Raw genomic sequence first — 57,671 nt, 5'->3', positions numbered from 1 at the left:
CAAATACATCTGCTGGAATTATTGCGGGATTCTTCTCATTAGTTGTTGGTTTTGCACTTGTTTGGCATATTTGGTGGCTTGTTGCGGTTGGACTGGTTGGTTTTATTGCAACGCTTGTGTGTCATTCATTAACAGGTGATCATCATGGTTACTATATTCCAGCTGAAGAAGTGCAAAAAACTGAAGATGCCTTTACGGCTGTTCTTAAAGAACAAGGAGTGACAGTATGAGTGCTGTAACAATGAATAACGCGAGTACTATAGATGAACTTCACCACGATAGTAGCTCGGTAATGACGTTTGGTTTTTGGGTCTATATTCTTTCAGACTTAATCCTGTTTTCGACATTGTTTTCAAGTTTTGCTGTATTTTCTGCTTCTTATGGCGGTGGTAAAGCGGGCAATGAGTTTATAGATTTAAAGTTTGTTTTGGTTGAGACTGCTTTCTTGTTGTTTTCATCCGTCACTTATGGCTTTGCAATGGTACAAGCACATAAAAATAACATCAGTGGTGTGCGTTTATGGATGGCTATTACCTTTGTATTGGGGTGTTGCTTCATTGGTATGGAACTTTACGAATTTCATGAACTTTTGAGTGAGGTTTTTTATTTCGATCCAAATGCTTATGCGGGTATTGATCCTGCAACAGGTTTACAGCTTTTTGGACGGGAAATTCTCTCTGCTTATTGGTCAGCATTTTTTGCTTTGGTTGGCACCCATGGACTTCATGTAAGTGTTGGTCTTCTTTGGATGGTTGTGATGTTTTTTCATCTTCGTCGTAATGGTTTGGATCAGAACAATAAAACACGTTTAGCATGCCTTTCCATTTTTTGGCATTTACTTGATATTGTATGGATTGGTGTTTTCACCATGGTTTATCTATTAGGAGCGTTGTGATGAGCGTGCAAAATGAAACACATGGTCCCAGTACTGGTTCCTATTTGGTTGGTTTTATTCTGGCTGTATTTTTCACTTTGGGTTCTTTTGTTCCTGTGATGTATGGAATGATGGAAAGTTGGGCAGTTAGTACAAAGGTTGCGTATCTTATTGGGATGGCGATTATTCAGATTATAGTACAAATTGTTTTCTTTTTGCACTTGAATTCTGGTCCAGACGCCAAGTGGAATTTAAGCGCGTTATGGTTTGCTGCTATTTGCGTTTTTGTTATTATTGGGGGAACTTGGTGGGCTATTTCTCATTTAAATTATAATATGATGGGTGGTTCAGGACGTGTTATTGAACCGGAAATATCAAGTAGAGATGATTCTTCAGTGTCTGAGCAGTTATCAAGCAAAGATATATCCGTAAGAAAACAGCCAGAAAAGATACAGGGTTCAGAAATGCCCATTGGGCAGGATCTAAGTACGCAAACTCCTGTAGATCAAGCACCTGGTTCAGAAATACCCATGGGGCAGGGTCTAAGTACGCAAACTCCTGTAGATCAAGCACCTGGTTCAGAAGTACCCATGGGGCAAGGTCTAAGTACACAAACTCCTGTAGATCAAGCGCCTGGTTCAGAAATACCCATGGGGCAAGGTCTAAGTACGCAAACTCCTGTAGATCAAGCGCCTGGTTCAGAAATACCCATGGATCAAGATCCAAATACACAGTTTCCTGTGGAGTAGTTGTTAGAAATATCTATGGAGCTGATGCGGCATGTATCAGCTCGTAGAAGAAATTCGTAGGATATAAAGAAGGGAAAAAATACAAGATATCAGTGGATATGAGTATCATTATTTTGAATATACTTTTAATTTAAAAGAGAAAGTCCGTGGGGTATTTAGTCAAGCTTTAATTTTTGAGACAAATAGCTATTTGTAGAATATACAAAAAGTGATGTTTGTAAAATTTACTACAAAGAAAGAGAATGTGAGAAACAAGTTTTTATGTTGTGTGAGATAAAAAAACACGAAGCAGTAATGTTTTTAGATTTACAGAATTTATATTAAAGATAGCATTAAAGTTATTTGTAATAATAATATGCAATTGAAATCAAAAATTTAGAGAATAATCAGAAAACTTAATGAAAACCGTTGCAATGACAGTTATTGGTGCTGGTTCTTTTGGTACTGCATTAGCGATAGCTCTTGCCCGTAATGGTCATAATGTTTTACTTTGGGGATATAGTCCTCAACATATCAAAGAATTACAGGAACAACGTTGTAATCAAGTATATTTACCCGATATTCGATTTCCTGACAATTTATTACTTGAAGCTTCGCTTGAAACTGCAATAACGGCGAGTCACAATATATTAATCGCAGTTCCAAGCCATGTATTTCATCAAGTTTTGTGTAATATTCAGCCTTATTTAGATCAGCATTCACGTGTTATTTGGGCTACAAAAGGTTTAGAACATGGTACTGGACGTTTTTTACAAGAGGTTGCTCGTGAGATTTTAGGTGAAAAAATTCCTTTAGCTGTTTTTTCTGGACCAACTTTTGCTCAAGAACTAGCTATTGGTTGGCCTACTGCAATGACGATAGCAGCTTCTGATGTTGAGTTTGGTAAAGAATTGCAGCAACTTTTTTATTGTGACAAAAGTTTTAGAGTTTATAAAAGTTCAGATATGATTGGTGTTCAATTAGGGGGAGCAGTCAAAAATGTTATTGCTATTGGTGCAGGAATATCAGATGGCATAGGTTTTGGGGCAAATGCACGAATAGCTCTTATCACACGAGGACTAGCTGAAATCAGTCGTTTAGGGGGGGCTATGGGTGCTGAGCTTTCCACATTTATGGGAATGACAGGCTTAGGTGATCTGGTTTTGACATGTACTGATAATCAGTCACGTAATCGTCGTTTTGGAATACTTCTTGGTAAAGGAATAGATATAAAAGAAGCGGAAAAACAAATTGGTCAGGTTGTGGAAGGATACTTAAATACCAAGGAAGTACATACGTTGGCGCAGCGTATTGGGGTAGAAATGCCCATTGTAGAACAAATTTATCAAATTCTCTATTGTGGTAAAAACATAACTGAAGCGGCAAATACATTACTAAGTCGCGCCCTCAAGGACGAAATACAATGATATCCTGTTTTTTAATAATTCAAATCGTAAAAAATAGAAACATGCTATGATAGACATATAAAATAGATTGTATTGATGGTTGTATAAGGTAGTCATATTCCAGCAAATTATAGATTCATATCATTCGATTCTTTATGAAACATGGCTGAAATATAAAAGTTTTTGCTTTTATCTAAGAGCTATCTCTTTGAAGATAAATTATCGTTTCCACTTACACATGTTTATGTAATGTAATGAACAAGATATTTTTATTGTCTCTTAAATTCATCTCACAATGATATTTGCAAACAGAATAATACAAGACTCATTAGGTAGAAGCATCTTATTTATGTAACGTATAAGTTAAGAATATCGGGGCAGGGATATTGTGAATCTCTGTTTTTGTAATTCTTTAAAACAAGAAGACAATCTAATTTGGGAAGAAGATGAAATTTTAAAGCTGAAAATCAGTTCCCATTTCTACAATCATTTTTAAATTCAATTTTACGCTATCTAAAGCAATATCTTTTAAATAATGGAGATTATCTCACACCTTTATTTTCTCATTTTTTAATGAAAGCATTTCTCTGATGTGTCAGGTAAAATAGAACGCCCAAAAAAACACGATAGCTGTTGTATATTCACGCGCTTGTTTTAAAGAGACCTCTCTTAAAACTTCCAAGTCCACTTCGCGACGGTAACCGTGAATAGTGTAACGATAAAGCTATTGTGCACATCCCCATCTTTACGTTTATGAAGGAGGAAGCCGAGCATCATTACACCCCCCAATGTTGAGACAGCTCTAAGCACTTGAAGCTGTTCAGTAGAAATATTTAAGTCTTTTATTTTCTCACATGTCAATTCTGTTTTTTATATGCAAGAAATGATTTTTGGAATTATAACTTTGAAAGTCTAAGGTTGAAAAAAATATTATTGTACTTGTTTGTGGCTGTCATTTACACTGAAAAATAATGTGATTATAAAGATAAAAAATTGATTTATATAAATAATTCATTTTATTTTTGTATTGAGTTAATTAAAAATATGTGTTTGCTTGTCACAAGCGGGTTAGTATGTGGATAAAAATTATTAAAGATACTTCTAATGAATCATCTCAAGTGTCAAGGGTTGTTTCAATATTAGAACATGGCAAGTAAAATGACGGTGTCGGTTTGTCATCTGTATAAACATTAAAATGGTGGTAAAAAAAGGATTTTATGTACTTCACAGGGATTTTTTATACGTTCTACAGGTACCATTGTGAAATGGAATGGCGTGCATTGAGAGATATCTTTAAAAAATGCATGAAGGAGAAACAGCTATAGTGTTTTTGGGTGTTCTATTTTACCTGACACATCAGAGAAATGCTTTCATTAAAGAACAAGAAAAATAAAGGTGTGAGGTAAAGCGTAACCTCCATTATTAAAAAAACATTGATGTACATGCTTTTAAAATCGTAAAGCCTCATTAAAGAATAATAGTAAGATTAATGATTGATTTCTTTACGCCTTCATATTCGTCCTAAATTAGATTGTATTTGCGTTTCAAGAATAAATCAAACGGTAGGAATATTTTTTTCAATTTGCTACACAAAAGCTGAAACTAAGGATTTTAATAATTCTCTAATCTCTGTTTCAAACTACGGTAGCATGAGGGCTGGATATTGATTTATAAGCAACGACAAAAGCGTATGCTTTAGTAAGGTAAATAACGTCATAAAATACACACTTTATCAACCATGGATTGAAGAAATACTCCGGCTTTTTATAAAATATTTTGCGAAACAAGGCATCGTACATCTGGTTTTGTATTGACTTATTCTTACAAACATTTGCACATATGCCTTACGTCATATTATTATAAGTCAATACACTATTATATAGCTGAGAAAGTACTCAATACCCGATTAAAGCACTATGGACATGATTTATTTTCTTTTTTAGTGCAATGAAATAAATTTTATTCTTCTTGGGAATCGTCACTTTTTTTCAGTTCTTCAAGTATTGGCATAGACATGATGTTATAGCCTGAATCAACATAATGGATTTCACCTGTAACACCTGATGATAAGTCAGAGAGTAGATAAAGAGCAGATTTTCCAATTTCATGAATATTTACGGTACGCCGTAATGGGGCATTACGGCGTTGATGTGAAAATATTGCCCGCGCAGCTGCAATACCATTACCTGCTAAAGTTCTAACAGGACCAGCGGAAATCGCATTGACACGGATATTTTGAGGACCAAAGTCCGCTGCTAAATAACGTACCATAGCTTCTAAAGCTGCTTTAGCAACACCCATGATGTTATAATTAGGCACAACTTGCTGTGAAGCACCGTAGGTAAGAGTTAAAAGTGTTCCTCCATTGGGCATAAGCTTACCCGCGCGCTGGGCAATTTCAGTAAAGGAATAAGCTGAAATAACCATCGTGCGTTGAAAGTTTTCACGTGTTGTAACATCAACGTAACGCCCTTTTAGCTGAGTTTTATCTGAAAAACCAATGGCATGGACAATAAAATCAATTGTTTTCCATTCTTTTTCAAGTTGCTCAAAGACGTAATCAATATTTTCACTTTTTTCAACGTCACACTCTAGCACTAATTTGCACCCAAGTTTATCTGCTAGGGGATGAACACGTTTTCCAAAAGCATTTCCTTGATAAGTCAACGCTAATTCCGCTCCTGCTTGTGCGAGCTGACAGGCAATGCCCCAAGCAATTGAATGGTCATTCGCAATTCCCATAATAAGGCCGCGTTTGCCCTCCATCAAACCTTTCATATTATTCTCCGTAAGACCGTACTTTTTTCAATTACTAAGAGCTTTTGTTTATACATAACGTTGGAAAACAAGCGTTGCATTGGTACCGCCAAAGCCAAAAGTATTCGACAATACGGTATTCAGTTGTTGATGATCACGTCGTTCACGAACGATTGGCATATCAGCAAAAGCTGGATCAAGTTCTTCAATATGGGCACTTTCACAAATAAAATTATGATTCATCATTAACAATGTATAGATTGCTTCGTGAACACCTGCTGCTCCCAAGGAATGTCCTGTTAGAGACTTGGTAGCAGAAATGGGGGGGCATTGATCACCTGCTCCAAAGACACGACGGATAGCTTCTATCTCAGGAGGATCACCAACAGGAGTTGCTGTCGCATGGGGATTGATATAATCAATTTTATTATTGACTGTTGCAAGAGCCATGCGCATGCACCGCTCCGCTCCCTCTCCTGATGGGGCAACCATATCATGTCCATCGGATGTCGCACCGTATCCAACGATTTCTCCGTAGATTTTTGCACCACGTGCTTTAGCAAGTTCTAAATCTTCAAGGACTAAAACGCCAGCCCCTCCAGCAATGACAAAACCATCACGATTAACATCATAAGCACGTGAAGCTTTGTGAGGAATGTCATTATATCTGCTGGACATAGCGCCCATGGCATCGAATAAAACAGATAGTGTCCAATCCAAATCTTCGCAGCCACCGGCAAAGATGCGCTTTTGTTTACCATATTGAATCATTTCGTAAGCATTACCAATACAATGATTGGAGGTAGCACAAGCTGAAGAGATTGAATAATTGATTCCCTTTATTTTAAAGAAAGTTGCTAATGTTGCAGATGCTGTAGAACTCATCGCTTTAGGGACAACAAAAGGTCCAACACGTTTTGGACCTTTTTGGCGTGTAATGTCAGCAGCTTCTACGATTGAATGTGTTGAAGCACCTCCAGAACCCATAATAATACCCGTGTGTTCGTTCGATACTTCATGCGGTTCTAGACCCGCATCAGCAATCGCCTGATCCATGGCGATGTGATTCCATGCTGTTCCACGCCCATGAAAACGTAGAGCACGTCGATCTACGAGTTCTTCTATATTAATATCGGGTTTGCCATAAACTCTACTACGAAAGCCTAATTCGGCATATTGAGGTGCGTAAGAAATTCCGGATTTTGCTTCACGTAAACTGGTTAAAACAGCTCTAGGGTTATTTCCAATCGCGGAGACAATTCCCATTCCGGTTACAACAACTCGACGCATTCATACCTCCTCGTTCCATACAGAATAGTGAAAAGTTCTTTCTGACGGAAATAACGTTCAATCTTCTTTGAATAAAGCAACGCGTAAATCATTCGCCTTATAAATAGTCTCTCCATCTGCTTTTAGCCACCCATCAGCTATTCCTAAGACTAAATTTCCACGTCGAATACGCTTAAAATCTATTTCATATTCAAGAATTTTGGTTTGTGGAGTTACCATCCCTGATAACTTTACTTCACCTGTTGATATTGCTCTTCCTTTTCCTGGTTCGCCTAGCCAACCAAGAAAAAAACCTGTTAATTGCCACATACCATCCAGTCCGAGACATCCTGGCATGACGGGATCGCCTATAAAGTGACAATTAAAGAACCACATGTCTGGTGTAATGTCAAATTCGGCGCGAACCATTCCTTTATCGTATTTACCATCAGTTTCACTAATTTGAGTGATTCGATGAATCATCAACATTGGCGGTGCTGGCAATTGCGCATTACCTCTACCAAACATTTCGCCGCGAGCGCAGCTTAGAAGCTCTTCATATGTGTAGCGAGACTTTTGTTCAGCCATTGTTACTCCATTTATTTGCATATATCTTTAATTTCTGCGCTTTTCCCAACCTACTTTTAGAGCAAATTTTAAAGAGAGGGAAATGATTTTATATCATTTTTAATGACAAAAGCCTTTTTTTATGTATTCTACATAGGTAATTATTTAAAAATGGAATACAAGATTACACCATACTATTCCCATTTTTTTGTATTTTGATCTTATTTAGCAGGAATGTATTTGGGTTTGTAATATGTCAGTGAGTGCAGACAATTTAGATATGAATGAAGAGCAACAGTGCACAAAAGAGTGTGGAAAAATGGTGCAATATTATTCCATTTCTATGTTAGAAAAACGTTTGCGTCAAAATGGTCTGCGTCCAACACGTCAGCGGTTGGAACTTGCACATATGATTTTTTCTCAAGGAAATCGTCATATTACTGCTGAAGAGCTCTATGAGGAAGCGGTGAGGGCAGGTGTACCTGTATCTTTAGCAACGGTTTATAATACGCTTCATCAATTTACGGAAGCGGGATTATTACGGATTATTGCCGTAGAAGGCTCAAAAACTTGGTTTGATACCAATACCTCTGATCACTACCATTTTTATATAGAAGGTGAAAATCGTATTCTTGATATTCCTTACAATTTGGAAGAATCTCCCATTATTAGAAATTTGCCTAAGCCACCAGAAGGTATGGAAATTTCACATGTTGATTTAATCGTGCGATTGAAACCAAAAAATCGATCTTGTGATAGGCAGTGAGGATATTCAATAAGGAATAAAATTAAACTTATTGAGTTTGAGTATTCACCAGCCTTTTACTTTTTCATCAGGATAGATTCCCCATAACTGTGGTTGTTGAAGCCATCCGCGCGTATTATTAATATTTAGTTCGCACCATTGTCCATCACATTGGCGGATATTACCAATGACATTAGGTTCTACTTCTGCCACAAGTTCTGCGTTGTCGGTGGGGTTTTTTCGTAGCATCAGTCTTTTAGTTTTATCTTTTTGCCATGGAATAGTTATAGCAGTTCGCTTTCCCGATAAAAGTGATTGATACACCCATCCCTCATCGCCTTCGGCATCACGAATTTTGCGCCATTGATCATATTCTTGAATGATTTCAATAGGTAATCCCTTCTTTTTGTAGGTAAAAATGATAGAATAGTTGCTTCCTGGTCCGACGCGTACATTAACGCTGGTGGGTTTAATCGAAGCAAATCGCGGAAGTGGTAAACCACTGGGCCCTAAATTTTGATTAAATGTTTGTGCATGCAACAAATGAGGTGAACCTAATACAATGACTGTTGCTATTAAGATACATGATGCGAGTATTGAAACGCGAAACCAACGAGAATTTTGCACACCGAACTCCTTTATTTCATCATATATTGGAAATTTAAAATCTGAAAGATAAGACTGGAAACTGATAAAAAGTATGACACACTGCTCGTTAAAGAGATCTAAACGATGAGAAAATTGCTACAAAAATATCAAAATAAGGAAAACAAAAGCTTATATTTCTTAGTGCGTATCTTTTTTATGAGGGGATAGATATAAATAAACATTGGATTTTTATGTAGCTGTACGCGTGATAAAACAGTAAAGTATTACTGGAGCCTTAGCAGTTTTTGTACAGGAAATTAGGGCTAAAGTATTGCATCTCTTTTCTGAGTTTGTTTCTCGAAGTAAAAGTGCATGTATGCATACTATGAACAAAGAGCTGTTCAGAAAGGGATTATTGTGTGGCTTGAAAAGAAGTTTTGAATGAACAAAATAATACGATAAATAAAACATTTAAGCGTAAAAATATGAGCGACATTATAGAGTAGATTGATATATGAAGGGCTAATTTAAACAGGACACTTTTTCGTGATAATTCATTTATAAAATTTGCTACACTCTAATCTTATGCCATGATAATGCTTATCCGTATGGTAGATAAGCTGGCTCCATCGTTCTATTTACCAGCTTTCAATGTTATGCAGTTCCTATTATTTATGGTGTTCATAAGAAGCATTTTTGTTTTTTCTTAAATAGCTTTTATTCTATTTGCATACGAATCCCGCTTATGATGTACAAGAAGATAATCTTGATTGATTCAATATGAGAAGGCATTGAGAAACTGTACGTTATTCAGAATTATTAATTAATATGAAAAACAATTACTTATAATAACAAATCACTGCGTTAAAAACTTTAACTCGTTATTTAAATTGTAAAAATATTTCCATCAACAATGGTAATAAAAGGCACATTCATCCATCTTAAAATACAGTGTTTTCTCTGTTTATTGTCAAATTTCTTTTTCTCTAACTCAGTATAGAAGAAAGTTGAAAGAAATAGAAGGGCTTATTCGATACAATTATGAGGGTAATTACATAAGTGATGAATAGAAGAAATTTATCAAGAAAAAAGAATTTATAGTTCAGTGGTTGAAATTCGTCATCCTTTAGAGAGACAGAATCAAGAGATATAAAAAGTTATGGAATTATATCGTTTCGTTACATAACTGAAGGGAAAGAGGATTATGAATTTGATATTATATTTTACACACAATCGCATATTGCGATAGTTATTTTTGTTTTGTAATCAGACCTAGGATGATCGAAAGATGTAGAATATTTAATGACAAAAAAGAAGTTCATCATGAAATTTGTACATAAGAAGCAGTGATGTAAGAGATATCCAGAAGGAGAAAATTATAGTGAAAAGTGATAATAAAACACCTCACACTCAATTCACATAGGAAAAAGTCGCTTAAATATCTAAAGTGTAGTTTGTTATCTATTTTTAAAATATAAGAGTGAAATAAAAACCACCTTTATGATAGAAATCTTATTATTTTCAAATAACTAACATATTAGATAACATTGTACACAAAAACCCACACACAAGCAATTTATTGCAATCGCCTATGAAGAAAAATTTTCTAGTAGCTTATTACCTATTGGTTATGCAGTTATATAATATCATAAAGTATATTACTTTACCGCAACAGTTCGTCCGTTACTAACAAAACCTTCTCTTTGTGCACGCTTACGAGCAAGCTTACGTGTACGACGAATAGCTTCAGCTTTTTCACGAGCACGCTTCTCAGATGGCTTCTCATAATAACTACGCATTTTCATTTCACGGAAGATACCTTCACGCTGCATCTTTTTTTTCAACGCACGGAGCGCTTGGTCAACATTATTATCACGAACGAGTACTTGCACTATCTATCCTGCTTTTTTCAGTGTCATAAATGATAGGAAAAAACCTACGTCCTTTTAAAGGCATATCCAAAAGGACAAGCACTTATATCATATAAATAAGACATTTGTCTATATCGCTTTTTAAAATTCTATTTTTTTTACAATAAAACGCTTTTTATAATGAATGATAGAATTTACGGTTATAAATTTATGAAAGTCCTTGTATTTGATCATTTTCGTCAAGATGAATTTTTTCAGCCGCGGGATAATGGGGTAGTCCCGGCATGGTCATAACATCTCCACAAATGACAACAATAAAACCGGCTCCCGCACAGAGACGAACTTCTCGTATGGGAATTTCAAAATCAACAGGAGCGCCGTATTGCTTGGGATCAGAAGAAAAAGAATAAGGTGTTTTTGCCATACAAATAGGGTAGACGCCAAACCCCTCTTTTTCCCAAGATTCAAGTTGTTTGAGAATAGGGGCTGAGATGATGGCGCCACGTCCACCGTATAGCTTTGTTATAATACAATTAATTTTTTGAACGAGTGGAATATCATCTTGATAGAGAACTTTAAAATCAGAATCGTGCTTTTCAATCAAGGTAACGAGTTCTTGTGCAAGTTCTATAGCGCCTTTTCCACCTTGTTCCCAATGCTTACAGATAATAGCTTTGTGTCCAGTTGTTGCAACTATTTTTTGTAATGTTTTTATTTCAGCATCGCTATCGCTGTCAAAATGATTGATAGCCACAACACAAGGAATACCGTAGTGCTTCATATTTTTTATGTGTCGTAAAAGATTGGCAGCTCCTTTTTCTAAAGCGGTAATATTTTCTTCTGTCAGGTTATTTTTATCCAGACCACCGTTCATTTTTAATGCACGAATAGTTGCGACGATCACTGTAGCATTTGGTACAATACCTGCTTGCCTACATTTGATATTGAAGAACTTTTCTGCTCCAAGATCTGCTCCAAACCCTGCTTCTGTGACAACATAATCCGCAAGTTTTAAAGCAGTTTTTGTTGCTATAACTGAATTGCAACCATGAGCAATGTTGGCAAAAGGTCCTCCATGAATGAGAACAGGATTATTTTCAATTGTCTGTACGAGATTGGGTTGTATAGCATCTTTGAGAAGAACTGCCATTGCACCTTCCGCATTGAGATCAGCAACGGTGATGGGCGTTTTATCATAACGATAAGCAACAATAATTTTTTTGAGTCTTTGTGTAAGGTTTTCTAAATTTTCAGAGAGACAAAGAAGCGCCATAATTTCTGATGCAACAGTAATATCAAAACCTGTTTGACGTGGAAAACCATTTGTTATGCCCCCCAATGAAATGACAATATCGCGCAATGCACGGTCATTCATATCAAGAACGCGTTTCCAAACAATGCGACGTGGATCAATGTTTAGAGTATTTCCCCAATAAAGATGATTATCTATCATTGCGGCAAGAAGATTATGAGCAGCTGTAATAGCATGAAAATCACCGGTAAAATGTAAATTAAGGTCATCCATTGGAATGACTTGCGCATAACCACCACCAGCAGCACCACCTTTTACACCAAAACAGGGACCTAAAGACGGTTCTCTCAAGGTAGCTATTGTTTTTTTACCAATAAGATTAAGAGCATCACTTAGTCCAACTGTTGTTGTTGTTTTGCCTTCTCCGGCAGGTGTGGGATTGATAGCTGTGACAAGGATAAGTTTACCGTCTGGATTTTTATTAAGCGATTTTATGTATTCAGAAGAAATTTTAGCTTTATCATGGCCATAGGGAATGAGATTTTCATGTGAGATACCAATTTTTTGTGCAATTTCAACAATATGTTGCTTTTTAGCAGTGCGAGCAATTTCAATATCAGTTTTAGGCATGGAAAAATTCTTTAAACTTATCTTTTATTAATATTCGAGATCTGTACCCCATGGGTTAATTAGAAAAATTCATAGAGAACAGAAAATATTAAGATATCATAGAAGTCGATGATATGCCATGCAAGAGATAATGCTAAAGAAGCACAAGAAGAGTTTTATTGTTTTTTAGGAAAAAGAATCACTTTGCTTTTAAGCAGTAAAAATACGTTTAATTCAATTAAAAATATTGCAGAAAGAAGCTGTGGTTTGCAACAAAATGCTGATGATATTAATGGATACCATAAGTGTTTTATAGTGGTACGTTTGAGAAGTAGTTTATTTATTCTTTCCAATAACACACTGAAAAAGTTTTACATGGTGGTAACCCGGAATTTATGGCGGCACATTTGAAGTCCCTCTTAAGATGGGACTGCTAGGAATAAAATATCCAGCAACATCCAGTTATGGAACAGTTAGAAATAAGAACGTAAAAAATTACCTAACTGATTAGAGAGTATAATCCGGAAGAGACCAAAAACAAGCGCATAGATTGAAAAAAGAAAACAACAATACACGCTACTCATGCAATCGCTACGATTATTAGCTAATAAAAGCCCTTAGGGCTGAATTGAAGGACTCATAACATCTTATTCTAGCAAAATGGCTAAAGAAACGACTCACAACAGAATGAAATAACAAAAAAACAAAGATAGGTAAAAATAAATCACAAAATAAAGAATTTAAAAAGTCTGCTTTATAAGTAAGATATTGATAGATGGCGCACCCGAAGAGATTCGAACTCCTGACCCCCAGATTCGTAGTCTGGTGCTCTATCCAGCTGAGCTACGGGTGCATATATTTCAATTTTTTACATTGTCTAAGACAAAGGGTTCCTAATCGTTTCATTAAAGAAATGCAAGTGAAACTTGGATAGTAATAAAAAAATCTCTCTTTTTTATGAGATATTTTAAAAATATTATGGCTTCAGTTGGTTTTGATATGAACATTTTTTTGTTGTGACCATACAAAGCAATATGAACGATAGTTAACTTGACGTTTTTATAGATGAAAGATAATCAAGCAGAGATGAGATCTGTTTTTTGCGGTGGGGGTAAGACACACACACCCGCTGTTGGGTTTTTGTGTAAAACGCCGATATTACTGTTGAAAACTATTTCAGATAAACATGACACAGCAAGGGCGGATGTATGGCGTTATTAAAAAAGAGCTTTCCATTAGTGTTTTTAATCGTTGTTTTAACGGTTACTTATTGGGCTGGAAAAAAGAGTGCAGAACAACCCATTTCTATGGTGGATAAAACAAAAGTATCAGATAAAACTTCAAATGGAAAAATGGGAAGGCCACCGGTAAATGTTGTCGTTGATCTTGTAAAAATTCAAGATTTTTATGAACAACTTAACGTTTTAGGGAGTGGAAAAGCTCTTGCAGAAGTTGAGCTTACCCCTTTATCCTCAGGTGTTATTGATAAGCTTTTTGTATCAGCAGGTACAAAAGTACAAGCCGATGATGTGATTGCAAAGCTTGATTCTAAAAAAGAAGAAATAGCGGCTGCAAAAGCAAAAGTGCAACGTGATAACAATGCGTTAACGCTTTCGCGCATTCTTAAATTACGCGCCAGCAATACAGCAACGGAAGTTCAAGAAATTATGGCACGCTTAGAGTTGGATAACGCAAATTTAGTTTTGCGTAATGCTGAATTAGATCTCGATCGGCGAACAATTCGAGCACCGATTCCTGGAGTTGTTGGTATTTTGCCCGTTGATGCGGGGAATAACGTGACCCTTAATACTGTAATAGGCCGTATTGAGAATAGAGAACGTATTTTGGTCGATATATGGGCCCCTGAACGATATGTGTCGCGCATCCATAAAGGAGATGAGGTAACGGCAACGTTAGTCGCGCAGCCAGATATGTCTTTTGTTGGTCATATTTATGCGATTGATAATATCGTTGATCCAGAAAGTCGCACACTTCATGTTCAGGTTGAAATCAATAATGAAAAAGATACGCTCATGTCTGGTATGTCCTTTTCTGTTGCCTTGCAATTTCATGGTGGTTCTTTTCCTGTCGTTAATCCTCTTGCAGTTCAATGGAATAGTAAAGGGTCATTCGTTTGGCGTGTGAGAGAAGGGAAAGTAGAGGCTATACCCGTATCAATTATTCAGCATAAAGCAGATCAAGTTTTCGTAAAAGCACCCCTAGAAAATGGTGATCAAGTTGTCATTCAAGGGGTGCAAATGCTTTATCCAGGAAGTAAAGTAACGATTGATGATCCAAAGTCTCATCAACAGCAATTACCAGCAGTTTACGGAACGGATATACAATGAGCCAAGAATTGAGCACAAAACAGCCTACGTCAAAGGTGGAGCAAGGTGGTCTCATTACCTTATTTATTCGCAGACCGGTTTTTACTTTTGTTTTAAATGCTATGATCATCATTGCAGGATTTGCAGCATGGTTAAATGTTGATGTAAGAGAATTACCCGATGTTGATACTCCCGTAACGACGGTTGTGACGGTGTTTTCTGGTGCGTCGGCAGAAACAATTGATCGTGAAGTTACAAAAGTTATAGAAGATGCCGTTTCTCGTGTTTCAGGTGTTAAGACGATTTCTTCAACGTCTTCTTTTGGGCGCTCCCGTGTACAGATTAATTTTAATGTTGGTGTTGATTTGAATGTTGCGGCATCTGATATTCGTGATGCTCTCTCCCGTATTACCTATTCTTTACCGAAAGATGCGGATTCGCCTTTGATTATTAAAGCAGATTCGAATGCTGCTGCCATGATGTATTTGGTTGTGACGTCACCAACAATGAGTGTTGATGATTTAACCACGATTGTAAACGATCAGATTGTTGATGCAATTTCTGCTGTTGATGGTGTTGGTGATGTACAGGTCGATAGTGCTCGCACAAAGATTTTTCAGATTGATATAGATCAAGCAAAACTTGCAAGTTATGGATTAACTGTAGCAGATATTTCACGTGTTCTTGCTGATATGACAACAGATGTGCCAGTAGGGTCATTACGCAATTCTAAGCAAACTTTAGTTGTACGTGCTACTGCACGTTTAACAACACCAGAATCTTTTGAACAAGTTGTTTTAAAGCCTCATGTGCATCTTGGTGATGTTGCGCATGTTACTTTATCGCCGGATATAGAAACAGTTATTCTTCGTATCAATGGAAAGACAGGTATTGGATTAGGTATCGTGCGTAAAGCACAATCCAACACTCTTAATATTTCTGAAGGTGTGAGAGCCGTTGTTGATAATCTCAAAAGTATTGTTCCTTCTTCTGTACATATAGACGTTATTAATGACGATGCAATTTTTATTAAAAGCGCTCTTCATGAGGTTGAAGTTGCGTTGGTCATTGCTATTTTGAGCGTTATCTTGGTCATTTTTCTTTTTCTCAGAGACATTCGTGTAACGCTGATACCTGCTGTATCTCTTCCTGTCGCTTTGATTGGTACCATTGCGGCTATTTATCTTGTAGGGTTTTCATTGAATATTCTCACATTTTTAGGACTTGTTTTAGCAACAGGGCTTGTTGTGGATGATGCCATTGTTGTTCTTGAGAATATTGTTCGGTGGCGCAACATGGGATTAGGTTCCAGAGCAGCAGCGGTGATAGGAACACGTGAAGTATTTTTTGCTGTTTTAGCAACAACACTGACATTAGTGGCTGTGTTTGTTCCTATTTCCTTTCTTCCTGGGCAAGTTGGAGGGCTTTTTAGAGAATTCGGTTTTGTTTTGGCAATTTCTATTTTGCTTTCTTCAGTTGTTGCCTTAACGCTTTGTCCCATGTTGGCTTCACGTTTTCTCAAAGAACATATTGAGGATAAAGAGGAAGAGTCCCATCATTTTGCTTTTTTATATAAATTAGGTACTTTTTTTCATAAGGCATATACTTACAGTTTGCATAAGTGTTTAGAAAAGCCTTGGGCTGTTGTTTTTGCTTCACTTATTTTTGGGGGTCTTTGTGTTGGAGGCTATACGAAGCTACAACAGGAATTAACGCCAGCAGAAGACAGAGCTGTGATCTTTTTGGTTATTAATGGACCACAAGGTATTTCAACACAATATTTGAACGAGCAAATAGAGCAAATTGAAGCAAGTCTACAGCCATTACGTGATGCAGGAGAGATTGCTAACAGTTACTCTATCGCGGGTGCTGGCGGTTCACCCAATACTGCTTTTTTGATTTTATTGCTTTCATCTTGGGATAAACGTTTACGTAGTCAGCAAGAAATCGTGAAAGATATTAATGCAAAGGTTAAACAGTTTCCCGCAGTTTTTGTATTTGCTGCGCAGGGAAATTCTTTGGGTGTGAGAGGAACTGGGCAAGGGTTGCAATTTGCAATTCTTGGCAATGATTATACAACATTACAACCCATTGCTGATAAGCTGGTGAGTGCTTTACAAGATGATCCGCGTTTTATTCGCCCACGCCTTACTGTTGATGCAACACAACCGCAATTTTTTATTGAAATCAATCGAAAAAAAGCCTCCGATTTAGGGATTGATATCGCCAATTTGGGCGATACATTACAAACAATGTTGGATGGTAAAAAGATTGGTTCCATTAACGTGGATGATCATTCTTACGATGTTAAATTGATATCGCGTACAAATTCTATGAAGAGTCCTAGCGATTTAGAAAATATTTTTTTAAAAACCAAAGACAATCGATATGTTCCTTTATCTGTTATTGCGCGTTTACATGAAAAAGCTATTGCTCCTCAATTAAAACGGGAAAAACGCATGAATGCTGTTGTTTTAAGCGCAAATCTTGCTCCAGATATCGCTTTAGGGGAAGCTTACCAAACTGTACAGAAAATTGCTTCTCCTTTGTTATCAAAAGGAACCTATTTGGTTCCCTTAGGGGAAGCCGAAACGCTTAATGAAACATCTTCCAATTTTATGATTGTTTTTGGCATTGCCTTTTTGATTATTTTATTGATTTTGGCTGCTCAGTTTGAAAGCTTTATTTCAGGATTCATTATCATGGCCACTGTCCCATTAGGGATTGGTTGTGCTGTAATTGCTATGCTATTAAGTGGTGTGAGTCTTAATATTTACAGCCAAATTGGATTAATTTTGTTAATTGGTGTTATGGCAAAAAATGGTATTCTCATTGTTGAATTTGCAGATCAATTACGTGATCAGGGAAGAAGCGTGCGTGAAGCCGTAGAAGAAGCAGCAAACATTCGCCTTCGTCCAGTTTGTATGACAATGATTTGTGCCATTTTAGGAGGTATTCCTTTGGTTTTAGCCAAAGGTGCTGGCGCAGAAGCTCGTATAGCTTTAGGTTGGGTTATCGTTGGTGGCTTAGGTTTAGCAACTATTTTTACGCTTTATGTTACACCGGTTGTTTATCTTTTTTTAGGGCGTTTTATAAGACCAAAAGCAGAAGAAGATTTACGTTTAACAAAAGAACTCAATCAAGTTAAATGATGTATATGATAGAAAAGATTTGAAAGTTTATTCTTGTAAAAATATCATTTTCGGATCTTATCCTTTATATTTTGTATATTCCTTCATTTTTATGTGAGCAGTGAAAATAGCGAGTAATAAAAGAGATACTTTCTGCTTTGTTATTGTTTGGGCATAGATTTCATTATCAATAACCATATAGGATAAGCTTATGGGAGATAGCTTTTCGATTCGAAATGAAATGGCTTTTGAAGCCACATTAAAAGCTTTAAGAAACCATGCCGCAAAGGATGGGGTCTATGATATTCGTCGGCATTTTGTAGAAGATGAACAGCGTTTTTCCCATTTTTCCCTCAGACTTGATGATCTTCTTTTCGATTTTTCAAAATGTGGTGTGACATTTAAAACATTGCAACTTCTAGATGATTTAGCGGTTGCAGCAGATGTGTTAGGCCGGCGTGATGCAATGTTTTCTGGTAAGGCGATTAATACAACTGAAAAACGCTCAGTTCTTCATATTGCATTACGTTTACCTGCTGATGAAATTTTCATGTTGGATGGTCATAATCTTATTCGCGATATTCAAGACGTCCTTGAAGATATGGAAAGATTTTCTGAAAAGGTGCGTGATGGAAGCTATAAGGGAAGCAGTGGCGAGAGAATAAGTGATATTGTCAATATTGGTATTGGTGGTTCTGATCTTGGTCCTGCAATGGTCACATACGCTTTAAAACCTTATCATGATGGTCCACAGTGTCATTTTGTTTCGAATGCTGACAGTGCCCATATTTCTGATACTCTCTCTATTTTGAATCCAGCAACAACGCTGTTTGTCATTGCTTCTAAAACTTTTACAACGGCTGAAACAATGGTAAATGCTCAAGTTGCACGTCAGTGGATTTGTTCACATTTAGGAGAAAAAGCCGTTTGTACGCATTTTGTTGCTGTTTCAAGTGCGCTTGATAAAGTGGCAGAATTTGGCATAGATTCCACAAGCGTTTTTAAATTTTGGAATTGGGTTGGAGGACGTTATTCAATTTGGTCAGCCATTGGACTTGTTGTTATGTTTGCAATAGGTGGTGGAAATTTTCGCAAATTTCTCAACGGTGCTTTGCAAATGGACCAACATTTTAAAACTATGCCTTTGCATAAAAATATTCCTATTCGTTTTGCTCTTTTAGGATTTTGGCATCGTGTTATTTGTGGTTATTCATCACGTTCGATCATTCCTTATGCACAGCGTTTAATACATTTTCCAGCTTATTTACAACAGCTTGATATGGAATCAAATGGTAAGCAAGTCTCGCTGGATGGAAAACCATTAAGTTTTTCAAGTGGTCCAATTGTTTGGGGGGATTCAGGAACAAATAGTCAACATGCTTTTTTTCAGCTTCTGCATCAAGGAACAGATATTATTCCTGTAGAATTTATTTTATTTATAAAAGGGCATGAGAAAAATTTACATTCTATGTATGAGATGTTGCTAGCAAACGGTTTAGCACAATCAAAAGCATTGATGAAGGGGCGTAGTATTGAAGATGCTCGGCATATCTTGATAAAAAATGGAGTTGGTGAGGGTGAGGCAGATCATCTAGCACTTCATAGAAGTTTTAAAGGAAACCGTCCTAGCATTACGTTGGTTCAAGATTTATTAACACCTTTTGCACTCGGTCGTCTTATTGCACTTTATGAACATCGTACTTTTGTTGAAGGGATTTTAATGAATATTAATTCATTTGATCAATGGGGGGTTGAACTTGGTAAAGAATTAGCAAACGAGTTACTACCAATTCTTCGTGGAGAAAGTAAAGCGGATAATCGCGATAGTTCAACATTAGGGTTGCTAGCACATATTCAAGCAAGACGTGCAAAATAAATATAATTTGACAGTAGGTTTTGCACTAACTAAGCAAAAGTAGAATGAGAGAGAAATATGAGATAATTCTTTAATTTTACTATGCGTTCTCTTATTATCTGAACTAGATTTATGTAACAGAAAATAAAAAAAGTGCAAAAATTGTAAAAAGGAGAATTTATTCGCAAAAACGATAAAGACCTTCGAGAGGTCTTTGAAGACCCTTTGAGCCCCCCTTAAAATCCTTCGAAAAAAATAAAATGGTACAAAATCTGCTGACAAGCTACAACCGGCAAACTACGATTAAAGACATTTTAATAATATCGTTTTATAAATTAATGGCGGAGAGAGAGGGATTTGAACCCCCGATAGAGTTGCCCCTATGCCGCATTTCGAGTGCGGTGCTTTCAACCACTCAGCCATCTCTCCATAATAAAGTGAAACAAAAATCGGCACTATTTGAGTGTATAAGGGGTAGATAACCTTCAATTGTTTTTGGTACAACCTTTTTTTCTTTTTTATGGGACTTTATTGACAGAGAATAGAAATTCCTTCATATATACAAAATATAAGCGTGGGGAAATCTGCGCATATTTGTGTTGAAGAAGGTTTTATCCTTCTTTGAGATTTATTACGACTGATAAAAAGCAGCCTATTTTCCCTTATTTCAAGGCAGAAATTAAATAAGAGCTGGAGTGAACGGAAGGATAAAAAATGTTCGCAGTCATTAAAACTGGTGGTAAGCAATACCGCATTGTTGCTAATCAAGTGGTAAAAGTTGAAAAAGTTAGTGGAAATGCGGGTGATGTTGTTGAATTCAATGACATATTAATGGTTGGGCAAGAAGGTAATGCGGTTATTGGTACCCCTGTCGTTGCTGATGCATTGGTGACAGCTGAGATTTTAGAACAGGCACGTGGGCGCAAGGTTATCGCATTTAAGAAGCGCCGTCGTCAAAATTCTAAACGCACGCGTGGCCATCGTCAAGAATTTACGAGGCTTCGTGTTTTAGAAATTTTAATGGGTGGTTCAAAACCTAAAAAAGTTGCTGCAAAACCGATAAAAGAAGAAGCAACTACACCACAAGAAACAAAAGCTGCTGCTTCTATTGAGAAGACGGCTAAAAAAACGGTCGAAAAAAAGACTGCGCCGCAGAAGAAAGCGTCTGTAGCATCAAAGAGTAAGAAAGATTAAAGGAGAGCGTCTATGGCACATAAAAAAGCTGGTGGTTCCTCGCGTAATGGTCGTGATTCAGAATCGAAACGTCTAGGCGTTAAAAAATTTGGTGGTGAAACCGTTATTGCCGGAAATATTATTATTCGCCAGCGTGGTACACGTTGGCATCCTGGTAACAATGTTGGTATTGGAAAAGATCATACGCTTTTTGCATTATCAAATGGAAAGGTTTCTTTTCAACGCAAAGCGGGTAATCGTTCCTACGTTTCAGTCATTCCTATGCTGGAGGCAGCAGAGTAATCTGTAACACTCTCTAGCAATCAACAGGATTTCATTGAATTATAGTTGTGGTTTTATAAGTATTAAAAGGGAAAGATAGAGTCTTATCTTTCCCTTTTTGCGTTGGTACTATAATAAATGTAGAAGATATACGAAAAAGGTAGAATTGAGGAAATGGCTTTTCTCAATGAGGGAAAAAGTTTGTGCGATGTTATGTTAGTATTTAGTCCTGAACATATTGATATTATGATAGAATTTGTTGATAAATTTCTGTATAATAATAGTGAGAGAGACTTTCTTTTTATGCATGAAGAAGTGTCTAGTGATTTCTTATAAGAGAAGCAGTTTGTTTTCAGAAAATTATGAGAAATTTAATGAGAGCATTCTTTATGTAATCATTTTGATAAAGATGGGTCTTTTTATCGGCATTGTGGTATTGATGAGTTGTCATACTGTTTTTAGGTGGTAGTGTGGATAGGTGTGGCTATTCATTTAAAAAGACATAGGGATAAAAAATCCATAAGAAGGCAGCCAAAACTACTTTGAAAGTGACGTGCATTAAGGAATTTTCGGTAAATCAAGAGTGAAATTATATTTTTAAGGAGGACGGTGTTTAAAGATATAAAAATAACCAACGTGCAATCAGCGCCCTTCAAGAATATTTTTTCTGATTTCACTATTATTGTGTATTGTTGAAAATAAATAAGCATAAGAGCTAGAGCTAAGGCAATAATTGCTTTTCATTTTTTACTTTATTTATCTTATTTGTAGAGTTTTTCTTTATTTTAGTAATTGATGATGGTGCTTGGGGGGATGTTCGTACTTTGCAAATGTGCGACAGAGAGTATTGTGTATTTGCGATATTGATTGAAGTAAAGGTGTAGCTTAAAATATATAAATATTATATATCGAGGGTTTGATATCATAAGATGGGCAGCACGGAATTTTAAAGATGATAAGTTGCATGGAGCAATTTGTAATTATGTAATGAATTTATAAAGAGGGATAATAGGTTAAATAAACTTTGTGGAATCAATCAAAATATTAGCTGAAGTTACGGATGATTGGGAAGGATGCTTTCTTGTAGGAAAAATAATGAAAAGTTATGTTGAATAACTTAGGATAATGAGAGCGTTTCGAAAACATAGTTTTTCAGGTGATTGGTTATGTAGAAAATGGGGTTTTGTCTTTGTAAAGTAAAAGAGTAAGAGGCAGATTTGCTTATAATGGTTTTAAGCACTTCGCTAGATAATAATATCCAATTGTTTTATCGGTTATATTGAGGTATTTAAGCACCTCACTTAGCTATATTCCGTAAAATATAAATAAAGCTGTGGTGGTATTTATAGCTTGTATTTTGGGAAATGCAGCTTTGAAAAGGAATGTGTCAGAGATATTGGTGTTCAAATGTGAGGCAATTTGAATTCATGATGAGATATGAGAAAGCAGAAGCAATGAATGTAGATTTTGCTGATGGTGAAATCTTGTCTATAAGATCTGTACAACTTGCAGCTGCTTTTGATCATAAAAATGATGCAATTTATGCTGCTGCTGAATTGCTTGTGCAGGTTGGTGCAGTTGATAAGTGTTATCTGGCAAGCATGCTTGCACGTGAAGAAACAACCAATACTTGGCTTGGAAATGGTATAGCCATTCCTCATGGTATGGCTGAAAATCGTGATTTAATTATCAAGGATGCTGTTGCTGTTATACAGGTTCCTGCTGGTGTTGAGTGGCAGGATGGCAAGAAAGCATATTTGGTTATTGCCATTGCAGCGTGTCCAGATCGCTATAGAGAAATTTGTAAAAAATTGACGTCTCTTTTATTTGATAAAAAACAGCTTGAAGTACTTGCAACCACTATGGACAAACAACAAATTGTTACAACTTTGTTTGACCAAAATATGAAGATAGAAAAAACTTTTATTGGTGACCTTTCTGTGTGTCAGGAATGGACTTTAGATTATCCAAGTGGTCTTCATGCACGACCAGCTTCTCTTTGGGTTGATTTTGCGAAAAAGGCTCAAAGTTCCATCAGAGTTCGCCATGGTCAATATACCGTTGAAATGAAAAATTTGGTTGGTTTATTGCAATTAGGAGCAAAAAACGGTGATGTTCTGATTTTTTCTACAGATGCTTCAGAAGGAGCACAACTTCTCAATGATGCCATTGCTATTGCAAAAAAAGTGAGTATTAGTGAAAAATGCCTGATGAGAGCAATGGAATCTCAAACAAAGGCTTTTCATGGTTGGTATCCACGCTCTATGCAAAAAGGCATTTCTGGTGTTGGAGCGAGTTCAGGATTAGCATTTGGTAAGATTTTTGTTTTAAGGCAAAATGATATTTCCATAATAGACCAGCCAATTGATTTTGCAGCTGGTGCAGCATGTCTTGAAAATGCTCTTACAAAAACAAAACATAAAATGGCATCTGTAATTTCTGATATTACAGTGCGTATGGGAGCAGATTCTGCTGCAATTTTTTCTGCGCAAATGGTTTTGCTTGACGATGAAAATTTAATAGCTCAAGCTTGTCGTTTTATAGCGGAAGGTCATGGTGTCGCTTGGTCTTGGGATAGAGCGGTTCGTCAATTTTCAGATATGTTTTTTAAGGTAGATAATCCTTTGTTAGCAGCACGTGCTGTTAATTTAGTTGATGTTGGTCGACGTGTTTTAGGTGAAATCAATCCATCCTATAGATCGTTCTTTTTAAATGATATTCCACATGGTGTAATTCTGGTTACAAATGACCTTTCTCCTTCTGATGTAGCACAACTTGATTGTACAAGGGTAAAAGGATTAGCAACAGCATGGGGAGGTCCATTATCTCATACAGCTATTTTGGCTCGTACTCTTGGTATTCCAATGGTTGTTGCTACAGGTGATGATATTTTAGCGATTCAGTCTGATATTCAGGCTATTATTGATGGCGATAACGGGTTTATTTACCTTGATCCTACGCTTGAAGACGTTGAAGATGCTCAAAGGCATATTGATACTGTTGCGCAAAAACGTGTCAGTGAAATAAGTGCGTGTAGATTACCAGCGCAAACGATAGATGGTCAAAGAATTCGTATCATGGCCAATGTCAACTACGCAAATCAGGTTCCTGTTGCGCTTGATTTGGGGGCTGAAGGTGTTGGACTCATGCGCACGGAATTTTTGTTTTTAGAGAATCCACATATTCCGGATGAAGAGCTACAATTTAATATATATCGGACGATGATTACAGCTGTAGGAGATAAGCCATTAATTATTCGTGCACTTGATATTGGTGGGGATAAACAGGTTACGCATTTACATTTATCTAAAGAGGACAATCCTTTTTTAGGTGTTCGAGGAACGCGGCTTTTGTTACGTCGACGTGATCTTTTGGTGCCTCAATTACGTGCTTTATATCGAGCAGCAAAAGAGGGCGGAGATCTATGGATTGTGTTTCCGATGGTCATGTCTGTTTCAGAGATTGTCGCTATAAAAAAGATTGCAGAGGAAATCCGCAACGATATCGATGCACCAAAATTAAAACTTGGTATTATGATCGAAGTTCCAGCAGCGGCCATTATGGCAGATGTATTAAGCGCCCATGTTGATTTTTTTTCAATTGGAACCAATGACCTAACACAGTATACAATGGCTGTTGATCGGCAAAATCCGTACCTTGTGTCTGAAGCTGATAGCCTTGATCCAGCAGTTTTGCGTATGATTTATCAGACTATTCAGGGAGCTGCACAAAATAAGTGTTGGGTTAGTGTATGTGGTGGTATGGCTGGAGATCCTTTTGGTGCAATGATTTTGACTGGATTGGGAATTAATGAGCTTTCTATGATATCTTGCGATATTTCTCCAGTAAAGGCGTGTTTACAGACTCATAGTTTTGAAGATATGAAAATTTTAGCACAAAAAGCATTACAATGTGAAACTGCACGAGCTGTACGTGCTCTAAGCAAGGATATAAGGTGATAAAGAACATTAAGGGGAAAAAACGAGCTCATTTTTCAGACTAATCAGATCTTTAGTGTTGTAAAACATTATCCTTTAGGACAATTATAAGCAGCATATTAATTTGTAATGGTAATTTATCGTGTTACATAATGAGAGCCTTAAATATTGTAGGGTTTTCTCGTTTTAAATTTCTCTATATTAAATTAATAAAAATTATTCTTTTATACATTACAAAGAGGAGTAATGTATGGATAAAAACACTCTAAGAAAGAATAAATGCCTTTTATGCATTCTCTCAAATCGCAATGGATGTTGTAATATTAGGTGATAAATAGCGTGATGGTACTTGGCTTTTACTTTTTATTTAAGGAAAGATGATGCTATCCAATAGATTTTATACCATTCATAGACACCGTATGAGGTAGATGTGACAAGCTTTAAGAGATGTTTTTTAACAAACGTGTGGATGAGAAAGAAAATAGTATTTTTAGAGTATTCTGTTTTGTTATGAGACCATATCCCACTTAAAGAATGCGATAATCAAAAGTATGAAGTAATACGTAATCTCTTTTAAATAATAGAGATTACTTTAGATATTTTGAAAACTGTAAAGCTGAATTTAAAAGCATATGGTAAAAATGAAAACAGGTTTGCATTTTTATGATTTTGTATTTGACCAAAATGACTATTTTTTCATTTCAGAAAATAAGATATATTCATACATATTAAATTAAAAATGCAAAGGTTTTTTTTGTCTGAATTTTATTTTCTTTAGTATCAACTAAATATAGAAGTGTGAAATTGAATAGAGGATTTAGAGTAGGGCTTATTCTGTAATCCTATGAAAGAGGAAACTGACACCATCACACTATTTTACAGCCCTCAATGTTGCAAGAATTCGTGCTATTTGAAAAAATACATAAGAGGCACTTATCCTCTCTTAAAATGTTCTTCCTCCACATACCATCCCCGCTTATGACGTATAAACGATAATTTATTATTATAAATCAATATTTATATATTATCTGAAACATAAAAGTGATTAGCAGGTAGATCTCATTTCAAGAGAGAGTTGTTTGTAATCAAAGTTACAGTGATTAAGTATTTTCATCCTTGGAGGCAAGAAGAAGGTTGAAAACGATTTTTATTGAAATGAAATTTATTATCTGAATAAACAATTTTAATATTATATATATAAGAAGTTCATATCGTTATTATTCTATTTATTATTAGGGTAATCAATGGTGTTAAGTGAGAGATATTTAATTATTTGGTTATGCAAAACCATGGACTGTATGCCAATTTTAAGAGAAGTATTTTTTTGTGAAGCAGAAAGTGCGTAAATGAGTATGAAAATTTATAACTGGTGACAATCTTTTTATTCCCATTATTGTATTCTACAAACCTATCCACGAAAAAAGTTTTTTCCTAAAAAGAAGGGATGTGCTTGTTATTCAACAGATATAAGCTCTTACTTTAATAAATGAATTTATTTTTTGGGTTTTGAATGTATAGTTTAGACTTGCACGTTATTTCTTTCTGGGTATAGTGCAAACTTCTGGAGAGGTGGCCGAGTGGTTGAAGGCGCACGCCTGGAACGCGTGTATATGGGAAACCATATCGAGGGTTCGAATCCCTCTCTCTCCGCCATTAATTTAAAACGAACTTTCATATGCTTGATATGACATAGTTTAAAAAGCTCAGCATTTGCAGGATTTTTTGCTGTTGCAATTGACCAGTTCGCGCCAATCTATGCCTGTCATTATGTACACCTAGAAATTGCTGTTGAATTTCCATGAATTTTACACTTTTTAAGCTCCTCTCCTCTCGATCTTGAGATAACCTGATCTAGCATAAACGATCTCTTCAAATATCATTAAAGGATTTTTGCCATTATCACTAACTTCTGGTAGAGCTTTTAGAATTAATGGTGATCATAGTGCTATTTGCAATTTCGTTGCTTAACGGGCTATCCACATGAGAGGTAACAAACACCTCAGCTTTTCTCACGCAATGTGCTTATTTAAAATTAATGTCATGAATATTTGTACAAAATTTTTATCTATACGATAATCAAAAAAAGGCTGACGTAATATAATAATTGAATATCATTCATGCGGCGCTTTCTTTTATCTTTAAGCTTTGTATGTAAATAGATAGTCCGTGCAAAATAAATAAAGGGGCGCAAAAGCCTATAAATACACATAGGACGTATAATATAGAAAATGAAAAAAATTTTCCTGCATATAAAAGCACAATAGAGAATAAAGCTGTTATGATGCGTACACTGGCATCGCCTGCCAAAATCACCTCGGCTAAATTTTCATTAGGTGTGATAGCTTGTCCAATTGTTATTCCCGATATCCTAAAATAAAATTGCCCAATACCTAATAAAAACCCCATAATATAAAGGGAATATTGAGTAAAATTTAAATATAAAACAAAAGAGATTGCGATCACGGCAAAAGCCGGTGCCCCCCATACAAAAAAACGAATTAAAGATGGAAATTTCTGTAAATAATAAGATGAGATAAGACCATTGATCACAAAACCCAGTGCTGACAAAGCAAAAATAGAATTTTGAATAGCTGTAAATTTTATATTATCTGATGTTATAGAAGCAAGCACAAGTGGCAATAAAACAATAGGCCCCGTATAGAGAGAATTATTCAAAATACGATTAATCGTTAAAAAACGCAACGCAGAAATCCGCCAAAGGCACCTGAACCCAACTCCATAAGCTTTTTGAGATGGCTTTTTTAATAGCTCTTTTGCTCTGTTTAGTTGTTGTATAGACTTTATACGAAACCATAAGCAGGCATTCAAAAGATAGATAAATACAATAAAGGCTATAGCTATTTTGTGCCCCAAATGCGCAATTATAAAATATATAAGCAATGGGGATATAATAACAAAAAACTGACAGCAACTAGTGTAAAATGCAAAAATTCCAGCTTTTTGTTTGGGAGCTGGAACCAGCTGATTCAAGGCACTATTGTTATTTGGGTTATCAGCCCCCATCAAGAGAGCAAGTAAAAAAAATACAAATAAAATAAGTACTGGATTGTTCATAAATAATAAGAAAGACAATAAACAAGCGCAAGTAATTTGACTATAAAACCCAATTATAAAGCACTTGATAGTGCGCCAACACGTTTCCCAAACATAAGCCAGCAATTCCAATTGCGATTAAATTAACGACATTTAAAGTAGCAGACGCTTCTCCCGTTGTATCTTGGAATTGTAACAAAGAAAGGCCAATAGATAATACACCACTAGCACAAAAACTCGTCAAACAACTAATCACAATCATAAGAAAAACAGAATTACGCAATAGCCTCTTTCCTTTTAAACAGAGACTCAAGCCATTTTATGATTTTCTCCATTGTCGAATATGGTTCGGTACTAAATTCCAGTTTTTCATAAAAGTTTAGTTCAAATGCGTTATAGGCACTTATTTTTTGAAAGTCATCTGTCAGCATGAATTCTATACTTGGCAACGTTGTACCCATAGATTGAGATAAATAATAGGAAATTACTTTCCAATACATATAGGTATGCTCTCTTGCCAAATAATTTTCCAAGGCATATTTCAAGTGACAACCACTTAAAATATATTTCGGACAATGGTGCAACGGATAATAAATACAAATAGCACCGGCTTCGTGTCCGGGACAAGAAGAAATATTAATATTTTTATCATTTCATAATATTATAAAAACGCTCAGTGAGAAGATCTTCCAAATTTAGTCTAGTCACAACAAGATTGGTTGCTAATTTTTGAGAGACATGAGACCAAGCCAATCTTACTACTAAAGTTCCAATAACCTTTAAGTCAGATTCTGGATAAGCTTTTTTAAAATTTTCCACCCATATGTCTCTGTGACATATAATAATTGGCTCATCTCGTCTGAATGAACAAGATGTAATTCTAAACCAATATTATCACAAAGTTTTGAGCTCTTGAATTCTCCGTATCCTAATCTGGTATTCTTAAATCATCATAGGAACTAAGAATTTTTAAGTATTCCAACTTTTATTAAACTTTGTAACAATCTATTGGAATCTCCCCTTCACTGACTTCGACAATTATTTTCTCACCACTACAAGAACAAAAAATTATCTTTGAATTTGTTTATTTTTAGAAAGAAAAATGAGCAATACTCTTTCTTAACTAAAAGAAACACGCTCTCTACCTTTTTCTTTATGATTATCAAAAAACTATCCCGTTATAATTTAACCATCCATTATTAGGAGAATATTCTGCGTTTAGCCTAATAAACTGTTATAATCAATGTTTCTCTCTGTTCTAAAAATCAGCGCTTTTCTTCCTAGAGATACTCGTAATTGCTGTACAATCTTTCCCAAAAAGGCACTCCTTCAACATTGCTATTAACACGATCATCCTGAGAAGTTTTATACATACACACTTCATTATACGGAATTCTATGTATTTTTTTAACTTACTCAACGAACCAACATTTTCTAATGGGCAACATAAATCACGAAATTTGTGTGCTGTCACAATTCGAAAAACAATCACATATCTCCCTCTAATGATAGACAATGTCATTAGAAGAAAGCCTTAATGATATCGGTAGAATAAATTAACCAGAAAAAATTGCAGCGCAGATAGAACAAATTTTATTTTATACCTTGTAACTCTCTATAAATTTTAATCCTTTTTGTTAAAGGTTCTTATGCAATTTTTTCTATATTCAGTATTTTTTTCCACTTGTTTGCAACAAAAGATTAATAGCTAAATTCGCCTATGTTATAATAGTTTTTCTTTTGGTAAAAGAGGGCTGCTTCAATCTCGACATGTAAATATTTTAATTCTTTAATATATTCTCTTCAGATGCTTTAGATTAACAACACACCAAAACCAAAATATTTATTTTACTTAAGTTATTGAATATTATTTAAGAAGTAGGAAAATAAAGTGATGCAAGAGTTAAAAAAATTATTTAAAAGTTCAAATCCATCTACATTTTAGAGCCATCACGCATGGTAATAACAGTTGTCATTAGGTATACTAAATATGCTTGATAGCTTTTCTGCTTCATGCTTGTAGGGAGTTCCAGATAGAGATAATACCGGAATCCATCCGTGAATGCTCGATAATAAAGCCGTAAACAAAATTATTTTCTTGTTGTTTAACCGGTTAAGCTTGATCCATTTTTTTTCCTAAAGAATAACGTTCTATTTTGTGCTGTAAAATGCGGTTTCTGAAAAGTTTGTACGTTTGTTTGGGGTAGGGGCCGTAAACTTCATAGCCTTATTTTCCGCAGAATCTATGGGCGCATTATGGGAAGCAGGAGTAAAAGAATAAAATCCTGTATGAGAAAGAATCCATTAAAGAGCGTGCGGTTACCCATCTCTAATATCTCCAATAGTGAGATTTTCTGTAGCAATTGCATATATGCATCCTACATCTGCTGCAATTGATTTGTGCCTTGTATTGGCAGGTAGATGTATAATATCTCCTGGTGTACAGGTTATATGTTTTTCGCTATAGAAAAAATCTAACTCTCCCTCTATAATTAAGAGAGTTTCATCGACCTGGTGAATATGCCAATCGTGTATTTTTTTTGGAAAATCTCTTTGTATCTCTATTGATCCTTGCTCTGGAAGCATCATTTTGAATATATCATAGATATTTTTATTTAATTTAATTTTAGAAAATTTAGTCATTATCGTGCTCCATTATATGATATGGGCAAGGTGGGGATTTAATATTATTATCTTGCAGGAAGTATTGCGTCCATTCTCTATTTTGGGGTTCGCCATATTTTCCTAAAAAAGGAGATTTTGTTATAATATCAAAAGGTTCAAGTCTTTTTGTTACAGCGGAGAATGCATTTTTTGCTTTTTGTTCTGTATCGAGCAGATCAGAAAAAACCCACCTAGGCTGGAAAGTTAACATAAATGTAGAACTTCTCCTACTTATTCTGTTTATATGGGATGGGGTATTGCAAGCTATAAACATAGGTTCGCCATGAAAGCAGAACTCTCATAGATGATTGTACATATTTTTTTTGTATATGCTTAGGTCACTCTCGGTTGTCAAAAGCTCGCAAATTTTTAAGTGTAGACCAGAATTTTTCTCTATAAAATTCGATACTTTGTATGGGGGCAGGCTCCTCGAATGCAACAAAAGATGTGTTCTTTCCAAAACTTTTATAATTATCGCAATAAGTTATCAGGTCTTTCATTATATTTTTTGAAGTCAGCTTGTTGTAGAACCCAAATCTAAGCATATTTTTTGAGTATCCATTTACACTGAATAGGCAGAAAAGGCCTAATTGTGTTATTCATGGTTGCATTGAATTCTTTAAAAATGACTTGCTCCCATTTTTAATATTTGTCTATATTTTCAATTATTTGCGCTTCTGAATCCATTTTTTCTTCCCAATTGCTATATTTTATAAGAAATTGCTACGAATGATCCTCTCCAAAGCTGATAATTCATCATCACTGTGTCCCCAAATTGCTATAATAGCTGGGCAGGTATTTAAATCGATGGTTAGGGGGAGGGGCTCGTTTTCTTTAAAAAAGAGCGTAAAATGAACCACATTTTCCCAAGAATGAAGCTTTTGCCGCCATACGTTAACATCTTTTATAATATGACCGTCGATCTCGTTGATAAGGAAGATAATACGCCCTTTTTTCTTAAAGCGACTTGGGGTTTGCGAAAACACGCCTGCAATAAGGTTAACGGAGCTTTCAAGTAAACCATCTTCATAGCAATGCGCGAACAAGGTGGGTGCAATTCCTCCGTGGAGGCGGGCTCCTACTTCGATCATCACTGGACCACGAGCTGTTTGCATGATTTCCATATGCGCAGGTCCATATTCAATCCCCAGTGCGCGAATGCATTGTTTTGCATAAGAGATAAGAGGGGCATAAGAGGGATCTTGAGCATCAAGCACATCAAGCGATTCATAAACAAAAGCACTTCCATTATGAATACCTTTTTTATATCGCGATAAAGCACATACCTTTATAGCCTCTCCATTTACAACGGCATCGACGATGTATTCTTCTCCCTCCAATCTTTCTTGGAGCAAATAGGCCTCGTTAGGTGCGCCAAAAATATTTTTTTTCTTCCAGTCGATTTCAGAGGTCCACGTTACTACTTCCTCAAGATTAGAGAAAAACAAAACACCATCACTCCCTGCAGAATCATTTGGCTTTACCACATAGCCGCTGTGGCTTTCAAAACCATCGAGAGTACAATCGTTTTTTGTAAGAATTTTTGATCGGATGTAAGATAAACCATTTTCACAAAGACGTTTTTGCATCGCTGCTTTTTTCCGTCGCCAATCGGTAGTCAAGGGGTTATTCCCAAGACAACCATAATAAGCCGCCAATTGCTCTGCACAATAGATACCTCTTTCGGCACCCGCTATTACAGCCTCTATCGTGCCAATAGGAAAGCATTTCTTTATCTCATCTACACTATGAAGCTTCGCTTCTGCCATGCCCTTTCCCTGATAAGAAAGCATAAAGTGTGAAAAAGGAGCTGCTTGAGAGACAACACCATAACAAGCATAGCCTAATTTTTGCAAAGCAGGGCCATAGAGGGCACCCGTGGAGAAAGGGTCGACAATAAGAATAGGTTTTCTCATACTTTGTTCCGCTGTGATAAAAGGAAAAGAACATAAATAAAGATTATTAGCCCTATAAGGGGCAGAAGATAAACAGCTGCTTGAGGACCCATAAGGGCAGAGCTTGTAAGAAGACCAAGGATGACATAACCTGCCGATTGGGAGAGAGTATAAAGCATACCGCTATAGCTTCCCACCAGCTCTGCTTGAGCCTCTGTTTTGGTTGCTTCAATCGTATGTTTGCGGGCATTAATTCGCATGGTATTCATTGAAAAGCCAATAAAAAAGCAAAAGACCACAGCCAAATAGGGTGATTGTGTGGTGCTAAAAATAAGATCAGCCATGCTCAACATAAGGGCTGGGAGAATAAATTCAAAACGAGGGATTTTGATAAAAGCAGCTAAAAAAGCGCCCACGCCCGCAACCGCACTGCAAAGCCCATAATATTCAGAACCAAAATTTTTCACACTCTGAAAAAGAATAGTTGCCAGCGTATTATAAGCGCAAATATGAAAGCCAATAAGTCCTATGCAGACGCATAAAAGTTTAAGTTCACGAGAGAGCTCATCCGCTTGCGGTGTAGGCGCTGGCTTCTTACCAGTTGCAAGTGTTGTGGTATCTGTGGCGTTATATTCATCGCAAAAGATAATATATCCGGCTATAAGGCTTATAATGATGTCAAACACACAAAGTGTCACAATCAAACCATTATAACCGATTTCAGCTGCTGCCCCTCGAGGGCTGGTCGCTTCTAAGAGATAACCACTCAGTGCTGCTCCCAAAAATGCGCCAATTTGCACCACTGTTTGCATAATGCGGGAAGCCTTTTGGGCGCTAATATAACCACTAAGTGCTAGTTTAGTATTATAAGTCTCGAGAGTGCTTAAGGTAATCAAAGAGAGATAGCCGATAGAGATAGAGACAACGATAAAACCAAAGGGGGAATCAGCGTAATGGAAAAGTGCAATCAATAAAAGAAGGCTATAGATAATGATTCGCCTTTTGTATAAATCGACCAACCGCAGTGAGGCTTTAATGTGCACAAGACCGCTTTTTTTCAAAAGATAGGGCATAAGGGTGCCCAAAGCCATGGTTACGCCTAGGAAAACCGATGAGGATGTTATGCGATAAGCATTCCAAAGATTACTTAAAAATAAAACCATATCAGAAAGATACAGCAGGACAACAAGCCCATAAAACCGAAACATCAGTTGTTTGTGCACATTATCCCCCCCCATTTCAGAATCTCTTAAAAACACACAGTATTATAAATCAGCACACATGTTTACAAATAATAAATACACACACACATATTACTGGGCATGTCAAGTTTTTTGGTAGGGAACATTTGAACGCTGATGTTTATGGTAGTGATAGCTTATTATTCAGGAGAATGAATAGCGATAGAGGCTGGTATTTTTACTGCGTCTGTTGCGGGAGGCTTGCCAATAAGGGGAAAGCCAGATAACGAATATAACTATGTCCTAGAGATATATTTTGCGCTTTCAAGTTGATTTTATTTATACTCAAGGTTGAGGTTTTTCTATTGACCGTTGTTAGATGTTGTTGTGACAATAAACTTCGTTATCTATCAGAAACATTTATGGCATTAGCGCTAAGGTATTGTATTAAAGCCTTTACATAGTAGTCTGTCTGATAGAGAGGTATTATTGGTTCAGTTTTAGGAGGCTTTATTACGGCTGATTTGGGCGTCGTCGTTGTTTGAGGTCTTATTATAATATTCTTAATTTCAGTTTATGAATATACCGAAAAATATAGTGAAACATTTGATTTAAACGCTTTTGCAAGGCATATTTCAATATCTCAGCGATGTTTTCCAAGAATTGCTCTGCTGCTTTTTGACGGGATCGGATATCAAATGCTTATAGCGAGGGCAGTGGTTTGAGAAAAGATAGAGTTGATTTCATTAGCTTCCTATGGAGCGCAATCTAGTAGCAGCTCTTAAGGGACAATAATATACTGAGATCGAACTCATTTCTATACACTTACACGACGCTATAGGAGTAATCCTCAGAAACTCTACTAGAATTCGTCAAAAAATGGCAGGTTATGGAGTGTGAACAAAAAAATATATTTTTTACAAATACTTAATCTCATTTTAAGTTGTCTAAAATATAACCTTATCTTAAAACTAAGTCTATATACTACCATTTATCATAAAGTTATACAAAATGCGGGAGTATTGTGTTTTTCTGTTTAGAGACGAGTTAAAAAACACCTTATTAAACATTAAGAGATTTCAGACATAAAACAATTTAACTTATGGAAAGTATATAGACAAAATGTATCTTGATAAAAAAGTTTATAATTCCATGGGGTCTCCAAAGAAATTTTTTGGTTCTTTTATTGTCTTATGTGGATTTGATGGGAGTGGTAAGACAACACAAACAAAAGAAATCGCTCGCCATTACTCAATAGAAAAACATATAATACAAACTTTTCAACCCAGTTATTGGAATAGAAATAATCCAGAAATTAGAGATTACTTAGATAATGGAAAAGCAATTGATCCGTTACTTTTATCAGCGACAGATAGACGCAAACATACGCTTGAAATTATTGAACCTTACTTCACGTCATCGCAAAATTTATTAATTAGCATCGATATGTTTATTCTAGTCTTGCTTATTTTTATGCTCGAGAGCTTTCTGTTGAAAGTGTAGTTAAATTAAATCAATCTATTCCAAGACCTCATATTACATTTTATCTTCATTTACCGCCCACTACTATACTAGAGCGGTTGCAGAAAAGGGATGGTTTAAACTTAAAATACGAAGAAAAACTCTCTTTTATTGAAAAAGTTTACAAAGTATACAAAGTTTTATCAGAAATAGATGAGCGGTTTATAACAATTGATGGAACTGCTTCTGTTTCTTTAATTCATCATCAAATACGACATCATATAGATGAAGTTTGTTTTTGATTATGAATAAAATCATTTATTAATCAATTTATCCACGATAGATCCTCCTTTATGTATTCGTACTCTAAATCTGAAACTTTAGAGATATGATTGCAATAATTTAACTGCTCAGGAAAAATATCACGTTATATATTTTAATTAGAAAACTAACTGTAATGAGCTTGTTTTAAAATATTTAGAGAAGGGGAGTAGAAAAGTTAGCAATATTTATTGTGAGGATAATAGTATGTTTATTCTTTTAGAGACGAAGTGTGGTGATAGAAGAACGACATGGAGGAATATACTCGAGCATATTTTAGTGCACGGAATAATAAGGACAATAATGTGAGTGAAGCTTCTATACCGTAAAATTGTTTCACATATGTATAAAGGTGTAGCTTCTGAATAAAACGCACATAAAATATTAATTTTGTTTTTGTCCATAAATGTTCCGTTTTCATAGAGGAATTAATCATAAAACAGCACAAAGATTATAAAAGCCTCAAAAAAGAAATTTTGCTTTCTTAAATTTAATGATCTAAAATGAAAATTGTAAGAATGCCTGTTTTTAAACAGGATGTATCATGCATATCGACTGGTATTCATTTTAGAGGATAATTTATGTTCACTTCAAATTTGAAGGAACGCATTGCTTTATTTGAAAATAGAACTTTTCTCTATTTTACTTTGAGCGGCTTATTTGCTACATTTGGAAGTGGACTAAATTATATTACATTGTCATGGCTCGCTTACAATCAGACGGGCTCAATCCGTGGTGTAGCGTTGATGATGCTTTTTCTTTGGACGCCTGGCATTATTTTTGCGCCTATTTTTGGCATATTGGCAGATAAATATAATCGTAAAACGCAGATTATTATTTCAAATCTTGTGAGAGGTTTGGTAATTGTAAGCTGGGTAATGCTTTGGCATTTTGGTATAGAAATTGAATTGATGGTCTTATCTGCTCTTTTGGGTATTTTTATCCCTTTTTATATGCCATCAGCTATTTCTTTAATTCAAAGTATTGTGCTGAAGGAACAGCTCATCAATGCAAATGCGACCATCGATATGGTTTATGAACTTGGCACTATCGTAGGTATGGGCTTAAGTGGATTTATACTGTCCTATGCAGGAACAAAAGGAACTCTTCTAATAGGTGGTATATTCTTTATCATTGCTGGTTTATTTAATTTTGCAATGAAGGTACCTAAAAACCGAAGATCTAAAAATCAAAACCAGCAAAATTGGTGGGAAAATTATACAGCATCCCTTCATTATTTTAAACAGAATCCGGCTCTTTTTGTACCTTATATAAGCCAGATGATTATTATGACTCTTTTGATGACCATTCCTGTTATTCTCGTTCCTTATATACAAGAGGTTTTACATGCAGATAGCAGTATCTTTGCAATATTTGAGGTGCTTTATTCTATGGGCGTATTGACAGGTGCGTTTTTTTCACCACTTCTTTGTAAAGTTTTATCTATCAGGAAAACATTAGCCATTTTATTAGCTTTTATGGCTATTGGCCTCGCTATTCTATCTGTTAATACACACAATTTTGTTGTTTTTCCTGTTTACTTTATGATTGGATTTGGACTTTCGAGTTGGGCTCTTTCGATTTCTTTATCACAACTCTCTTGTGATCCTGAATACCAAGGAAGATTGCAGGCAAGTTTTAATGGTATCTCTGGATGCTTGATCCTCGGAGTCTACCTCATTATGGCAAGCGATAACAGTAGCATATCACCTCAATCGATATATTTTTTTCAAAGCATTGTTGCGTTTGTTGGAATACTCATAGTGCTGTTTTATAGACATGAAAAACAATAAATTACGTTTAAGAGTGGTCAATATACGCTATTTTATAAACATTTACGCTGCAGCACATTTCATATTTTGCTTTTAAAGGAGAGTTGAGAAAATGTAAAAGTTGGTGCTTAATGAACAAAGCATAAATTGATGTATTCTAGAGAATACTCTCTATTTTTTGATAATGATCTAAAAGAATTGATGCGTTTCTTTAATTCATCTCACTGTTGTTAAGAAGACGAAAACGTAACACTTTAAATCTTCTTGAAAGTTTTTTGTTTAAGCGTAGTAGAAAGTAAAGCAATGAGGTAATATCGTATCATATGGGGAGAGTGTTGTATTATTTTTGTTTTTCAAAATCCATATGAAAAATTGTATCAATTTCATCTTCATTGGAATGGGTATTTCTACGACGATGCAAGGTTTGCACAATCTCTTTTTTTAAAACAGCATCTGTTTCACTTAAACGATGAATACTGAGTTCCAATTCAAGAGATAACGCCAAATCCACGCACAATTTAAGCTCTTCTCCAATGTCGAAACCGCGTTGATAGTCGTCATAAAGACCAACCAGTGTATCAGATAATTCTTTATCGCATAAAGAGGTCATGCTTAATTCCTCAACGTTGCGGGTTTCCATGCAGCTTTTTTAAGTATCACTCCACTATCATCACTTAAAATTGCCATGTATACGAACCTCATGGTTTTGTCAATTTTCTGCAAAATACGCGCTTTTAAATCAATGCCTATTAAAGATTTTATTACTCCAAGTTTTTGAAGCGCCCAATTGTAAATATGGATGGCAATGTGTTTACTATAGAACTTATAGCATTTAAAATACACTGCCAAAAGGCTTTTAATGTGCGTAGAGGAAGAGTATTCTGACGATAAACCAAACACCCTGAAATCTCTATTGCCAATTACAGCTAACTCAGTGTCATTAATATATAAAATAAGCAAACAGGGTTTGTAAACGTCTAACTTTTTAATAACGAGTGATAATCTCATTTTTTGTAGAATACCAATTATTTTGCCTATTTTATATTGATTTTTAGACATTGATAAACTTTTTACCTTATAAAAACCTATGGGAAATGAATTTGCATATTTTTGTAATAAGATTTCAGTGGTATATTGCACAGCATGGAATGAAGAGAATCGTATTAGGCTTTTTGCTTTTGGAAGAATATGACTGCGACTTGTGAGAAAGCAGTTGGCAAGAATTGGCTTGGCATGCAAACTGATAGAGTTGGCAGTGGCGCATTTAGCTTTTTCATTGGGCTGTGTCCAAATGTTTTTGACTCTGGAAAATAGCCTCGGATAGGCTTGAGTTTTTCCAAGGTTATATTACAGGGGCGCAGTTCAGTAAAATACCACGGCGATTGCATTTTTTGTGTAATTGTCATAATTTTCGCTCCTGCTTAAACGGATGCTGTGACATCTGTTTTTGTGGGGTTATGTATGTGATAACTGCTCTTTTTAAGGAGCAGTAATAATAGATATAAATCAATATAATTATTTAGTCAACAATTATATTGATTTTGGAGTGTTTTTTGGCTCGTCCGGAAGCAAAACCTAAAACTGAGTTGGCAAAACGTTTTCGTGAAGTGCGTCACGCTCTTGGTTTTACAGAGCGTAAGCAGTTTGCTGCACATCTTGGTATCACTGCTGGCTCTGTAGGAACTTATGAAACTGGTATAAGTGAGCCTACAGCCTCTGCGCTCTCCAAATATCAAGAAATTTGTGGTATTTCCTTAGATTGGCTTGTGACGGGCAATGGCGAGATGTTTTCAGATATGGCAAAGGCGAAAGCAGCTGGTTTTAAACCGCAAGCGATACCTGCTGGGCTGATGAAAAAGCTAGGACATTTAGTTTATACGACCTATCATGATGCAAAAATAGATCTTTCTCCTGAAGATGTTGCGGAATTAGCAGCAGAGCTTTATGGAAGATTGCAAGAGCTTATTCAAAACCTCAATGATATGGAAGAAGTCGAAGCCACTTTGCCACTTTTAAAATTACATTTAAAGCGTAAAATCGAAACTGAAAAGCATATCTAGAAATTTCATAAGATACGAATGAACAGCCTTTTTAAAAAATAAAACTTTTTTGATTTTCTACTATATAACCAAGTTTGGAATGTGAAAACCTCACGATCTTCGAGTCTTTTATTCAACCTGAAAAACGAGAAACTATCATTATAAATCAATATATTGTTCTGATTAAAAATAAAGCAGTTCATAAAAAGAACGACGGGTAGCAATACAAACAAAATTGATTCAAAAAGAAGCTAATATAGTGTCATTCCTGAAATATTTGTTGGTTGAGGGAAAAGATACTGACAACAGTGAAAATACAATGACGATGTTTTGTTCCTATAGAAGGGTAACAGACATATACGCGAGAAGAACGAAAGATCATTTATAGCACTTTTGTCTTTTTATGAAGAGGACAAGATGAGCACGTTGGAACTTTTTACAGAGCGTGCATCATTATATTAAAAAAGATTTCTTTCAAAGATATGCATTATATATTGAAACAGATTATCTCGCAACAAAGAGTGAGATTATCATGATAATCGTTATCTATTACATTGTGCTATAAGTTAAAAAAATCATAAATTTGTGTTTATAAGAACAGCTGTTTTATTGAGAAGTATTTTTACAAATTTATAAAAAATTATTTTTTACACTCTTGCCATTTTGCTGATGCGCTTTATTTGAAAAGTAGAATTGCTCTTTAGTGAAACTATTTTGTTAAGAGATAAACCGCAGTATTTTTAAATGGAGATTACGGTATATTTTCAAAGTCTTGTGTTTTTATTGATTTTTTAGCTTGAATCCCTCTAGCTAAAAGGGTTGGGGACTTTTCTAGATTCGATGTTGTTGCAGAGATTTAGGGCGATGCCGTAAAGATGGCGGTATCGTAGGGGGAGAGTTTTGTCTTGATTTATTGGTTTTTGAAGTGCGCAAACAAGGGTTTTGCCGTGTGTGTTTTCGCACGTTGTAATGATGTTGAACTCTGTTGGAGGAGGTTCTTATGAAAAAAAAATATTCCACACCAAATTTAATTAAAGTTGTCTCTCTTAGTACGGTAATGGCGACACTCTTATCGAGTGTTTCTCCTGTTTTTGCTGCCAACTTTGCATTCACAGGAGGGGCTAATTTAAGTACAAGTGGTGGTGGTGTTGTATATCCACACGGTAGTCATGGTAGTGTTGTGTTGGCTGGTGATGATGATTTCTGTGGTGCAGACAATGTTATTGGGCGTGGCGGCAAACAACAGCAGGGAATTGCTGATAATCAACGAATAACTGCAGAAGTCCAATATAACAGATTTATCAATGGTTACACTGGGACAAACGGGCGTAATGCTTATGGTACGACCACTCAACAGGTTATTTGGCAGGGTGATGGGACTCTGACCAACAATGCTACTTATATGGGACCAGTCGGCTCTAGAGGGACTCTAAATGCTATGCCTGAGGCTTATGGTGTTTATTCTTTTGCTACTGGCTGTGGTTCTGCTGCAACGGGTAATTATTCAACCGTTTTTGGTGCAGGTGCGACAGCAAAGGCAGGGGGTGCGCAAGCCTTTGGTGTTTCTGCACTTGCAAGTGGTAAAGCAGCTGTTGCTATGGGTGTTGGAACAGAGGCTTCGGGAGAATCTACAGTTGCTATTGGAGGGCTTGCAACTGCATTAGGGGAAAATAGCATTGCTGTGGGGACGAAGGCAAGAGCAGAAAAGAATTTTGCGATTGCTATAGGTACAGATGCTGAAGCTAAAGCTTCAGGTTCTATTGCAATAGGGGGCAGGCGCTCTGACAGAACTGAAGAAAATGATCCTAACAGAAAAGTAACAGCGGAGGGTGAAAATGCGATTGCTATAGGTTCGCATACATATGCTAAAACAGAAGATTCCGTTGCGATTGGAGCAAATGCACAGGTACATGTTAATGATGGTGTTGCTATCGGTGGTGGCTCTGTCTCTGATAGAGACAAAGGTGTTAAGGGGTATGACCCTTACCTTAATGGTGATACGACAGAAACCGGTATGGCATGGGTAAGTACAACAGGGGCTTTTAGTGTTGGTGAAGTTGATGGTACTGGTAATGGTAACCTAACACGACAAATTACTGGGGTAGCTGCTGGAAGTAGAGATACCGATGCGGTAAACGTGGCGCAGCTGAGAGCTATGAGAGATGTCATATCAGGGGGGGGAGGCTGGAAACTTTCTGCTAACGATAAAGATCCGACAGATGTGCATACAGGCAATACCGTAGATTTTTCAGTGAAAAGTAAAAACGATGAAGGAAAAGACAATTTAACGGTTGCAAAAAACACTACAGAGAATAAGCATAAAATTGAATTTACTTTGAGTGATACTCTGAAACTTACAAGCGTCACTACAGGTCAAAGCTCTATGAGTGATGATGGCTTTATTATTCAGAATGGTCCAATGATGACTATTGATGGTATCGATGCTGGCAATGAAAAGATTACAAATGTAGCAGATGGAGAAGAAGATAATGATGCTGTAAATTATAAACAGCTGAAAGAATTTACAGCAGGAATTAAAGAGGGCGGCTGGAAACTTTCTGTTGAGGGGAACAATGCGACAGATGTTAAAGCTGGGAGTACAGTAGATTTTGTTGCGGCTGCGAGTGGGGACGGAAGCAAAAATATCAAAATTGAAAAAGATAATAATAATAAAGTTACATTTTCTTTGAATGATGCTCTTAAACTCACGAGTGTTACGACAGGCAACAGCATTATGAATAGTGATGGCTTTAAGTTTATTGATGGTAATGGCCCTAGCATGTCTCAGAATGGTATTGATGCTGGCAATAAACAGATTATAGGAGTAGCAGAAGGGACTAAAGATACCGATGCTGTAAATTATAAACAGCTGAAAGCTGTGCAAGAAGCTTCTAAAACGCACTGGCAACTTACCGTTAACGGTGAAAGTCCTATGTCTATTGGACAAAACGATACGGTAAATTTTGAGGCAGCTGGCAATGAAGATAGTCAAAATATCAAGATTGTAGGAGATGGTAACCGTAATGTCACATTTGATTTAGCTGATGATATTACAGTGACAAGTGTTGCTGCCGGTAACAGCTTTATGAATAATGATGGTTTCATGATTACTGGTGGTCCTCATATGGCTACTGGAGGTATTTATGCTGGTAATAAAAAGATTAAAGGAGTAGCGGCAGGGGAAGACGATACCGATGCTGTAAATTATAAGCAGTTAAAAGACTTTACAGCGGGAATTAAAACGGGTTGGAAACTTGCTGTTGAAGATGAAGAGCCTACAGATATTGGGGCAGAGAGTACAGTAAAGTTTGTAGGTGTTAATGCAGAGGATGGTAATGAAGAAAGTAAGAATATCAAAATTACCAAAAACGGTGACAATACTGTAAAGTTTGATTTGAATGATATTGTCAGAGTTAAACGTGTAATAGCAGGTAAGGCGAATGTAAGCGATGATGGCTTCGTGATTACTGGTGGTCCTAATATGACTACTGGGGGTATTTATGCTGGTAATAAACAAATTAAAGGGGTGGAAGAGGGAACTTTAGAGACCGATGCAGTGAATGTTGCACAATTGAACAAAATAAAAAATGAAATAGCAGGAAATAGTCTTGTTAAATGGGATGAAGTGCAGAAACTTATCACCATTGGTAAGGAAAAAAGTGGTACGAAAATTGATATCGCAGGTAATGAGGGAGAGCGAACCATTGCGGGTGTGAGAAATGGAAAGATTTCAGAAAATTCAACAGAAGCAATAAATGGTAGCCAGATTAATCAGATATCTGGAGATATTGCGAATTTCTTTGGTGGGAATGCAGCATTTGAAAATGGCGTCTTTGTAGGTCCAAAGTATAATTTATCTACAGTTTCTGCAGATGGTAATGTTGTTCAGAAGACTTTTGACAATGTTGGTAAGGCTCTTGAAGGACTTGATGTCAATATCAAAAATGTCAATAAACATATACAATATGTAGACAATAAATTTGATAAGTTCTCTCAAGATGCTTTACTTTGGGATGATGGTAAACAAGCATTTTCTGCACGTCATGGAAAAGACGGACGTAAAACAGATAGTAAGATTACCAACCTTTTAGATGGCGATATTTCAGAAGAGTCAACAGATGCAATAAATGGTTCCCAACTTTATGTGATGGGCGATACGATTGCAAATTATTTTGGCGGTGACGCTAGTTATGAGAATGGAGAGTGGACAGAGCCTACTTTCAAAATTTCTCAGCGTGAAGCGAATGGTACCATTACTCAGAAAAAACACCATAATGTCGCTGATGCTTTTGAGGGTGTCGATAATTCTATCACAGATATTTATAATCAGATTAATAATGTGACAAAAAATAATCTTGTGAAGCAAGAAGGAGATTCTGCAGGTCTTATTACCGTTGGTAAGGAAACCGGTGGTACTGAAATTAGCCTTGTAAATAAAGATGGTATAGATCGTACACTTTCCGGTGTGAAAGATGGAGAACTTTCTCAAACATCAACGCAAGCAGTAAATGGGTCTCAGCTCTTTAAAACAAATGCAAATGTTACTACTGTTACCAATGATCTCAAAACAGTTGCTCAAAATACATCGAAATATTTTGGTGGCAGTACAGATGTACTGAACGGTGTAGAGCCATCTTTCCTTATTCAGGATACAAAATATAATAATGTTTTTGATGCATTTACTGGTGTCAATACTTCGATCACAAATATTGATAATAAGATTATTGAAATGAAAGAAAATAGTCTTGTGCAACAAGACAAGGAGACAAATATTATCACCATTGGTGCGAAAACAGCTGGTACTGAAATCAATATTGCAGGATATGCTAAGGTAGCACGTTCCATTTCTGGTGTGAAGGCAGCAGAAAAGGGCGATGAAGCTGTTAACAAAGACCAACTTGATAAAAGCATAAAGGATATTACGAAAGATATTGAGACAGCAACTGCAGCTGCGGTTCTCTACGATAAGAATGGCGATGATAGTGTTAATTACGGTAGTGTAACTTTGGGTGGCAATAAGAGTAATGGGCCAGTTGCTCTTCATAACGTAAAAGATGGCAGCCTTTCTCAAGATTCTCATGATGCAATCAATGGTAGTCAGATTAATAAAATATCAGCAGATATTGCAAAGTTTTTTGGTGGTGGTGCAAAGTTTATTGACGGTGCTTTTAAAGGGCTGAAATATACTGTATCCGCTATTGTAGATGGTGTGGTAGGTAAGGCTAATTTTTACAATGTTGGTGATGCTTTAACAGGTCTTGATAAAAATGTTCAAGATGTGAATCAACGCTTAACGAATGTATCCAATGAGTTTAATCAGAAAATTGAAGATTTCTCTAAAGATGCTTTACTGTGGGATGATGATGAAGAAGCATTTGTGGCACGTCATGAAAAAGATGGGCAGAAAACAAAGAGCAAATTGAAGTATCTTTTGGATGGTGAGATTGCTCAAGGTTCAACAGATGCCATTACGGGCAACCAACTTTATTCCATGAATAACCAGCTTGCTAATTATTTCGGTGGCGGTGCTAAATATGAGAATGGCAAATGGACAAATCCTACTTTTAAGATTGTTCAAGTCAATGCTGATGGTACGACTGTTGAGAAAGAGCACCATAATGTCGCTGATGCTTTTGGTGATATTAATAATGGGATGTCAAATATTAACAACCGTATTGATGATGTCATCAACAAGGTCGATACAGATGCTTTAAAGTGGAATGATAAAGAAAAAGCCTATGATGCTAATCGTGATGGTAAGCCGAATAAAATTATCAATGTAGCTGATGGTAAAATTGTAAAAGGTTCGAAAGATGCGGTCAATGGTGGACAACTTTGGGAAACTAATGAACGTGTCACTGGTGTTGAAAAAGATGTGAAGCATCTTACCAACAGAGTTGATAATATTTCAAATACGATTGCTGATATTGGTGATGTAGTTCTCAATATTGATACCAAAGTTGATAACATCAATAATAGAGTTGACGGTATTGAAGAGGACGCTGTTCGTTATGACAGAGATGAAAACGGCAAAAAGACCAATAAAATCACATTAGCGGGTGGTGATGCCAGTGAACCTGTTTTGATTGATAATGTAGCTGATGGTAAAATTGAGAAGGGATCAAAAGAAGCTGTAAATGGTGGTCAACTCCATGACTATACTAAAGAACAGATGAAGATTATTCTTGATGAATCCAAGCACTACACAGATCAACGGGTTAATAATATTGTGATTGATGCGATTGATGATGCTGTTGATCAGTCTAAACAATATACAGATATGAAGTTTAACGTTTTAAACTACAGTATTGAGAGTGTGAAAAAAGAGGCAAGACAAGCAGCGGCTATTGGTCTTGCGGTGTCTAACTTACGCTACAATGATACACCTGGAAAATTAAGCGTTGGATTTGGTACTGGTTTATGGCGTAGTCAATCTGCATTTGCCTTTGGTGCAGGTTACACCTCAGAAAATGGAAAATACCGCTCTAACATATCCGCAACAACTTCTGGAGGTCACTGGGGTGTAGGTGCGGGATTCAATATGACATTGAACTGATAATAAACAAAATACATGAAAATTCCTTTTCACCCCTGTCTCATGAGGCAGGGGTGAATTGTTGTTACGTATGTAAAAATCATATATATATAAATTGATAAGCGCTATAACGACAAATACAGGTTTAAAAAACAGAAAAAACCTATACACTTTCAACAAAATGAACTTCTTATTTCAAAATAAGATAATAAGTTTTTCCATAAATTATAAGTTCATTATTTTTTCTTTAATTTTTAAATCTAAAAAATCTGTAGCGCTTTACAGATAGAAAAAAACTTTCGCTCTACTACAAATCTATTAAAAAGTTTTCTACTAAGATAAAAGTACACATTCAAATGTATTTCAACTTTACTGGAAGAAGTTATAAAACAATCCACTAAATCAACTCTACCCCTTGCAAAAAACAAACAATAAGTTTAAAAGTTAAAAAAACTAATTACCACAAAGAAATTTACTTTCTTAGGAAATGTAAAAGAGCAAAACACATTAACCATAAAAGCTAAAAACACAACTTCTCTATCTTTGCAGTCCGGTACTAAATTTTTGAATACGTTTAGAAAAACCAAATTTAGGAAACTTTATAGCGTTTAAATGTGTCTTTTTTGTGTTTATAGTTATTTCTTTCATTGGGGAGTTCATTATGAAAAAATTATATACAAAATTAGCAGGGAGCAATTTAAAATTTTCCCGTTTTCCTTTTATTAAAGTCCTATCCTTGACTTCAATAGCTGCACTTTTAGCCAGTATTTCCCCTGTTTTTTCGAATGATCTTGATTCAGGAGAAGAGATTTCTTCAAACATAAGGAATACTGCTGAGATATATCCACAAAGTATTGTCTCTGTTTATGATAGCTATAACAGTGATTTGGATTCTTCTAGTGCATCACAGGAAAATTATTTAACAGCGCTGAATGTTTCTTTGACATCCAAGGTAAGTGCTGCTGATGACTATGCAAATTTTTTAACCAAAACTCTTACTGGTGTGAGCGATTATAGTCCTATAGTGAATGTTTTGGTAAAATCCAGCGATTCGATACGTTCAATTGATATGAATGCTGGAAGTGAAAAAATAACAAGAGCAGCTTTAACTCCAAGTGTTGTAAAGGGAGATCAGATAACTAGGAATAAGAGTTTTGGTAATCCTTTGGGTAATCCTCTTGTCTATGGTGAACGAGCTCAGGGAGAATCTCATGATGCTATTGTTTACGGGCAGGTAGCGCAGACGAAGGCTGACCAAGGGATTGCAATCGGCTTAACTGCTTTAGCCGGTAGGAGTAGAGATACTAAAAATAGCATTGCAATCGGTTCTTCTCTAACCGATAGTTATGATGAAAAACAGAGAACAGTTTCATTCGGTGATTTTTCAATAGCCTTCGGTAGTAAAGCACATAGTTATGCAAATGAAGCGATTGCTATGGGGTACAATGCATATGCACAGGAGCAGGCGCTGCAGGGAATTGCTATAGGCGCTAGCTCTAATGTGACGGTTGCGAAAGGTATTGCTCTAGGAAGCGATTCTATATCCGATAGGGCTGCTGGTGAGCTTGGCTACACTTCTTTGTTGCAGGGGCCTGCAACAAACGTTGAGGCGCAATGGAAAAGTACGCGGGGCTCAGTTAGTGTTGGTGATTATAGTAAGGGTATAACCAGACAAATTACAGGCGTAGCTGCTGGTTCTAATATTACCGATGCAGTGAACCTTAAACAGTTGCAGGACTTAGAACAAGTTGTAAGACAAAACGGTTGGAAATTCTCTGTTGGAGATAAAAATGCTACAACTGTTCTTATGGATAGCGCGGTAGATTTTTCCGCTGGAAGTAGCAACCTAAATATTACAAAGGGCAAAGAGGACAATAAGGTAAAATTTGATTTAGCAAAGGATATCACACTGGAGAGCGTAAAGGCAGGTACAAATACCTTAGACGCAACAGGATTAGTGATAGCCAATGGTCCGAAAATAATATTTCCTGGGATAGATGCTGGGGGTAAAAAGATTACAGGAGTGTCGGATGGCACTGGAGCGAACGATGCAGTTAATTTTTCACAGTTAAGCAAAACCAATGAGAGTCTTTCGTCCACAGCGAGAAATCTGGAAACGGCTATGGCGAATACATCAAAATATTTTGGTGGAGGTGCAGGAGTTGCTGGTTCTGACATGACGGGACCAACTTATGACTTATCCAAGATTGATACAAAGGGTAATATAACAGAGGGCTCTTTTAAAGATGTTGGTAGTGCATTTACTGGTCTTGATACAAATATCAAGAATGTGAATGCACGGATTAAAGAAGTTTCTGAAGGAGTAGCACAGGATTCTTTGTTATGGAATGATGAAGCCAATGCCTTTGTAGCGCGTCATGAAAAGAGAAAAGAAGAAAAAGGCAGGGCTGTAAGAACACAAGAAAACAGTAGAATTACGTTTCTAGCAAGTGGTGAGATTACCCAAAACTCAACAGATGCAGTAAATGGTGGTCAGCTCTATACAATGGGTAACACGCTTGCATCCTATTTTGGTGGTGGTGCTGGTTATGATGAAGAGGGCAAATGGAAAGCACCGGATTTCAAGATCAAGCAGTTTGGTGAGGATAGTACTTCTTTTGACAAGAACTATACGAATGTAGCGGATGCACTTGCAGGTGTTGGAAGTTCTATCACGAATGTTCAGAATAAATTGACTGAACAGGTTAATAATGTGATTACCAAAGTAGAAAGTGAGAGCTTTGTTCAGCAAGACAAGACAACGCATCGTCTCACTATTGGTGCAAAAGTAGGTGGCGCAGAAATCAATATTGCAAATGAAAGCGGTGCTGATCGGATAATTTCTGGTGTTGGGGAAGCAAAGAACAATAATGACGCTGTTAACAAAAGCCAGCTTGATAGCAATATCAAGAATGTCAATGATAATGTAACAAATAAGTTTAGCGAACTTACTAAAAACATAACGAATATTACTCAGCAAGTTAAAGGTGATGCTTTGTTATGGAACGATAAAGCTAATGCCTTTGTAGCACGTCATGAAAAGAGCAAAGAAGAAAAAGGCAGAGCTGTAAGGACACAAGAAAACAGTAGAATTACGTTTCTTTTAGATGGTGTTGTTTCTAAAGATTCAACGGATGCTGTCACGGGTGGTCAGCTTTATTCGCTGAACGAACAACTTGCAACCTATTTTGGTGGAGGTGCAGGTTATGATGAGCAAGGACAATGGAAAGCTCCAAGTTTTAAGGTTAAGACAGTTAAGGATGATGGTAAATCTGAAGAGATAGACTATGGCAATGTGGCGGATGCTTTGGCTGGAGTTGGTAATTCTTTCACAAATATTAGAAATGAGATTAGCAAAGAGATTAATAATGAGATTGCCAATGTGAAAGGTGATAGCCTTGTTAAGAAAGATCAAGCAACCAAATTTATCACTATTGGTAAAGAAGTAGAAGGCAGTGAAATCAATATCGCTAATAGTAGCAAAGCAGATCGAACTCTTTCTGGTGTGAAGGCAGCAACACAAAATAATGAAGCGGTTAATAAAGGTCAGCTTGATGAAAGTTTAAAGAAGCTTTCTAACAGTCTTCAGTCTGATGATTCAGCCGTTGTTCACTACGATAAAAAAGAGGGTGATAATAACACTATAAATTATGCGAGTGTGACTTTAGGAAAAGGTGCAAATTCTGCTGCTGTAGCACTTCACAATGTTGCTGATGGTCAGATTGCCAAGGGTTCACATGATACAGTCACGGGTGGACAGCTTCATATCATCACAGATGATTTCTCAAAGATTTTAGGTGGCGATGTATCCTTTGATGGCAAAAACTTTAAAGGACCAGGGTATAAATTATCGAATATTGATGAAAAAGGTGTTGTAACAGATAAACCGCATACCGATGTTGGTTCTGCCTTTAAAGGACTTGATGATAATATCAAGAATGTGAATGCTCGCATTAAGGAAGTCTCAGAAGGAGTTGCACAAGATTCTTTATCTTGGAGCGATGCTGACAAAGCTTTTGTTGCCCAGCATGGGGAAGGTGATGACAGAAAGGCAAGTAAAATCACATCGCTTGCTGTAGGAGATATTACGAAAGAATCGATGGATGCCGTAAATGGTTCTCAACTTTATTCACTGGGCGATAAGGTTGCAAAATATTTTTCTGATGACGCTGAATATAAGGATGGGGAATTGAAAGTTCCTGATTTTAAGCTCAAAATTATCAATGATGATGGCACTGAAGCTGAATCAAGCTATAAGAATGTATCAGATGCATTTTCAGGTGTGGGTAAACTTTTCACAAAGGTTCAAACTGCGATCAGCGATGTAATCAGTAATTTGCTTGTTACGAAAAATGAAGATGTTATCAACATTGGTAAAGGAGTAGAAGGTAGTGAAATCAATATCGCAAACAAGAGTGGTAAGGATCGAACCCTTTCTGGTGTGAAGGCAGCAGAAAAAGCCAATGAAGCTGTGAACAAAGAACAATTTGATAAAGGTTTGAAGGATCTTTCTGATACCCTTCTGTCTGATAGTTCTTCTGTTGTTCTTTACGATAAAACAACAGATAATCAAACTGATTATACAAATGTAACTTTTGGGAAAGGGAAGGATGCTACACCTGTTGCGCTCCATAATGTAGCCGCTGGATCGATTGCGGAAAACTCAACGGATGTTATCAATGGAGGACAGGTTCACATTCTTTCAATGGATATAGCAAAATTGTTGGGTGGAGATGCTGAATTTAAGGGTGGTGCTTTTAAAGGGCCAACTTATAAATTATCGAATATTGATGAAAAAGGTGTTGTAACAGATAAACCGCATACCGATGTTGGTTCTGCCTTTAAAGGACTTGATGACAATATCAAGAATGTGAACGCTCGCATTAAGGAGGTCTCAGAGGGAGTTGCACAAGATTCTTTATCTTGGAGCGATGGTGACAAAGCTTTTATCGCTCTGCATGGGAAAGGTGATGACAGAAAAGCAAGCAAGATCACATCACTTGCGGCTGGCTCTATAGTATCAGGCTCGAGTGATGCGGTTAATGGCGGACAGATTTATGATCTGAATCAGTCGCTAGCAAAGTATTTTGGTGGTGATGCTAAGTATGATGGTGATGGCTGGGCGCTTCCAGGTTTCAAGATAATGACTTTCCAAGAAGATGGAAGCTTTGAAGAGGAGAATTATGATAGCATTGCAGCCGCGTTTGCCGGTGTAAATAAGGTTTTCAAGAATCTTCATAATGAGATTTCAGACAACATTGAGCAAAATGCGTTGTTGTGGAGTGATGATGCAGGTGCGTTTGTAGCACAGCATGAGAAAGAAGGTAACAAGGAAAACAGCAAGATCACGTTCCTTGCGAAAGGAAAGATATCAGAAGATTCGACGGATGCGATTAATGGTGGTCAGATTTATACACTTCAACAGACATTTGCCTCATATTTTGGTGGAGGAGCTGGTTATGATAAGGAAGGAAACTGGCAAGGACCAAAATTCACTGTTCAGGTCTTTAATAAGGATGGTACAAAAGGTGATAAAGAGGAGCGTAATAATGTCTCTGAAGCATTTGATGTTGTTAATGACAGCATGAGCACTATCAACGATCGTATAAAAGAAGTTGAAAAGGGTACCTCTTTGAATAGTCTGAATTGGAATGAAGAAAAAGGAAGTTATGATGCATCTCATGTGGATTCTCAGGGTGTTAAGAGTCCAAGTAAGATTATCAATGTAGCGAATGGTAAGGTAGACAGAGATTCAAAAGAAGCAGTGAATGGAGGACAGCTTTGGGAAACTCAGCAGATGATTACAGATCAGGTCAAGGATATTGAAAATAGAGTTACGGAGGGATCTGTACAATACGATAAAGATAAAGAAACGGGAAAAAAGACCAATAAAGTTAGCTTAGTTGGTGGAGATGAAAGTTCTCCAGTATTAATAGCCAATGTAGCCGATGGAAAGATAGAAAAGGATTCGAAAGAAGCGGTTAATGGCGGTCAATTAAAAGATAAGATGGATTTTGTGCTTGAAAGTGCCAATAAGTATACGGATGAGCAAATTTCTCATCTTGTAAAAGATGGAGTTAGTGGGGCTAATTCGTATACGGATATGAAGTTTTCGACATTAAGTTATGCTGTTGAGGATGTTCGAAAAGAGGCAAGACAAGCAGCAGCTGTTGGTTTAGCGGTAGCTGGTTTACGCTATAGTGATATTCCTGGAAAATTAACAATCGCATTTGGTAGTGGTTTATGGCGTAGTCAATCTGCTTTTGCTTTTGGTGCAGGTTATACTTCAGAGAACGGTGATATTGGTTCCAACTTGTCAATTACCACTTCTGGAGGTCACTGGGGTATAAGTACAGGGGTTAATGTGATACTCAACTAATAAACGACTAAATCCATAAAATTGATTTGCCTTTTTCTTATTTAAGAAAAGGGCAAATTTTTTACTTTATTCCAGAACTCTCTAAAGCTATTCTAAATGTATAAAACTCCCGTAATTATATAAAATCCGAATATAAAAAGCTTATTACAACTTTTGTTGAGAATAAAAGAGCTTAGTGGTAAAGATTCAAAAAATTGATTGCTATTATTTTGATTTATTAAAATGCTTCAAGCAATGTAAATACGAATATACCCTTTATTAAAAGAAGACAGTTTTAGCTTTTATTTTCGTATAGTTTTAAACGTATGCTTTATAATGCAACGATCTACAGGATATGCAATGTACTCCAAACACAAGTATTGCTTTAGGGTAGTGGAGCGCAAAAGGAAAAAGAATGGAGCGTTGCTGTAGGCAATATGGCTCATGCTTTAGAGAAAAGCAGTGTCGCAGTAAGTGGTGAATATAATAAGAAGAGCGAACACGGGGAAAATGATTATACTCTTTCGAAGAGTGATTATTCAACAGTAGTAGGAGCTGTTTCTAAAGCTTTAGAATATGGTTCGATTGCTCTTGGTCACTCCGTGCATAAGCATTTGCTCAAGAAGCTATTTCTATGGGCTTCTATTCAAAAGCAAAAGGGGGGTTGGAAGTATCGCTTTAGGTTCCTATTCTAAAGAAAGTGATGGTTGATGGGGGGCTATCGGGAACAGCTCTGTGTCTGGTAGGACTGCTGGCGTTTTGGGGATACGTCTGTTCTGCAAGGACTGGCTAAAAACACCTAATCTCAATGGAAAAGTACGAAAGTTTCAGTAAGTATTGGTGTTCCTAGTAAGAACATAACGCGACAAATTATAGGCGTAGCAGCTGATAGCAAATCTGCCGATGCAGTGAACCTGAGACAGTTGCAAGATTTAGAAGAAGTCGTAAGAAAAAAAGGGTGGAAACTGTCTATTTCTGGTGAGGCAGCTAAAGATATGGGTGCTAGATAGTGCAATGAATTTTTCACAACTGAAGGGAATAAAAGAACAAGTAGCAGTGAGTATTTTTGTAAAACAGGATACAGCAACGAGACACATTACCATTAGTAAGGATATAGATGGGGCATTTTAGTAAAAAGCTTTCATAAATCCTCTAATGAAATAAAAAATCTTATTTACGAAAAATAAACTGATGCCTAGCGGATGATCAATAGGCACAACAAAAATTATACCTCTTTCAAAGAGATCAAAGCTAAAAACGACACACAACCTTTGGTAGAAAAATGAAATCTATTCTAATATTAAGTATTTTTTTACCTTCCTCAAATTGATTTTCACGAACCTTCCCCTAATTACCCTTCTAAAGACGCTGTAGAAACAACAGCTTATGTCTTAATTTTATTTATGACCTAAAACACGCTGTAAAAGCAGGAACACGCAAAGGAAATAAGAAAGCTTTAGAGTTCTAGAGCATACCTTTTTTGTGTTTTTAATCTATTATTATGAAGGGGGTATTATGAAAAAATTATATACTACACAAAATCTGCGTGATTTGAGTTTTTCTCGTTCACATCATCGATCATCATTGTTTAAAGTAGCTTCGTTAGGAACTGCGGTGGCATTGTTTTTATCGAATGCTTCTCCTGTTTTTTCAGCAAATCTCGATTTAACAAAAGCATCTCTTGAAAATGTGAAGAATGCTGCCGTGGTTTATCCGCAAAGTACTCTTTCTGCTTATAATGATTATACAAGTGGTATGGGGGGGGATAATTCTACCATAAATGTTTTAACAGTCGACGGAAGGTCTGTATGGAAAGATGCGCAAAATATCTTTACAGTGGGTGGCGCTGTTATTTTAGATCCAGAGGAATATACGGAAAAGGGGAAAAGTGTAGCTATAGACTCTACAGCGCACGCTTTAGGACTAGGTAATATCGCGATAGATGCCGGATATAATAACCAAGATGATAATAGAGATGCATTCGTAAATGCTTATTCTTTACGAGTGAGGGCTGATGGTGATGAAACTGTTGCTATAGGGTCTGGGCCTGAAACGCGGGCGTATGGAAAGGTTATTCTTGGGGACGGTTCTGGGACTGTCTCAGGTTTTGGCATGGCCGGTTATGATCCTTTCACTAAAGGTTTATCAGGTGATGATAGTCATGTATGGGTAGGTAATGCAGGTATAGCGACTATTGGTAATGATAAAGAGAAGATGGCGCGCCAGCTTGAGGGGGTGGCAGCTGGTACTTATAATACTGATGCTGTGAATGTTGCGCAGTTAAAATCATTACAAAAATACGTAGATCAAGGTTGGAACCTATCCGTTGGGGGTGAAAATGCTAAAGCCGTTGGTATAAAAGATACTGTAGATTTGTCAGCGGCAAGTGGCAACCTTACGATTATAAAAGGTGAGGAAGACAATAATGTAAAATTTGATCTAGCTAAGAATATTACAGTGGAACGAGTTACCGCTGGAAGAAGCTCTATAAGTGATGATGGCATTCTGTTTGCTAATGGGGCTGGTATAACTGTGGATGGTATTAATGCTGGCAATAAGCAGATTACAGGAGTGGCAGCTGGGGAAGAACCTGAGGATGCAGTGAATTTTGCGCAGTTAGGGAAGATTGAGAATACAGTTGAAGGTGTAACTCATAATATATCACAATATTTTGGTGGTGGAGCGGATGTATTTAACGGTAAGGCGCCCAGTTACACTATTCAGGGCAAACCACATAATGGTTTTGAATCTACTTTTAATGCTGTTGATACTTCTATCACGAATATACAAAATCAGATTGCGAATGTGGCAAAAAACAGCCTCGTTAAGCAGGAGGAAAATGAAAGTGCTATCACCATTGGTGAGTCAACAGGTGGCACTGAAATCAATGTTGCAAACAAATCTGGTGAAAATAGGATAATTTCCGGTGTGAAGGCAGCTGTAAATGCTAATGACGCTGTTAATAAAGAACAACTGGATGGGCGTATAGCAGATATTAGTAACAGTATTAATAACATTGAAGAGGGAAGTGCTTTTGCAGTTCTCTACGATAAAAAAGCAGATGGAGCCGTTAATTATAATAGTGTGTCTTTAGGTGGTGATAAGACTACAGCACCGGTTGCTCTCCGTAATGTTAAAGATGGGAAAATTATTGAAAATTCGCATGATGCAATCAATGGTAGTCAGCTTTGGGAGACGAATGATCGTGTTGCAGGTGCTGAAAAGGATATTATCCATATTAACGATAAGGTTACTAACATATCAGCTACGGTTACTGATCTTGGTGAAGAGGTGTTCAATATTCAGAAAGTGAGTGCTTTTGCAGTTCTCTACGATAAAAAAGCAGATGGAGCCGTTAATTATAATAGTGTGTCTTTAGGTGGTGATAAGACTACAGCACCGGTTGCTCTCCGTAATGTTAAAGATGGGAAAATTATTGAAAATTCGCATGATGCAATCAATGGTAGTCAGCTTTGGGAGACGAATGATCGTGTTGCAGGTGCTGAAAAGGATATTATCCATATTAACGATAAGGTTACTAACATATCAGCTACGGTTACTGATCTTGGTGAAGAGGTGTTCAATATTCAGAAAGTGAGTGCTTTTGCAGTTCTCTACGATAAAAAAGCAGATGGAGCCGTTAATTATAATAGTGTGTCTTTAGGTGGTGATAAGACTACAGCACCGGTTGCTCTCCGTAATGTTAAAGATGGGAAAATTATTGAAAATTCGCATGATGCAATCAATGGTAGTCAGCTTTGGGAGACGAATGATCGTGTTGCAGGTGCTGAAAAGGATATTATCCATATTAACGATAAGGTTACTAACATATCAGCTACGGTTACTGATCTTGGTGAAGAGGTGTTCAATATTCAGAAAGTGGGTGCTTTTGCAGTTCTCTACGATAAAAAAGCAGATGGAGCCGTTAATTATAATAGTGTGTCTTTAGGTGGTGATAAGACTACGGCACCGGTTGCTCTCCATAATGTTAAAGATGGCATGATTGCGCAAGGATCGCATGATGCAATTAATGGTAGCCAGATTGAAAAAATATCCCGAGATGTAGCAGTCATTTTTGGTGGTGATGCGGAATTTAGCGAAGGTATTTTGTTTGGTCCGCACTATCATTTATCGCAAATTTCTGAAGATGGTGTAGCAATAACTAAGGACCATAATAATGTTGGTGATGCTTTGACAGGGCTTGATGACAATATCAACAATGTGAATAGCCGCTTAACACATGTAGCCAATGAGTTTACTCAGAAAATTGATGGTGTCTCTAAAGATTCTCTGTTGTGGAGTAATAATGAGCAGGCATTTGTAGCACAGCATGGAGCAGACAAAGAAAATAGCAAAATTAAATTTCTTGCCAATGGAGACATTTCTGCTAATTCAACCGATGCGGTAAATGGTTCACAACTTTTTGTTACTAATCAGAATGTTACCACTGTTACGAATAATCTAGAAAAAATTTCTCAAAATACATCTCAATATTTTGGTGGTGGTGCAGATGTATCTAACGGTAAGGCTCCCACTTACACTATTCAGGGTAAGCCACATAATGGTTTTGAATCTACTTTTAATGCTGTTGATGCTTCTATCACGAATATTCAAAATCAGATTACGAATGCGACAAAAAACAGCCTCGTTAAACAAGAAGAAAATGAAGGTACTATCACCATAGGTAAGGCAACAGGTGGTATAGAAATCAATGTTGCAAATAATGCAGGCAACGATAGGACGATTTCTGGTGTGAAGGCAGCTGTAAATGCTAATGAAGCTGTTAACAAAGCCCAGCTTGATAAAAGTATAGAGATGATTTCTAATGATATTAATCTCACAAGTGCTGCTGCAGTTCTCTACGATAAAGAAAACGGTGCCATTAATTATGGTAGCGTAACTTTAGGTGGGGTAGATAACCAAGACCCTGTTGCTCTTCATAATGTTAAAGATGGCATAATTGCGCAAGGATCGCATGATGCAATCAATGGGAACCAAATTAATAAAATATCTGGAGAT

34 protein-coding genes, 3 tRNA genes and 2 pseudogenes (1 of these 39 running past the window's edge) are annotated in these 57,671 nt (G+C 36.5%); 20 read left to right on the top strand and 19 right to left on the bottom strand.

Going from position 1 to position 57,671, the window contains the following annotated elements; genetic code table 11:
- The 4 genes from cyoB to gpsA form a co-directional block, all read left to right on the top strand.
- Positions 1–230, top strand: partial view of a cytochrome o ubiquinol oxidase subunit I gene (cyoB, locus tag ACFILN_RS05165; RefSeq protein ID WP_273790278.1) — the 3' portion only. The gene continues 1,789 nt to the left of window position 1, outside the view; only the last 230 of its 2,019 coding nucleotides appear in the window; its start codon lies beyond the left edge, outside the window; the stop codon is at positions 228–230.
- Positions 227–895, top strand: coding sequence for a cytochrome (ubi)quinol oxidase subunit III (locus tag ACFILN_RS05160; RefSeq protein WP_375630500.1), 669 nt, complete (start codon positions 227–229; stop codon positions 893–895). The genes cyoB and ACFILN_RS05160 overlap by 4 nt, the downstream gene beginning before the upstream one ends.
- Positions 895–1,623, top strand: a complete 729-nt coding sequence (cyoD, locus tag ACFILN_RS05155; RefSeq protein ID WP_375671030.1) for a cytochrome o ubiquinol oxidase subunit IV — start codon at positions 895–897, stop codon at positions 1,621–1,623. Before ACFILN_RS05160 ends, cyoD begins: the two co-directional genes overlap by 1 nt.
- 398 nt (positions 1,624–2,021) lie before the next feature.
- Positions 2,022–3,029, top strand: coding sequence for an NAD(P)H-dependent glycerol-3-phosphate dehydrogenase (gene gpsA, locus ACFILN_RS05150; protein WP_375630496.1), 1,008 nt, complete (start codon positions 2,022–2,024; stop codon positions 3,027–3,029).
- A gap of 1,938 nt (positions 3,030–4,967) precedes the next feature.
- Here the strand turns inward: gpsA and fabI are convergent.
- From fabI to fabA, 3 genes are read right to left on the bottom strand one after another with little or no spacing between them, the layout of a single operon-like run.
- Positions 4,968–5,786: an enoyl-ACP reductase FabI gene (gene fabI / locus ACFILN_RS05145; RefSeq protein WP_273790282.1), complete on the bottom strand. Its 819-nt coding sequence runs from the start codon at positions 5,784–5,786 to the stop codon at positions 4,968–4,970.
- Positions 5,787–5,834: 48 nt separating this feature from the next.
- A complete protein-coding gene (gene fabB / locus ACFILN_RS05140; protein WP_273790283.1) occupies positions 5,835–7,055 on the bottom strand; it encodes a beta-ketoacyl-ACP synthase I in 1,221 nt (406 codons plus the stop codon).
- Between the two features lie 57 nt (positions 7,056–7,112).
- Positions 7,113–7,622, bottom strand: coding sequence for a 3-hydroxyacyl-[acyl-carrier-protein] dehydratase FabA (fabA, locus tag ACFILN_RS05135; protein WP_273722474.1), 510 nt, complete (start codon positions 7,620–7,622; stop codon positions 7,113–7,115).
- Between the two features lie 232 nt (positions 7,623–7,854).
- Here fabA and irrA point away from each other — a divergent pair, with 232 nt between their 5' ends.
- On the top strand, positions 7,855–8,367 hold the full coding sequence (irrA, locus tag ACFILN_RS05130) for an iron response transcriptional regulator IrrA (protein ID WP_273790284.1): 513 nt from the start codon (positions 7,855–7,857) through the stop codon (positions 8,365–8,367).
- Positions 8,368–8,412: 45 nt separating this feature from the next.
- On the opposite strand, the gene ACFILN_RS05125 is transcribed toward irrA, so the two are convergent.
- From ACFILN_RS05125 to ACFILN_RS05110, 4 genes are all read right to left on the bottom strand, one after another.
- Entirely contained in the window at positions 8,413–8,973 is a 561-nt protein-coding gene (locus ACFILN_RS05125; RefSeq protein ID WP_026500127.1) for an SH3 domain-containing protein, read from the bottom strand.
- Positions 8,974–10,592: 1,619 nt separating this feature from the next.
- Complete coding sequence (rpsU, locus tag ACFILN_RS05120) at positions 10,593–10,826, bottom strand: 30S ribosomal protein S21 (RefSeq protein ID WP_012754552.1); 234 nt, start codon at positions 10,824–10,826, stop codon at positions 10,593–10,595.
- A 187-nt stretch (positions 10,827–11,013) separates the two neighbouring features.
- On the bottom strand, positions 11,014–12,687 hold the full coding sequence (locus tag ACFILN_RS05115; RefSeq protein WP_375637189.1) for a formate--tetrahydrofolate ligase: 1,674 nt from the start codon (positions 12,685–12,687) through the stop codon (positions 11,014–11,016).
- Positions 12,688–13,442: 755 nt separating this feature from the next.
- Positions 13,443–13,519: transfer RNA gene (locus tag ACFILN_RS05110), tRNA-Arg, on the bottom strand.
- Positions 13,520–13,874: 355 nt separating this feature from the next.
- Here ACFILN_RS05110 and ACFILN_RS05105 point away from each other — a divergent pair.
- The 3 genes from ACFILN_RS05105 (at position 13,875) to pgi (ending at position 20,000) form a co-directional block, all read left to right on the top strand.
- Positions 13,875–15,014 carry an efflux RND transporter periplasmic adaptor subunit gene (locus ACFILN_RS05105; protein WP_375630490.1) on the top strand — a complete coding sequence of 380 codons (1,140 nt, stop codon included), beginning with the start codon at positions 13,875–13,877 and terminating at the stop codon, positions 15,012–15,014.
- On the top strand, positions 15,011–18,145 hold the full coding sequence (locus tag ACFILN_RS05100; RefSeq protein WP_375637185.1) for an efflux RND transporter permease subunit: 3,135 nt from the start codon (positions 15,011–15,013) through the stop codon (positions 18,143–18,145). Before ACFILN_RS05105 ends, ACFILN_RS05100 begins: the two co-directional genes overlap by 4 nt.
- Positions 18,146–18,335: 190 nt before the next feature.
- Complete coding sequence (pgi, locus tag ACFILN_RS05095; protein WP_273790288.1) at positions 18,336–20,000, top strand: glucose-6-phosphate isomerase; 1,665 nt, start codon at positions 18,336–18,338, stop codon at positions 19,998–20,000.
- Positions 20,001–20,318: 318 nt separating this feature from the next.
- Here pgi and ACFILN_RS05090 read toward each other — a convergent pair.
- Positions 20,319–20,408: transfer RNA gene (locus ACFILN_RS05090), tRNA-Ser, on the bottom strand.
- A 285-nt stretch (positions 20,409–20,693) separates the two neighbouring features.
- On the opposite strand from ACFILN_RS05090, the gene rplU reads away from it, so the two are divergent.
- The 4 genes from rplU to ACFILN_RS05070 all read left to right on the top strand — a co-directional run bounded on the left by rplU (position 20,694) and on the right by ACFILN_RS05070 (position 27,025).
- Positions 20,694–21,173, top strand: coding sequence for a 50S ribosomal protein L21 (gene rplU / locus ACFILN_RS05085; RefSeq protein WP_375662950.1), 480 nt, complete (start codon positions 20,694–20,696; stop codon positions 21,171–21,173).
- 12 nt (positions 21,174–21,185) lie between these two features.
- A complete protein-coding gene (gene rpmA / locus ACFILN_RS05080) occupies positions 21,186–21,455 on the top strand; it encodes a 50S ribosomal protein L27 (RefSeq protein ID WP_100130483.1) in 270 nt (89 codons plus the stop codon).
- Between the two features lie 1,406 nt (positions 21,456–22,861).
- On the top strand, positions 22,862–25,393 hold the full coding sequence (gene ptsP, locus ACFILN_RS05075; RefSeq protein ID WP_375637182.1) for a phosphoenolpyruvate--protein phosphotransferase: 2,532 nt from the start codon (positions 22,862–22,864) through the stop codon (positions 25,391–25,393).
- Positions 25,394–26,935: 1,542 nt separating this feature from the next.
- Positions 26,936–27,025: transfer RNA gene (locus ACFILN_RS05070), tRNA-Ser, on the top strand.
- Between the two features lie 462 nt (positions 27,026–27,487).
- Here ACFILN_RS05070 and ACFILN_RS05065 read toward each other — a convergent pair.
- From ACFILN_RS05065 to ACFILN_RS05030, 8 genes are all read right to left on the bottom strand, one after another.
- Positions 27,488–28,465 carry an MFS transporter gene (locus tag ACFILN_RS05065; RefSeq protein ID WP_375671028.1) on the bottom strand — a complete coding sequence of 326 codons (978 nt, stop codon included), beginning with the start codon at positions 28,463–28,465 and terminating at the stop codon, positions 27,488–27,490.
- A 22-nt stretch (positions 28,466–28,487) separates the two neighbouring features.
- Complete coding sequence (locus ACFILN_RS05060) at positions 28,488–28,709, bottom strand: hypothetical protein (protein ID WP_375671026.1); 222 nt, start codon at positions 28,707–28,709, stop codon at positions 28,488–28,490.
- A gap of 365 nt (positions 28,710–29,074) precedes the next feature.
- Positions 29,075–29,245 (bottom strand): hypothetical protein, encoded by a 171-nt coding sequence (locus ACFILN_RS05055; RefSeq protein ID WP_375632536.1) that lies wholly within the window; start codon positions 29,243–29,245, stop codon positions 29,075–29,077.
- Positions 29,246–30,745: 1,500 nt separating this feature from the next.
- On the bottom strand, positions 30,746–31,069 hold the full coding sequence (locus ACFILN_RS05050; protein ID WP_375654701.1) for a cupin domain-containing protein: 324 nt from the start codon (positions 31,067–31,069) through the stop codon (positions 30,746–30,748).
- On the bottom strand, positions 31,062–31,364 hold the full coding sequence (locus tag ACFILN_RS05045; protein ID WP_375671024.1) for a YqcI/YcgG family protein: 303 nt from the start codon (positions 31,362–31,364) through the stop codon (positions 31,062–31,064). Before ACFILN_RS05045 ends, ACFILN_RS05050 begins: the two co-directional genes overlap by 8 nt.
- A 64-nt stretch (positions 31,365–31,428) precedes the next feature.
- Positions 31,429–31,635, bottom strand: coding sequence for a YqcI/YcgG family protein (locus tag ACFILN_RS05040; RefSeq protein WP_375671022.1), 207 nt, complete (start codon positions 31,633–31,635; stop codon positions 31,429–31,431).
- A 165-nt stretch (positions 31,636–31,800) separates the two neighbouring features.
- Positions 31,801–33,006, bottom strand: coding sequence for an ATP-grasp domain-containing protein (locus ACFILN_RS05035; RefSeq protein WP_375671020.1), 1,206 nt, complete (start codon positions 33,004–33,006; stop codon positions 31,801–31,803).
- Positions 33,003–34,223 (bottom strand): hypothetical protein, encoded by a 1,221-nt coding sequence (locus ACFILN_RS05030; protein WP_375671018.1) that lies wholly within the window; start codon positions 34,221–34,223, stop codon positions 33,003–33,005. Before ACFILN_RS05030 ends, ACFILN_RS05035 begins: the two co-directional genes overlap by 4 nt.
- 1,065 nt (positions 34,224–35,288) lie before the next feature.
- Here ACFILN_RS05030 and ACFILN_RS05025 point away from each other — a divergent pair.
- The 3 genes and pseudogenes from ACFILN_RS05025 (at position 35,289) to ACFILN_RS05015 (ending at position 37,741) form a co-directional block, all read left to right on the top strand.
- Positions 35,289–35,669, top strand: a complete 381-nt coding sequence (locus tag ACFILN_RS05025; RefSeq protein ID WP_375671016.1) for a hypothetical protein — start codon at positions 35,289–35,291, stop codon at positions 35,667–35,669.
- A pseudogene (locus tag ACFILN_RS05020) lies at positions 35,669–35,929 on the top strand (hypothetical protein); the annotation flags it as partial. The gene ACFILN_RS05025 and the pseudogene ACFILN_RS05020, both read left to right, overlap by 1 nt.
- A gap of 600 nt (positions 35,930–36,529) precedes the next feature.
- A complete protein-coding gene (locus ACFILN_RS05015) occupies positions 36,530–37,741 on the top strand; it encodes an MFS transporter (RefSeq protein WP_273790295.1) in 1,212 nt (403 codons plus the stop codon).
- Between the two features lie 319 nt (positions 37,742–38,060).
- Here the strand turns inward: ACFILN_RS05015 and ACFILN_RS05010 are convergent, their stop codons facing one another.
- From ACFILN_RS05010 to ACFILN_RS05000, 3 genes are all read right to left on the bottom strand, one after another.
- Entirely contained in the window at positions 38,061–38,330 is a 270-nt protein-coding gene (locus ACFILN_RS05010; protein WP_012754562.1) for a hypothetical protein, read from the bottom strand.
- A 2-nt stretch (positions 38,331–38,332) separates the two neighbouring features.
- On the bottom strand, positions 38,333–38,779 hold the full coding sequence (locus ACFILN_RS05005) for a hypothetical protein (protein ID WP_375630477.1): 447 nt from the start codon (positions 38,777–38,779) through the stop codon (positions 38,333–38,335).
- Between the two features lie 104 nt (positions 38,780–38,883).
- Positions 38,884–39,126, bottom strand: a complete 243-nt coding sequence (locus ACFILN_RS05000) for a hypothetical protein (RefSeq protein WP_273790297.1) — start codon at positions 39,124–39,126, stop codon at positions 38,884–38,886.
- A gap of 147 nt (positions 39,127–39,273) precedes the next feature.
- On the opposite strand from ACFILN_RS05000, the gene ACFILN_RS04995 reads away from it, so the two are divergent.
- The 5 genes and pseudogenes from ACFILN_RS04995 to ACFILN_RS04975 form a co-directional block, all read left to right on the top strand.
- Positions 39,274–39,780 carry a helix-turn-helix domain-containing protein gene (locus tag ACFILN_RS04995; protein ID WP_273790298.1) on the top strand — a complete coding sequence of 169 codons (507 nt, stop codon included), beginning with the start codon at positions 39,274–39,276 and terminating at the stop codon, positions 39,778–39,780.
- 979 nt (positions 39,781–40,759) lie between these two features.
- Positions 40,760–46,315: a Vomp family autotransporter gene (locus ACFILN_RS04990; RefSeq protein ID WP_375671014.1), complete on the top strand. Its 5,556-nt coding sequence runs from the start codon at positions 40,760–40,762 to the stop codon at positions 46,313–46,315.
- A 640-nt stretch (positions 46,316–46,955) separates the two neighbouring features.
- On the top strand, positions 46,956–52,673 hold the full coding sequence (locus ACFILN_RS04985; RefSeq protein WP_375671012.1) for a YadA-like family protein: 5,718 nt from the start codon (positions 46,956–46,958) through the stop codon (positions 52,671–52,673).
- Between the two features lie 416 nt (positions 52,674–53,089).
- Positions 53,090–53,347 carry a hypothetical protein gene (locus ACFILN_RS04980; protein ID WP_375671010.1) on the top strand — a complete coding sequence of 86 codons (258 nt, stop codon included), beginning with the start codon at positions 53,090–53,092 and terminating at the stop codon, positions 53,345–53,347.
- A gap of 820 nt (positions 53,348–54,167) precedes the next feature.
- Positions 54,168–57,671 (top strand): annotated as a pseudogene (locus ACFILN_RS04975) (hypothetical protein); the annotation flags it as partial.

The sequence above is a fragment of the Bartonella sp. CL434QHHD genome (genome assembly GCF_042195145.1).
In the GTDB taxonomy this organism is placed as follows: Bacteria; Pseudomonadota; Alphaproteobacteria; order Rhizobiales; family Rhizobiaceae; genus Bartonella.
The sequence above is the reverse complement of the archived record's forward strand: the minus strand, read 5'-3'. Positions and strand labels throughout refer to the sequence as shown.

What these genes read in the sequence shown, in the direction of transcription:
- ACFILN_RS05160 (WP_375630500.1), top strand. Translation starts at nt 227, where the DNA reads ATGAGTGCTGTAACAATGAATAACGCGAGTACTATAGATGAACTTCAC.
- ACFILN_RS04980 (WP_375671010.1), top strand. Translation starts at nt 53,090, where the DNA reads ATGGCTCATGCTTTAGAGAAAAGCAGTGTCGCAGTAAGTGGTGAATAT.
- fabI (WP_273790282.1), bottom strand. Translation starts at nt 5,786, where the DNA reads ATGAAAGGTTTGATGGAGGGCAAACGCGGCCTTATTATGGGAATTGCG.
- ACFILN_RS05000 (WP_273790297.1), bottom strand. Translation starts at nt 39,126, where the DNA reads ATGACAATTACACAAAAAATGCAATCGCCGTGGTATTTTACTGAACTG.
- fabB (WP_273790283.1), bottom strand. Translation starts at nt 7,055, where the DNA reads ATGCGTCGAGTTGTTGTAACCGGAATGGGAATTGTCTCCGCGATTGGA.
- gpsA (WP_375630496.1), top strand. Translation starts at nt 2,022, where the DNA reads ATGAAAACCGTTGCAATGACAGTTATTGGTGCTGGTTCTTTTGGTACT.
- ACFILN_RS05030 (WP_375671018.1), bottom strand. Translation starts at nt 34,223, where the DNA reads ATGGGGGGGGATAATGTGCACAAACAACTGATGTTTCGGTTTTATGGG.
- ACFILN_RS05035 (WP_375671020.1), bottom strand. Translation starts at nt 33,006, where the DNA reads ATGAGAAAACCTATTCTTATTGTCGACCCTTTCTCCACGGGTGCCCTC.
- ACFILN_RS05105 (WP_375630490.1), top strand. Translation starts at nt 13,875, where the DNA reads ATGGCGTTATTAAAAAAGAGCTTTCCATTAGTGTTTTTAATCGTTGTT.
- ACFILN_RS05115 (WP_375637189.1), bottom strand. Translation starts at nt 12,687, where the DNA reads ATGCCTAAAACTGATATTGAAATTGCTCGCACTGCTAAAAAGCAACAT.
- ACFILN_RS05050 (WP_375654701.1), bottom strand. Translation starts at nt 31,069, where the DNA reads ATGACTAAATTTTCTAAAATTAAATTAAATAAAAATATCTATGATATA.
- ACFILN_RS04985 (WP_375671012.1), top strand. Translation starts at nt 46,956, where the DNA reads ATGAAAAAATTATATACAAAATTAGCAGGGAGCAATTTAAAATTTTCC.
- cyoD (WP_375671030.1), top strand. Translation starts at nt 895, where the DNA reads ATGAGCGTGCAAAATGAAACACATGGTCCCAGTACTGGTTCCTATTTG.
- ACFILN_RS05010 (WP_012754562.1), bottom strand. Translation starts at nt 38,330, where the DNA reads ATGACCTCTTTATGCGATAAAGAATTATCTGATACACTGGTTGGTCTT.
- fabA (WP_273722474.1), bottom strand. Translation starts at nt 7,622, where the DNA reads ATGGCTGAACAAAAGTCTCGCTACACATATGAAGAGCTTCTAAGCTGC.
- rpmA (WP_100130483.1), top strand. Translation starts at nt 21,186, where the DNA reads ATGGCACATAAAAAAGCTGGTGGTTCCTCGCGTAATGGTCGTGATTCA.
- ACFILN_RS05100 (WP_375637185.1), top strand. Translation starts at nt 15,011, where the DNA reads ATGAGCCAAGAATTGAGCACAAAACAGCCTACGTCAAAGGTGGAGCAA.
- ACFILN_RS05005 (WP_375630477.1), bottom strand. Translation starts at nt 38,779, where the DNA reads ATGTCTAAAAATCAATATAAAATAGGCAAAATAATTGGTATTCTACAA.
- rplU (WP_375662950.1), top strand. Translation starts at nt 20,694, where the DNA reads ATGTTCGCAGTCATTAAAACTGGTGGTAAGCAATACCGCATTGTTGCT.
- ACFILN_RS05045 (WP_375671024.1), bottom strand. Translation starts at nt 31,364, where the DNA reads ATGTTTATAGCTTGCAATACCCCATCCCATATAAACAGAATAAGTAGG.
- pgi (WP_273790288.1), top strand. Translation starts at nt 18,336, where the DNA reads ATGGGAGATAGCTTTTCGATTCGAAATGAAATGGCTTTTGAAGCCACA.
- irrA (WP_273790284.1), top strand. Translation starts at nt 7,855, where the DNA reads ATGTCAGTGAGTGCAGACAATTTAGATATGAATGAAGAGCAACAGTGC.
- ACFILN_RS05025 (WP_375671016.1), top strand. Translation starts at nt 35,289, where the DNA reads ATGTATCTTGATAAAAAAGTTTATAATTCCATGGGGTCTCCAAAGAAA.
- ptsP (WP_375637182.1), top strand. Translation starts at nt 22,862, where the DNA reads ATGATGAGATATGAGAAAGCAGAAGCAATGAATGTAGATTTTGCTGAT.
- ACFILN_RS04990 (WP_375671014.1), top strand. Translation starts at nt 40,760, where the DNA reads ATGAAAAAAAAATATTCCACACCAAATTTAATTAAAGTTGTCTCTCTT.
- ACFILN_RS05040 (WP_375671022.1), bottom strand. Translation starts at nt 31,635, where the DNA reads ATGCTTAGATTTGGGTTCTACAACAAGCTGACTTCAAAAAATATAATG.
- ACFILN_RS05015 (WP_273790295.1), top strand. Translation starts at nt 36,530, where the DNA reads ATGTTCACTTCAAATTTGAAGGAACGCATTGCTTTATTTGAAAATAGA.